This is a genomic window from Caulobacter sp. GW821-FHT10F06, from assembly GCF_058809215.1.
On sequence record NZ_JBXASK010000006.1, the window covers coordinates 1 to 55,479 of the forward strand.

At 68.4% G+C, this 55,479-nt stretch carries 50 protein-coding genes, 1 pseudogene and 1 riboswitch (1 of these 52 only partly in view); of the genes and pseudogenes, 30 read left to right on the plus strand and 21 right to left on the minus strand.

The window, feature by feature from the left end; genetic code table 11:
• Positions 1 to 73: hypothetical protein (locus tag AC1RUS_RS14055; RefSeq protein WP_492914165.1), on the minus strand; the 73-nt coding region annotated here is incomplete at its 3' end.
• A gap of 211 nt (positions 74 to 284) precedes the next feature.
• Here AC1RUS_RS14055 and galE point away from each other — a divergent pair.
• From galE to AC1RUS_RS14070, 3 genes are all read left to right on the plus strand, one after another.
• A complete protein-coding gene (gene galE, locus AC1RUS_RS14060) occupies positions 285 to 1,268 on the plus strand; it encodes a UDP-glucose 4-epimerase GalE (RefSeq protein WP_492917135.1) in 984 nt (327 codons plus the stop codon).
• Positions 1,269 to 1,398: 130 nt separating this feature from the next.
• On the plus strand, positions 1,399 to 3,813 hold the full coding sequence (locus tag AC1RUS_RS14065) for an EAL domain-containing protein (protein WP_492917137.1): 2,415 nt from the start codon (positions 1,399 to 1,401) through the stop codon (positions 3,811 to 3,813).
• 196 nt (positions 3,814 to 4,009) lie between these two features.
• Complete coding sequence (locus AC1RUS_RS14070; RefSeq protein ID WP_492917139.1) at positions 4,010 to 5,938, plus strand: hybrid sensor histidine kinase/response regulator; 1,929 nt, start codon at positions 4,010 to 4,012, stop codon at positions 5,936 to 5,938.
• A gap of 9 nt (positions 5,939 to 5,947) precedes the next feature.
• Here AC1RUS_RS14070 and AC1RUS_RS14075 read toward each other — a convergent pair whose 3' ends face one another.
• Positions 5,948 to 7,483: a helicase HerA-like C-terminal domain-containing protein gene (locus tag AC1RUS_RS14075; protein ID WP_492917141.1), complete on the minus strand. Its 1,536-nt coding sequence runs from the start codon at positions 7,481 to 7,483 to the stop codon at positions 5,948 to 5,950.
• A 97-nt stretch (positions 7,484 to 7,580) separates the two neighbouring features.
• Here AC1RUS_RS14075 and AC1RUS_RS14080 point away from each other — a divergent pair, with 97 nt between their 5' ends.
• From AC1RUS_RS14080 to AC1RUS_RS14095, 4 genes are all read left to right on the plus strand, one after another.
• Entirely contained in the window at positions 7,581 to 8,735 is a 1,155-nt protein-coding gene (locus AC1RUS_RS14080) for an AI-2E family transporter (RefSeq protein WP_492917143.1), read from the plus strand.
• Positions 8,736 to 9,020: 285 nt separating this feature from the next.
• Positions 9,021 to 13,889 (plus strand): NAD-glutamate dehydrogenase, encoded by a 4,869-nt coding sequence (locus AC1RUS_RS14085; protein WP_492917145.1) that lies wholly within the window; start codon positions 9,021 to 9,023, stop codon positions 13,887 to 13,889.
• 41 nt (positions 13,890 to 13,930) lie between these two features.
• A complete protein-coding gene (locus AC1RUS_RS14090) occupies positions 13,931 to 15,280 on the plus strand; it encodes an MFS transporter (RefSeq protein WP_492917147.1) in 1,350 nt (449 codons plus the stop codon).
• Positions 15,281 to 15,340: 60 nt separating this feature from the next.
• Entirely contained in the window at positions 15,341 to 16,534 is a 1,194-nt protein-coding gene (locus tag AC1RUS_RS14095; RefSeq protein WP_492917149.1) for a DUF418 domain-containing protein, read from the plus strand.
• On the opposite strand, the gene AC1RUS_RS14100 is transcribed toward AC1RUS_RS14095, so the two are convergent.
• The 7 genes from AC1RUS_RS14100 to AC1RUS_RS14130 all read right to left on the minus strand — a co-directional run bounded on the left by AC1RUS_RS14100 (position 16,531) and on the right by AC1RUS_RS14130 (position 23,790).
• The gene (locus AC1RUS_RS14100; protein ID WP_492917151.1) at positions 16,531 to 17,289 is read right to left on the minus strand and encodes a dienelactone hydrolase family protein; all 759 of its coding nucleotides are present in this window, start codon (positions 17,287 to 17,289) and stop codon (positions 16,531 to 16,533) included. The two genes, AC1RUS_RS14095 and AC1RUS_RS14100, sit on opposite strands and share 4 nt — an antisense overlap.
• 124 nt (positions 17,290 to 17,413) lie before the next feature.
• A complete protein-coding gene (purH, locus tag AC1RUS_RS14105; protein ID WP_492917153.1) occupies positions 17,414 to 19,003 on the minus strand; it encodes a bifunctional phosphoribosylaminoimidazolecarboxamide formyltransferase/IMP cyclohydrolase in 1,590 nt (529 codons plus the stop codon).
• 29 nt (positions 19,004 to 19,032) lie between these two features.
• Positions 19,033 to 19,113: riboswitch (ZMP/ZTP riboswitch) on the minus strand.
• 85 nt (positions 19,114 to 19,198) lie between these two features.
• The gene (locus AC1RUS_RS14110; protein WP_492917155.1) at positions 19,199 to 19,486 is read right to left on the minus strand and encodes a hypothetical protein; all 288 of its coding nucleotides are present in this window, start codon (positions 19,484 to 19,486) and stop codon (positions 19,199 to 19,201) included.
• Positions 19,487 to 19,488: 2 nt separating this feature from the next.
• Entirely contained in the window at positions 19,489 to 21,210 is a 1,722-nt protein-coding gene (locus tag AC1RUS_RS14115) for a heparinase II/III family protein (RefSeq protein ID WP_492917157.1), read from the minus strand.
• A 14-nt stretch (positions 21,211 to 21,224) separates the two neighbouring features.
• The gene (gene rpe, locus AC1RUS_RS14120; RefSeq protein WP_492917159.1) at positions 21,225 to 21,887 is read right to left on the minus strand and encodes a ribulose-phosphate 3-epimerase; all 663 of its coding nucleotides are present in this window, start codon (positions 21,885 to 21,887) and stop codon (positions 21,225 to 21,227) included.
• A gap of 154 nt (positions 21,888 to 22,041) precedes the next feature.
• Entirely contained in the window at positions 22,042 to 23,322 is a 1,281-nt protein-coding gene (locus AC1RUS_RS14125) for an RsmB/NOP family class I SAM-dependent RNA methyltransferase (protein WP_492917161.1), read from the minus strand.
• Positions 23,323 to 23,385: 63 nt separating this feature from the next.
• The gene (locus AC1RUS_RS14130) at positions 23,386 to 23,790 is read right to left on the minus strand and encodes a hypothetical protein (RefSeq protein WP_492917163.1); all 405 of its coding nucleotides are present in this window, start codon (positions 23,788 to 23,790) and stop codon (positions 23,386 to 23,388) included.
• A gap of 97 nt (positions 23,791 to 23,887) precedes the next feature.
• On the opposite strand from AC1RUS_RS14130, the gene AC1RUS_RS14135 reads away from it, so the two are divergent.
• Positions 23,888 to 24,097 (plus strand): DUF1674 domain-containing protein, encoded by a 210-nt coding sequence (locus AC1RUS_RS14135; protein ID WP_492917165.1) that lies wholly within the window; start codon positions 23,888 to 23,890, stop codon positions 24,095 to 24,097.
• A gap of 275 nt (positions 24,098 to 24,372) precedes the next feature.
• A complete protein-coding gene (ggt, locus tag AC1RUS_RS14140; protein ID WP_492917167.1) occupies positions 24,373 to 26,061 on the plus strand; it encodes a gamma-glutamyltransferase in 1,689 nt (562 codons plus the stop codon).
• A gap of 125 nt (positions 26,062 to 26,186) precedes the next feature.
• Here ggt and pyrF read toward each other — a convergent pair whose 3' ends face one another.
• Positions 26,187 to 26,876: an orotidine-5'-phosphate decarboxylase gene (gene pyrF, locus AC1RUS_RS14145; protein WP_492917169.1), complete on the minus strand. Its 690-nt coding sequence runs from the start codon at positions 26,874 to 26,876 to the stop codon at positions 26,187 to 26,189.
• Between the two features lie 87 nt (positions 26,877 to 26,963).
• Between pyrF and AC1RUS_RS14150 the strand changes: the two genes are divergently transcribed.
• From AC1RUS_RS14150 to AC1RUS_RS14160, 3 genes are read left to right on the plus strand one after another with little or no spacing between them, the layout of a single operon-like run.
• The gene (locus AC1RUS_RS14150) at positions 26,964 to 27,659 is read left to right on the plus strand and encodes a MarC family protein (RefSeq protein ID WP_492917171.1); all 696 of its coding nucleotides are present in this window, start codon (positions 26,964 to 26,966) and stop codon (positions 27,657 to 27,659) included.
• A gap of 58 nt (positions 27,660 to 27,717) precedes the next feature.
• Positions 27,718 to 27,963, plus strand: coding sequence for a hypothetical protein (locus AC1RUS_RS14155; RefSeq protein ID WP_492917173.1), 246 nt, complete (start codon positions 27,718 to 27,720; stop codon positions 27,961 to 27,963).
• Positions 27,964 to 27,974: 11 nt separating this feature from the next.
• Positions 27,975 to 28,652: a phosphatase PAP2 family protein gene (locus tag AC1RUS_RS14160; protein WP_492917175.1), complete on the plus strand. Its 678-nt coding sequence runs from the start codon at positions 27,975 to 27,977 to the stop codon at positions 28,650 to 28,652.
• Between the two features lie 120 nt (positions 28,653 to 28,772).
• Here AC1RUS_RS14160 and AC1RUS_RS14165 read toward each other — a convergent pair whose 3' ends face one another.
• Complete coding sequence (locus tag AC1RUS_RS14165; protein ID WP_492917177.1) at positions 28,773 to 29,573, minus strand: SDR family NAD(P)-dependent oxidoreductase; 801 nt, start codon at positions 29,571 to 29,573, stop codon at positions 28,773 to 28,775.
• 291 nt (positions 29,574 to 29,864) lie between these two features.
• On the minus strand, positions 29,865 to 30,473 hold the full coding sequence (locus AC1RUS_RS14170) for a flavodoxin family protein (protein ID WP_492917179.1): 609 nt from the start codon (positions 30,471 to 30,473) through the stop codon (positions 29,865 to 29,867).
• A 270-nt stretch (positions 30,474 to 30,743) separates the two neighbouring features.
• On the opposite strand from AC1RUS_RS14170, the gene AC1RUS_RS14175 reads away from it, so the two are divergent.
• On the plus strand, positions 30,744 to 31,949 hold the full coding sequence (locus AC1RUS_RS14175; RefSeq protein WP_492917181.1) for an MFS transporter: 1,206 nt from the start codon (positions 30,744 to 30,746) through the stop codon (positions 31,947 to 31,949).
• A gap of 2 nt (positions 31,950 to 31,951) precedes the next feature.
• On the opposite strand, the gene AC1RUS_RS14180 is transcribed toward AC1RUS_RS14175, so the two are convergent.
• Entirely contained in the window at positions 31,952 to 32,386 is a 435-nt protein-coding gene (locus tag AC1RUS_RS14180) for an Rrf2 family transcriptional regulator (RefSeq protein ID WP_492917183.1), read from the minus strand.
• A 184-nt stretch (positions 32,387 to 32,570) separates the two neighbouring features.
• On the opposite strand from AC1RUS_RS14180, the gene AC1RUS_RS14185 reads away from it, so the two are divergent.
• From AC1RUS_RS14185 to AC1RUS_RS14205, 5 genes are all read left to right on the plus strand, one after another.
• Complete coding sequence (locus tag AC1RUS_RS14185) at positions 32,571 to 34,547, plus strand: potassium transporter Kup (protein WP_492917185.1); 1,977 nt, start codon at positions 32,571 to 32,573, stop codon at positions 34,545 to 34,547.
• Positions 34,548 to 34,551: 4 nt separating this feature from the next.
• A complete protein-coding gene (locus tag AC1RUS_RS14190; RefSeq protein WP_492917187.1) occupies positions 34,552 to 34,884 on the plus strand; it encodes a hypothetical protein in 333 nt (110 codons plus the stop codon).
• Positions 34,881 to 35,243 (plus strand): hypothetical protein, encoded by a 363-nt coding sequence (locus AC1RUS_RS14195; RefSeq protein ID WP_492917189.1) that lies wholly within the window; start codon positions 34,881 to 34,883, stop codon positions 35,241 to 35,243. Before AC1RUS_RS14190 ends, AC1RUS_RS14195 begins: the two co-directional genes overlap by 4 nt.
• 89 nt (positions 35,244 to 35,332) lie before the next feature.
• Entirely contained in the window at positions 35,333 to 36,559 is a 1,227-nt protein-coding gene (locus tag AC1RUS_RS14200; protein WP_492917191.1) for an argininosuccinate synthase, read from the plus strand.
• A 114-nt stretch (positions 36,560 to 36,673) separates the two neighbouring features.
• The gene (locus AC1RUS_RS14205; RefSeq protein WP_492917193.1) at positions 36,674 to 37,243 is read left to right on the plus strand and encodes a Panacea domain-containing protein; all 570 of its coding nucleotides are present in this window, start codon (positions 36,674 to 36,676) and stop codon (positions 37,241 to 37,243) included.
• A gap of 312 nt (positions 37,244 to 37,555) precedes the next feature.
• Here the strand turns inward: AC1RUS_RS14205 and AC1RUS_RS14210 are convergent, their stop codons facing one another.
• Positions 37,556 to 37,756, minus strand: a complete 201-nt coding sequence (locus AC1RUS_RS14210; protein ID WP_492917195.1) for a KTSC domain-containing protein — start codon at positions 37,754 to 37,756, stop codon at positions 37,556 to 37,558.
• 158 nt (positions 37,757 to 37,914) lie between these two features.
• Between AC1RUS_RS14210 and AC1RUS_RS14215 the strand changes: the two genes are divergently transcribed.
• From AC1RUS_RS14215 to AC1RUS_RS14225, 3 genes are all read left to right on the plus strand, one after another.
• Positions 37,915 to 38,319: an MAPEG family protein gene (locus tag AC1RUS_RS14215; RefSeq protein WP_492917197.1), complete on the plus strand. Its 405-nt coding sequence runs from the start codon at positions 37,915 to 37,917 to the stop codon at positions 38,317 to 38,319.
• A gap of 45 nt (positions 38,320 to 38,364) precedes the next feature.
• Complete coding sequence (locus AC1RUS_RS14220; protein WP_492917199.1) at positions 38,365 to 38,994, plus strand: LysE family translocator; 630 nt, start codon at positions 38,365 to 38,367, stop codon at positions 38,992 to 38,994.
• A gap of 107 nt (positions 38,995 to 39,101) precedes the next feature.
• Entirely contained in the window at positions 39,102 to 39,695 is a 594-nt protein-coding gene (locus AC1RUS_RS14225; protein WP_492917201.1) for a CC0125/CC1285 family lipoprotein, read from the plus strand.
• Between the two features lie 123 nt (positions 39,696 to 39,818).
• Here AC1RUS_RS14225 and AC1RUS_RS14230 read toward each other — a convergent pair whose 3' ends face one another.
• Complete coding sequence (locus tag AC1RUS_RS14230; protein ID WP_492917203.1) at positions 39,819 to 40,601, minus strand: SDR family NAD(P)-dependent oxidoreductase; 783 nt, start codon at positions 40,599 to 40,601, stop codon at positions 39,819 to 39,821.
• A 54-nt stretch (positions 40,602 to 40,655) separates the two neighbouring features.
• On the opposite strand from AC1RUS_RS14230, the gene AC1RUS_RS14235 reads away from it, so the two are divergent.
• The 3 genes from AC1RUS_RS14235 to AC1RUS_RS14245 are packed head-to-tail and all read left to right on the plus strand — an operon-like array spanning position 40,656 to position 42,272.
• On the plus strand, positions 40,656 to 41,060 hold the full coding sequence (locus AC1RUS_RS14235) for a YkvA family protein (RefSeq protein ID WP_492917205.1): 405 nt from the start codon (positions 40,656 to 40,658) through the stop codon (positions 41,058 to 41,060).
• Positions 41,053 to 41,688: a lysoplasmalogenase gene (locus tag AC1RUS_RS14240; RefSeq protein ID WP_492917207.1), complete on the plus strand. Its 636-nt coding sequence runs from the start codon at positions 41,053 to 41,055 to the stop codon at positions 41,686 to 41,688. Before AC1RUS_RS14235 ends, AC1RUS_RS14240 begins: the two co-directional genes overlap by 8 nt.
• Positions 41,689 to 41,723: 35 nt before the next feature.
• Positions 41,724 to 42,272: a DUF1003 domain-containing protein gene (locus AC1RUS_RS14245; RefSeq protein ID WP_492917209.1), complete on the plus strand. Its 549-nt coding sequence runs from the start codon at positions 41,724 to 41,726 to the stop codon at positions 42,270 to 42,272.
• A 10-nt stretch (positions 42,273 to 42,282) separates the two neighbouring features.
• On the opposite strand, the gene AC1RUS_RS14250 is transcribed toward AC1RUS_RS14245, so the two are convergent.
• On the minus strand, positions 42,283 to 42,744 hold the full coding sequence (locus AC1RUS_RS14250; protein WP_492917211.1) for an SAM-dependent methyltransferase: 462 nt from the start codon (positions 42,742 to 42,744) through the stop codon (positions 42,283 to 42,285).
• Positions 42,745 to 42,793: 49 nt separating this feature from the next.
• On the opposite strand from AC1RUS_RS14250, the gene AC1RUS_RS14255 reads away from it, so the two are divergent.
• Positions 42,794 to 43,981: a class I SAM-dependent methyltransferase gene (locus AC1RUS_RS14255; RefSeq protein ID WP_492917213.1), complete on the plus strand. Its 1,188-nt coding sequence runs from the start codon at positions 42,794 to 42,796 to the stop codon at positions 43,979 to 43,981.
• A 15-nt stretch (positions 43,982 to 43,996) separates the two neighbouring features.
• Here the strand turns inward: AC1RUS_RS14255 and AC1RUS_RS14260 are convergent.
• Positions 43,997 to 44,095 (minus strand): annotated as a pseudogene (locus tag AC1RUS_RS14260) (hypothetical protein); the annotation flags it as partial.
• A gap of 94 nt (positions 44,096 to 44,189) precedes the next feature.
• Here AC1RUS_RS14260 and AC1RUS_RS14265 point away from each other — a divergent pair.
• Complete coding sequence (locus AC1RUS_RS14265) at positions 44,190 to 45,590, plus strand: amino acid permease (protein ID WP_492917215.1); 1,401 nt, start codon at positions 44,190 to 44,192, stop codon at positions 45,588 to 45,590.
• Between the two features lie 126 nt (positions 45,591 to 45,716).
• Here AC1RUS_RS14265 and glmS read toward each other — a convergent pair whose 3' ends face one another.
• On the minus strand, positions 45,717 to 47,537 hold the full coding sequence (glmS, locus tag AC1RUS_RS14270) for a glutamine--fructose-6-phosphate transaminase (isomerizing) (RefSeq protein ID WP_492917217.1): 1,821 nt from the start codon (positions 47,535 to 47,537) through the stop codon (positions 45,717 to 45,719).
• 161 nt (positions 47,538 to 47,698) lie between these two features.
• Here glmS and glmM point away from each other — a divergent pair, with 161 nt between their 5' ends.
• Positions 47,699 to 49,045, plus strand: a complete 1,347-nt coding sequence (gene glmM / locus AC1RUS_RS14275) for a phosphoglucosamine mutase (protein ID WP_492917219.1) — start codon at positions 47,699 to 47,701, stop codon at positions 49,043 to 49,045.
• A gap of 436 nt (positions 49,046 to 49,481) precedes the next feature.
• Here the strand turns inward: glmM and AC1RUS_RS14280 are convergent, their stop codons facing one another.
• Complete coding sequence (locus AC1RUS_RS14280) at positions 49,482 to 50,420, minus strand: alpha/beta hydrolase (RefSeq protein WP_492917221.1); 939 nt, start codon at positions 50,418 to 50,420, stop codon at positions 49,482 to 49,484.
• Positions 50,421 to 50,569: 149 nt separating this feature from the next.
• Between AC1RUS_RS14280 and AC1RUS_RS14285 the strand changes: the two genes are divergently transcribed.
• Together AC1RUS_RS14285 and rhaT are read left to right on the plus strand one after the other, a co-directional pair.
• Positions 50,570 to 51,433 (plus strand): LysR family transcriptional regulator, encoded by an 864-nt coding sequence (locus AC1RUS_RS14285; RefSeq protein ID WP_492917223.1) that lies wholly within the window; start codon positions 50,570 to 50,572, stop codon positions 51,431 to 51,433.
• Between the two features lie 301 nt (positions 51,434 to 51,734).
• On the plus strand, positions 51,735 to 52,805 hold the full coding sequence (rhaT, locus tag AC1RUS_RS14290; protein WP_492917225.1) for an L-rhamnose/proton symporter RhaT: 1,071 nt from the start codon (positions 51,735 to 51,737) through the stop codon (positions 52,803 to 52,805).
• A gap of 46 nt (positions 52,806 to 52,851) precedes the next feature.
• On the opposite strand, the gene AC1RUS_RS14295 is transcribed toward rhaT, so the two are convergent.
• Entirely contained in the window at positions 52,852 to 54,165 is a 1,314-nt protein-coding gene (locus AC1RUS_RS14295; protein WP_492917227.1) for a cation:proton antiporter, read from the minus strand.
• A 131-nt stretch (positions 54,166 to 54,296) separates the two neighbouring features.
• On the minus strand, positions 54,297 to 55,193 hold the full coding sequence (locus AC1RUS_RS14300) for a type II toxin-antitoxin system prevent-host-death family antitoxin (protein WP_492917229.1): 897 nt from the start codon (positions 55,191 to 55,193) through the stop codon (positions 54,297 to 54,299).
• 244 nt (positions 55,194 to 55,437) lie between these two features.
• On the opposite strand from AC1RUS_RS14300, the gene AC1RUS_RS14305 reads away from it, so the two are divergent.
• Positions 55,438 to 55,479, plus strand: the 5' portion of a protein-coding gene (locus AC1RUS_RS14305; RefSeq protein ID WP_492917231.1) for a TadE family protein. It continues 414 nt past the right edge of the window; 42 of the gene's 456 nt are visible here — the first part of the coding sequence; it begins with the start codon at positions 55,438 to 55,440; its stop codon lies beyond the right edge, outside the window.

Below are 55,479 nucleotides of genomic sequence, written 5' to 3' on the forward strand. Positions count from 1 at the left end.
CGTGACCGAAATCGGCGAAGCACGCCCCAGACACCAGGCCCACATAACCCGTGCCAATCATCGCTACGCGCATGGATGCTTCCTGCTCAAACCCGCCGGGACCGCGTCGCGGCGATCCGCCTAATCCAGCAATCAGGGCGCAGAGGCAAGGCTCCTGGCGGACCGCCGCGCGCTATTCCGACGCCTTTTATACGCCGTTTGGACGCCCGGCCATCGCAACGCCTTTCGTGCGGAGGCCAAACCCTATAGCAGCGGTCGTCAGATCCTGTTTTTGGAAGATGTCGATGCGGAACGTCCTGGTGGCCGGAGGCGCTGGCTATGTCGGCTCCCACACCTGCCTGGCGTTGGCGGCCGCAGGGTTTACCCCTGTGGTCCTGGATGATCTGTCCAACGGTCATCGCGAGCATGTCCTGTGGGGACCGCTGGAGATCGGCGACATCCGAGACGCCGCCAGACTCGACGCGGTCTTCGCCGCCCATGCTCCGGTCGCGGTCATACATCTGGCGGCGCGCATCGAGGTCGGGGCCTCGGTCGCCGATCCTGGCGCCTTCTTCGACAACAACGTCTCGGGCAGCATCAGCCTGATCGAGGCCGCACGCCGGGCCGGTGTCGACGCCATGGTGTTTTCCTCGACCTGCGCCACATTCGGCGATCCCGTGCGTCTGCCGATGGACGAAGCTCATCCGCAAAATCCGCTCAATCCCTATGGGCGCACCAAGCTGATGGTCGAGCAGGCCCTAGCCGATTACGATCGCTATGTCGGCTTCCGCAGCATCGTGCTGCGCTATTTCAACGCCGCCGGCGCCGAGCCCGAGGGGCGTATCGGCGAGTGGCACGAGCCCGAGACCCACGCCATTCCGTTGGTCATCCAAGTCGCCCTGGGGCAACGGTCGCACTTCACGATCTTCGGCGATGACTACGACACGCGCGATGGCACGGCGGTGCGGGACTACGTCCATGTGCTGGACCTGGCCGCCGCCCATGTCAGCGCCCTCAACCGCCTGATCGAGGGCGCGCCGAGCGCCAGCTACAATCTCGGCACCGGACGAGGCACAAGCGTCAAGGAACTGATCTCCGGCGTCGAGCGCGCGGTCGGCAAGCCGCTGGCGGTGCAGGTCGCCGCGCGCCGGCCAGGGGACGCGCCGGTCCTGGTCGCCGACAACGCAAAAGCCAAGGCGGAGCTGGGCTGGACGCCGTCCCGCGACCTCGATGCCATCCTGTCCTCGGCCTGGCGCTGGCATCAGGCTCAGGCCGCGGCCGGCCGATAGCCGGCGCGAGGGATGATCCGACCCTCCAGGCGGCTCATCTCAGACCGTTTGTCGCACGACCCTGCGGTGAAACGGTTTATTTGTAACTCCCCAGGTATCGTTTGAGGGTTGTGACGCTGGGGGACCGCGCGTGTTGAAGGTTTTGACCTGTCTGACGACCGAGCATGACTATCGGTTGGTCGGCGTGGCGGCGGTCGTTTGTTTCGCGGCTTGCTTCACGGCGTTCAGGCTTTACTCGCGGATGCGCGGCGCGAAGGGCCTAGTTCGGGCCGCGTGGCTGCTGCTCACCGGCCTGGTCTCGGGCTCGGGCGTCTGGGCCACGCACTTCATCGGCATGGTCGCCTACAATCCCGGTCTGAAGACCGGCTACAGCCCGACCGGCACCCTGCTGTCCCTGATGATCGCCGTGCTGTTCATGGGCACCGGCTTCGTCGTGGCCTCGGCCCAGCGCTCGCGCACCAACGACGTGGCCGGCGGCCTGGTCCTGGGCATGGGCGTCGCGGCAATGCACTACACCGGCATGACCGCGTTCGTGACCCAGGGCGAAGTCGTCTGGGAACACGCGACGGTCGGCGCCTCGGTCCTTTTGGGCGTGGTGGGCTGCACCATCGCCCTGGTCGTCGCGGGCCGCGCCCGCAGCATGTCCAAGCAATTGATCGGCGGCGGCATCCTGACGCTGGCCGTCTGTTCGCTTCATTTCACCGGCATGGGCGCGATCACCATCGTCCCCGACGCTGCGGCCATGGTCCCCGACCAGTTGCTGTCGGGCGGCGTCCTGACCCTGGCGGTCACCTGCATCACCGGCCTGATCATCCTGGGCGGCCTCGGCGCCGTGGCCATCGAATCCCAGACCACCCGCTCGGCCCTCGAGCGCATCCGCCGCCTGGCCAACGCCGCCTATGAAGGCATCGTGGTCGTTCAGGACGGCCGCATCAACGACGCCAACGCCGCCTTCTGCGAACTGGTCGGCGCGCCCCTGGAAGAGCTGCAGGGCCAGCCGCTGTTCGGCGCGATCCTGACCTACAACGGCGCCGAGGCGACGCGCGAAGGCGTGCGCCGCGAGGGCGTGCTGCAGCCGATCGCCGGCGGTCGCGAGATCCCCGTCGAGGTGTTCTCGCGCCTGATGGACGACGGCGCCCGAACCGAGACCTCGGGCCTCACCGTCCTGGCCGTGCGCGACCTGCGCGAGCGCCGCTCGGCCGAGGAGAAGATCCGCTATCTGGCCGAGCACGACGGCCTGACCGGCCTGCCCAATCGCAACTCGCTGCAGGCGCGCCTGAGCGCCGCCATCGACCGCGTCGAGGCCTCCGGCGAGAGCCTGTCGGTGATCTGCATCGACCTGGACCACTTCAAGGAAGCCAACGACCAGCACGGTCACCTGGCGGGGGACTCCCTGCTGGTCGAGACCGCGCGGCGTCTGCAGGACTCCGTCAGCGCGCCGTCCTTCGCCGCGCGTCTGGGCGGCGACGAGTTCATCGTCGTGCAGGTGGCGGGGGGCGACCAGCCCGGCGCCGCCGCAGAACTATCGGGCCGTCTGCTCGAGACGCTGTCCGCGCCGGTGATGTTCGAGGGCCAGGACCTGACCATGGGCGCGAGCCTGGGCGTCAGCCTCTATCCCGACGACGGCCGCACCACCGAGTCCCTGATGGCCAACGCCGACATGGCGCTGTATCGCGCCAAGGAAAGCGGTCGTGGCGTCTATCGCTTCTTCAAGCGCGAGATGGACGAGTCGATCCGCGAGCGCCGGGCCCTGGCCCGCGACCTGAAGCAGGGCATCATCGACGAGGAGCTGATCGTCCACTACCAGCCGCTGGCGCGCGCCGCCGACGGCGAGGTCTGTGGCTTCGAGGCCCTGGTCCGCTGGAAGCACCCGACCCGCGGCATGATCCCGCCGCTCGACTTCATTCCAGTGGCCGAGGAGAACGGCCTGATCGCCCCGCTAGGCGAGTGGGTGCTGCGCCGCGCCTGCGCCGACGCCGCCTCCTGGGACAAGCCGCTGCGCATCGCGGTCAACCTGTCGCCGCTGCAGCTGAACAATCCGGCCCTGCCGACCCTGGTGCACGAGGTGCTGATCCAGACCGGCCTGTCGCCGGCCCGCCTGGAGCTGGAGATCACCGAGAGCGCCCTGTTCAAGGACTATCAGCGCGCGCTGGACAATCTGCGCCGCCTGAAGGCTCTGGGCGTGCGCATCGCCATGGACGACTTTGGCACCGGCTTCTCGTCGCTGTCGACCTTGCAGTCGTTCCCGTTCGACAAGATCAAGATCGACAAGAGCTTCGTGGAGAACATCCACCGCCACGACCGCGCCACCGTCATCGTGCGCGCCGTGCTGGGCCTGGGCCGCAGCCTGGAGATCCCGGTCGTCGCCGAGGGCGTGGAGACCGAGGAGCAGATCGTGTTCCTGCGCGGCGAGGCCTGCGCCGAACTGCAGGGCTATGCGATCGGGCGTCCCGCGCCGGTCGACTCGCTGACGGCCTGGACCATGGCCAGCGCGATCGCGCCGCAACTCACCCCTACCAAGCGCGCCAAGCGTTCTGCGGCCTGACGAAGACTTGCCATCCGGCGCGCGCGAACTGAAATGATCGTCCGTTCGCGCACAGGCGCGCCGGGAACCAGTTCCGGCGTTGGACGTTGCGGGCAAGCCGGTCGCCTGGAAAGCCCAGGGACGGTGGTCTAGGGGGGCGCGCCGAGTGCTGGGGCGGACGGCCATCAGGTTCGTGACGGGGAACGACCGACCCCTTGTGCGATACGCCATCGCCGGGGCGACGGTGCTCGCGGCCTTCCTCGCGCGCATGGTCGCGGCCCTGGCCACCGACACCCCCACCAATTTCCCGACCTTCTATGTCGCCGTCCTGGTGGCCGCCATGTTCGGCGGCGTGGGCGCCGGCCTGGCGACGCTGGCGGCCGGCACGGCGGTCGTCTGGCATCTCTGGCTGGGTCCGGCCGCGGGCGGAGTTCTGCACGCCAAGGAAGCCGTCCAGATCATCATGTTCTGGATCTGCGGCGGCCTGATGGTGCTGTTCATGGAGATCCTCCGCCGGGCCGTGCGGACGGGGCTGGCGGCCGAGGAGCGTTTCCGGGCCGCGCAGGAAGCCTCGCTCGACGCCTTCGTGATCCTGGAGCCGGTGCGCGAGGGCGGCCGGATCGTCGATTTCCGCTGGACCTACGCCAACCCGGCCGCCGAGGCGATGCGGCCCACGGGCGCCTCGACCCTGGTCGGTCGCCGGGTGCGCGAGGCCTTCAACCACCCGACCAACCATGACATGGCCGACCGTTTGAACCGGTTGTTCGAGGACGGCGGTCCTGACGACATCGACGTCCACCGGGTGATCAACGGCAAGGACCGCTGGATTCGCTCGAGCGGCGTCAAGCTGGGTCACGACTTGGCGGTGACGTTTCGCGACGTGACCGAGGCGGTCGAGGCGCGACGCGATCTGGAGACCCGGGTCGCCGAGCGCACGGCGGCCCTCGAAGCCAGCATCGCCGAGACGACCAAGGCCGAGGCGGCCCTCGCCCAGGCTCAGCGCCTGGAGACGGTCGGGCGGCTGACCGGCGGCGTCGCCCACGACTTCAACAACCTGCTGACCGTGATCGTCGGTGGTCTGGACATGATCCTGCGCCAGCCCGGCGACGAGGCGCGGGTGCGCCGCCTGGCCGAGGCCGCGCTATCGGCGGGCCAACGCGGCGAGCGCCTCACGCGCCAGCTGCTGGCCTTCTCGCGCAACCAGGAGCTCAAGCTCGAGGTCGTCGATATCCCGGCCCTGGTCGCCCAGGTCGAGCCGCTGCTGGTCCGCGCCGTCGCCGAGAACACTCGGCTGACCATCCGGTGTGATGCAAACGCCGGCGTCAGCCGGGTGGACGCCGCGCAGTTCGAGGCCGCACTGCTCAATCTGGTGGTCAACGCTGTGGACGCCACGCCCGACGACGGCGAGATCACCGTCGAGGTGACGGCGGTGCGCCTGTCCGACGGCCAGATCGCCGATACGCGCGCCGGCGACTATGTGCGTGTGGCGGTCAGCGACACCGGCACGGGCATGCCGCCGGAAGTCCTGACCCGGGTGTTCGAGCCGTTCTTCACCACCAAGGATGTCGGCAAGGGGACCGGTCTTGGACTGGCCCAGGTCTATGGCTTCCTGCGCCAGAGCGGCGGCGGGGTCAGCATCGACAGCGTCGAGGGGCGCGGCTCGACCGTGGCGCTCTATCTGCCGGCCGCCGTCGGGACAGTGGTCGAGCCCCCCGCCGAACAGGCTGCGCCGGTCGCCGTCCGGGCGGACCTGGCCGGAACGCGGGTGCTGCTGGTCGAGGACGATCCGGCCGTGCGCGCCATCGCCGAGGGGGCCTTGTTGGATTTCGGCTGCGTGGTGGTCACCGCCACCGACGGCGTCCACGGACTGGCGCTGCTCGAGCGCGAGGCGGCGTTCGACCTGCTGATGTCAGACATCATCATGCCCGGCGGGATCAGCGGCGTGGACCTGGCTCACGCCGCCGCGGCGCGCGACCCGGCCATGGCCATCCTGCTGACCACCGGCTATGCGGGCGAGAAGCTGGCCATGGCGCCGGCCGACCTGCCCTGGCCCCTGCTGCGCAAGCCGTTCCGCGTCGAACAACTGGCCGAGGCCCTCGCCGCCTTACTGGAGCGGCGGCCGGTCAAGCTCGATCTCGACGCCTGACCGCGCGTCCTAGCGCATGCTTTTCTTCAAACTGCCCAGCAAGCCGCGCATGATCTCGCGTCCGGCCTGACTGGCCACGGTGCGCAGCAGCGACTTGGCGAAAGTCTCGGCCATGCCCTGGCGGCTGGACGCGGCGCGGGGCCGCGGCGCGGCCCGCGATTCGCGGGCTTCCTCGCGAGCGCGGACCTTCTCCTCGGCCGCCCGTTGCTTCTCGGCCTCGGCGGCGTCCTGGGCGACCTCGGCCTGGTGCTGGGCCTCCTGGGCGCGGCCTTGCAGGATTTCATAGGCCGAGGCCCGGTCCTGGGCGACGTCGTAGAGGCCGGCGACCGGGCTCTTGGCGATCAGGGCGTTGCGCTCTTCCGGCGTCAGCGGGCCCAGGCGCGAGGCGGGCGGACGGATCAGGGTCTTCTGCACGACGTTCGGCGCGCCCTTGGCGTCGAGGGTCGAGACCAGGGCCTCGCCCACGCCCAGGCCTTGGATGGTCTCGGCGGTGTCGAAGTTCGGATTGATCCGGAAGGACTGGGCGGCGGCCTTCAGGCCCTTCTGGTCGGCGGGGGTGTAGGCGCGCAGGGCGTGCTGCACGCGAGCGCCCAGCTGTCCCAGCACCGCGTCGGGAATGTCGGCCGGGTTCTGGGTGACGAAATAGATGCCCACGCCCTTGGAGCGGATCAGGCGCACCACCTGCTCGATCTTTTCCAGCAGCGGCTTGGGCGCGTCGTTGAACAGCAGGTGCGCCTCGTCGAAGAAGAAGACGAGCTTGGGCTTTTCCGGATCGCCCACTTCGGGCAGCTCCTCGAACAGCTCCGACAGCAGCCACAGCAGGAAGGTCGAATAGAGCTTGGGCGACTGGATCAGCTTGTCGGCGGCCAGCAGGTTCACATAGCCGCGCCCGGCGACGTCGGTGCGCATGATGTCGGCCAGCTTCAGCGCCGGCTCGCCGAAGAAGTTGTCGGCGCCTTGCGTCTGCAGGGTCAGCAGCTTGCGCTGGATCGAACCCACCGTGGCCGGCGAGACGTTGCCGTAGAGCGTGCCGATCTCCGAGGCGTGGTCGGCGACATATTTCAGGCAGGCCTGCAGGTCCTTGAGGTCCAGCAGCAACAGGCCGTCCTTGTCGGCGACGTGGAAGACAATCGTCAGCACGCCTTCCTGAACGTCGTTCAGCTCCAGCAGCCGCGACAGCAGCACCGGACCCATCTCCGAGATGGTGGTGCGGATCGGATGACCCTTCTGGCCGAACAGGTCCCAGAACACCGTCGGCGGCGCGGCGGGAGTCAGGGTGAGGTCCATCGAGGCGGCGCGGGCCAGCATCTTCTCGTTGGGCGCGCCCGGCATGGCGATGCCCGAAAGGTCGCCCTTCACGTCGGCGGCAAACACCGGCACCCCGGCGTCGGAGAAGGCCTGGGCGATGACCTGCAGGGTCACGGTCTTGCCCGTCCCCGTGGCGCCGGCGACCACGCCATGGCGATTGGAGCGATCGAGCCGCTGGGTCACCGGACCTTCGCCGAGCCCGACCAGGATCTCGCCTTCACCAATCGACAGAGTCATGCGCAACGTCCCTTGAACTTGAGCGCTGACCCTAACCCCGGCCTTGCTTCGCGCCAATCGCGGCGCTCAAAGTGTTACGTTTCCCCAGGAGAACCGAATGACCATCCCGCCGTCCGCCGCCGCTCGCAACGCCGTGGTGTTCCTGGCGGTGATCGCGGGAGGCGCGACGCTGTACTGGGCGCGCGACATCCTCACGCCGCTGGCCCTGGCGGTGTTCCTGGCGGTGATGATCGACAGCTTCGCCCGCGTGCTGGTGGCCCGCGTCCCGCGCTTTCCCAGGCCCCTGGCCCTGCCGACCGCCATCGTGCTGTCGATCGTGCTGTTTGGCCTGTCGGTGTGGATGGTGGCCAACAACAGCGCCGGCTTCGCGGCCCAGATGAAGGGCTATACGCCGAGGCTGAACGAGCTCATCGCCGATATCGCGGGCCTGGGCGGTCGGGTCGGGCTGAAGGTGGAGCCGACGCTTGACGGCCTGATCAAGCAGCTCAATCTGTCGCGCTATATCGGCACGGTCGCCCAGAGCCTGCAGAGCGTCGGCACCAGCGCGGTGCTGGTGCTGATCTATCTGGGCTTCATCGTCGCCTCGCGCCGGGGGTTCGGTCGCAAGATCGTCGCCATGTTCCCGCAGCATGGCGAGCGCGAGAAGGCGATGGTGCTGTTCCATCGCATCCGCGACGGCGTCGAGCAGTATCTGTGGATCCAGACGGTCACGGGCCTGATGATCGCCGTCGGCGCCTGGGTGGTGATGGCCATCCTGCGGCTCGACAACGCCTTCTTCTGGGCCTTCCTGATCTTCCTGGCCGCCTACATCCCCATCCTGGGCGGCGCGATCGGTTGCTTCCTGCCGCCGCTGTTCGCCCTGGTGCAGTTCCCCGACAGCTTCGCGCCGGCGATCATCCTGTTCGCGGCGCTGCAGGGCATCTTCTTCGTGGTCGGCAACATCATCCTGCCGCGCATGCAGGGCGACAGCCTGAACATGGATCCGACCGTCGTGCTGCTGTCGCTGGCGGTGTGGGGCGCGCTCTGGGGCGTGGCGGGCATGTTCCTGTCCACGCCGCTGACCGTGGCCTGCATGGTGATCCTGGCCCAGTTCGACGGGACGCGCTGGATCGCGATCCTGCTGTCGGAGGACGGCGACCCGCAAGGTCCCGGTGTCGCGCCTGGCGGCCACAAGTCCGCGGCGGAGAAGCCCTCGCAAACCGCAAAGTCGCCTGTTCGACGGAAAGTCGCGAAGGGGGACTTAAAATCCTGAAAGCTGCGCCTATCTCTGTCTTGTCCGGTTCCCCCCAGCCGGACCCCGCGAGACGCGGCCGGCTTTCCTGGCGCGTCGAAAGCGGAAAACGCCCGCCTTCCCCCCGGCGGGTCGGCGCCGCCGGTCTCCCCCCCACCGGCGGCGCTTCCGTTTTCCCGGGCCTGATCGGCCCTGCCGCCGACGGCGCGTTCCAAATCTGCAAGACTTTTTGCGTAATTCGGACGACCTGGTTGAACCCCGGCCCGAAAAGGCTAGGTTGTCGCCAAAAATTCGCGAGGAAATCCCATGGCTGCTGCAAAAAATGACCTCCAAGGTTCGGAGGCCGCTGGCGGCCCGCTCCTGACGGCGTTCGCGCAGGCGCTGGGGAAGTCGGTCAACACCCTGGAGGCCGAGCCTCGGCATTTCGTCGCCCAGGCCCAGGACGACTGGTCGGCCGACGAGCTGCCCGGCTTCGACGCCGGCGACACCGCCTTCGCCCTCGCCGATTTCTGGCGCTTCGGCCTGACCGCCACCGACGTCACCGAGCCCGCCATCCGCCTGCGCCGCGCGCGCAAGCCCGACGGGACCGACCTGCGCGGTGACCTGCTCGAGATCGTCCAGTTGGACCGGCCCTTCCTGGTCGACAGCATCATGGGCGCGGTGGCCGAGGCCGGCTTCCAGGTCCGCGCCATGTTCCACCCCGTGGTCGAGGCGGGCGGCCAGCGTCGCTCGATGATCCAGATCTATCTGGCCCCGGTGGGCGAGGACCGCGAGGCGGCCCTGATCGCCGCCGTGACCGAGGCGCTCTCCGACGTCCGCCTGGCCGTGCAGGACTTCGAGGCCATGCGCGCCCTGATGCGCCGCACGATCGTCGAGCTGCGCGACACCAAGGTTGCCATTCCCGCCGAGGCCCGGGCCGAGGACATGGACTTCCTCGACTGGCTGGCCTCCGACCACTTCGTGTTCCTGGGCGCCCGTGTCTACGAGTATCCCCGCACCGCCGACGGCGGCTACGCGGCCGAGGAGCCGCTCTATCAGCCCGAGGGCAGCCTGGGCGTGCTGCGCGACCAGGCCCGCACCGTGCTGCGCCGGGGCAGTGAGCCGGCGATCCTGTCGCGTCAGGTCCGCAACCACATCGAGGTCGGCGATCCGATCGTGGTGGCCAAGTCGAACCTGCGCTCGCGCGTCCACCGCCGCGGCTACATGGACTATGTCGGCGTCCGCCGTTACGGCGCGGACGGCAAGCCATCGGGCGAGGTCCGCTTCGTGGGCCTGTTCACCGCCGAGGCCTATGAGACCCCGGCCCACGACGTGCCGCTGATCCGTCGCAAGGTGGCCCATGTGCTGGTCAGCGCCGGCAAGGATCCTGACAGCCACAACGGCAAGCGCCTGCGCAACATCCTGGAGACCTGGCCCCGCGACGAGCTGTTCCAGACCGACGAGGACCAGCTGCTGTCGATGGCGCTGGGCGTGCTGCATCTCTACGACCGGCCGCGCGTGAAGCTGTTCACCCGCCGCGATCCGTTCGACCGCTTCATCTCGGCCCTGCTGTTCGTGCCGCGCGAGCGCTATGACTCCGGCGTCCGCGAGCGGGCCGGTAACCTGCTGGCCGAGGCGTTCGGCGGCCGGGTGTCGGCCTATTACCCCAGCTTCTCCGACGCCCCGCTGGCGCGGGTCCACTTCATCCTCGGCGTCACGCCGGGGGATCATCGCGAGCCCGACCTCGTGGCCCTGGAAGCGGCGATCGCCGAGACCGCCCGCACCTGGGACGACCGCTTCGAGGCGGCGATCCGTGACGGCGGTGCGCCCGGAACCGTCGCCCCGACCCTGGCCCGTTACGCCGGCGCCTTCCCGCCCGGCTATCGCGACCAGTACGACGCCGCCGAGGCTCTGGCCGACATCGAGGTCATCGACGCCCTGGGCGCCGACGAGGCCGTGCGCGTGCGCGCCTTCCGCCACGCCGACGACAGCGCGGTGACCTTCCGCTTCAAGCTGTATCGCCCGGGCGCCGCCGCGCCCCTGGCCGACGTGCTGCCGATCCTGGAGCACATGGGCCTGAAGGCCCTGATCGAGGACGGTTTCAAGGTCTCGCCCACCGGCGCCGACGGCGAGCGCGCTCCTGTGTGGGTGCATGAATTCGTACTGCGCGACGAGCAGGGCGAGCACCTGACCTTCGCCGACATCAAGCTGGCCTTCGAGGCCGCCTTCGTCGCCATCTGGACCGGCCGCGCCGAGAGCGACGGCTTCAACCGACTGGTGCTGGAACTCGGCATCGGCTGGCGCGAGGCCGCCCTGATCCGGGCTCTCGCCCGCTATCGCCAGCAGTCGGGCCTGGACCCAAGCCAAGGCGTGCAGGAGCAGGCCCTGGCCGATCACCCCGGCGTCGCCCGCCTGGTGCTGGATCTCTTCCAGACCAAGTTCGACCCGGCGGTGGTCGCCGATCTGGCCAGCCGCAAGGAGCAGGCCAAGGCCGTCGAGGCCAAGATCGCCGAGGCGTTGCAGGCGGTCGAAAGCCTGGACGCCGACCGCGTCCTGCGCCGCATCGCCGCCCTGGTCGGCGCCATCCAGCGGACCAACTTCTATCAGCCGGCCGCCGACGGTCAGCCCAAGCCCTATATCAGCTTCAAGATCGCCTCCCGCGAGCTGGAAGACCTGCCGGCGCCCAAGCCCTATCGCGAGATCTTCATCTCGGCCCCGCACGTCGAGGGCGTCCACCTGCGCTTCGGCCCGGTCGCCCGCGGCGGCCTGCGCTGGTCGGATCGCCGCGACGACTTCCGCACAGAGGTGCTGGGTCTGGTGAAAGCCCAGCAGGTCAAGAACGCCGTCATCGTGCCGGTCGGGTCGAAGGGCGGCTTCTATCCCAAGCAGCTGCCGCGCGGCGGCGATCGCGACGCCATCCAGGCCGAGGCGATCCGCGCCTACAAGACCTTCCTGTCGGGCCTGCTGGACCTGACCGACAATATCGATCCCGACAACAAGGTGGTCCCGCCGCCGTCGGTGCTCGTCCATGACGGCGAGGATCCCTATCTGGTCGTCGCCGCCGACAAGGGCACGGCGACCTTCTCCGACATCGCCAACGGCGTGGCCGAGGACTACGGCTTCTGGCTGGGCGACGCCTTCGCGTCGGGCGGTTCGGTCGGCTACGATCACAAGGTCATGGGCATCACCGCCCGCGGCGCCTGGGAAGCGGTCAAGCGCCACTTCCGCGAGCTGGGCAAGGACATCCAGACCGAACCCTTCACCGTGGTCGGCGTCGGCGACATGAGCGGCGACGTGTTCGGCAACGGCATGCTGCTGTCCAAGCAGACCAAGCTCTTGGCCGCCTTCGATCACCGCCACATCTTCCTGGACCCGGATCCGGACGTCGCCGCCTCCTGGGCCGAGCGCGACCGGATGTTCAAGCTGCCGCGCTCGTCGTGGGACGACTACGACAAGGCCAAGATCTCCAAGGGCGGCGGCGTCTTCGCCCGCAGCCTGAAGACCATCCCGCTGTCTGCCGAGGTTCGGGCCCTGTTCGAGATCAAGGCCGAGTCCGTCTCGCCCGCCGAACTGATGACCGCGATCCTGAAGTCGAAGGCCGAGCTGCTCTATCTCGGCGGCATCGGCACCTATGTGAAGGCCAAGGGCGAGAGCAACGCCGACGCCGGCGACAAGGCCAATGACGCCATCCGCGTCAACGGCTCGGACCTGCGGGTCAAGGTGGTGGGCGAGGGCGCCAATCTTGGCCTGACCCAGGCTGGCCGCGTCGAGTTCGCCCAATCTGGCGCTGGAGGGGCTGGCGGGCACATCAACACCGACGCCATCGACAACTCGGCCGGGGTCGACAGCTCCGACCACGAGGTCAATATCAAGATCCTCACCGGTCTGCTGGAGCGCTCGCAACAGCTGTCGCGCGAAGGCCGAAACACCCTGCTGCCGACCATGACAAACGATGTCGCCAGCCACGTGCTGGCCGACAATTACGACCAGACCCTGGCCCTGACGCTGATGGAAAGCGACGCGGTCTCGGAGGTCGAATCGCACGCCCGCTTCATGGCCGACCTGGAGGGCCGGGGTCGCCTGGACCGCAAGGTCGAGGGCCTGCCCGGCAACACCGTGCTGCTGGAACGCGGCCAGTCCGGCAAGGGCCTGACCCGGCCCGAGCTGGCGGTGCTGCTGGCCTATGGCAAGCTGGATCTGTTCGACGAGATCGTCGCCTCCGACGCGCCGGATGATCCCTGGTTCGAAGCCACCCTGCGCGGCTACTTCCCGCCGGCCATGGATCGCTATGCCGACCAGATGCAGAAGCACCGCCTGAAGCGCGAGATCATCGCCACGGTGGTCGGCAACCAGATGGTCAACATGTGTGGCCCGACCTTTCCGGGACGTCTGAAGGCCGCCGCCGGTTGCGACACCGACGCCCTGGTCACCGGCTTCGCCGCCGCCCGCGAGATCCTCGGCGTCGACGCGCTGTGGGACCAGGTCTCGGCGTTGGACGGCAAGGCCTCGGCCGCTGGCCAGACCGCGCTCTACAAGGCCCTGGCCTACGCCCTGCGCAGCCAGACCTTCTGGCTGGCCCGCCGGGCGTTCCGCGACAAGGCCGCGGTCAAGACCCTGGTCGACAGCTACGGCCCGTCGGTCGCCGAGCTGCGCGCCCTGACGCCGGCCGTCCTGTCGGGCTACGAGCAGAAGGTCGTCGCCAAGCGGGTGAAGGCCTATGTCGCCGACGGCGCGCCGGAAACCCTGGCCCAGGCCGTCGCGGCCTTGCAGCCGCTGACCACGGCGGCCGATCTGGTCGACCTGGCCAACGCCTCCAGCTGGACGGTGAAGAACGTCGCTCGCCTCTATCACCAAGTCGGCGCGGCCTTCGGCTTCGACCGCCTGCGCGGCGCGTCCGGTTCGTTCGTCGGCGGCGACGCCTTCGAGCGTCTAGCGGTGCGGCGCCTGATCGAGGACCTGCTGAGCGAGCAGACCGCGATCACCCAGGCGGTGCTGAAGTTCTCGGCCAGCGCCCAGGCCGGCGAAGACGAGGTCTCGGCCAAGGCGGCGGTCACCTCGTGGGCCGCCCTGCGCATGGACCGGGTCCGCTCGGTCAAGCGCACGGTCGAGGACATCGAGAACGCCGGCGGCGGCTGGACCTTCGCCAAGCTGACCATCGCCAACGCCGCCCTGCGCGAGCTGGCGACGGCGGGATAGGGCTGGCTCCCCGTCTCCCTCTCCCCTAGGAGAGGGAGACAATGGCGGGGAAGCAGATGGACGACGGTGATCGCAAGCGCGTCGCCTGGGCGGCTTACGAGTGGGCCCAGCAGCCCTATTGGGCGCTGATCGCGACCTTCATCTTCACGCCCTATTTCGCGGCCGGCTTCGTCGGCGACGCGGCGCGCGGCCAGAGCCTGCTGGGCTATGCCGGCGCCGTCTCGGGCCTGGCCATCGCGATCTTCAGCCCGCTGGTCGGGGCGGCCGTCGATGCGCGGCGCAATCCGCGCGCCTGGTTGATCGGCCTGGCGGTTCCGTTCGTGATCGCCAGCAGCGCCCTGTGGCTGGCGACACCGGGCGACGCGTCTCGCATCCTGCCGATCCTGGTCTGCCTGGTCGTGGCCGGGGTCACGGCCGAGCTGGGCGGATCGGTGATGAACGCCCTGCTGCCGATCGTCGCCAAGCCGGGTCAGGTCGGGCGGCTGTCGGGCACCGCCTGGGCCCTGGCCTATGTCGGGGCGCTGATCTCGCTGTTCATCGTGCTGCTGGGCTTTTCCCTGCCGGAGACGCCGTTGCTGGGCCTGAGCAAGGCCCTGCATGAGCCCGACCGCATCGTCGGCCCGATGGTCGCCGTGTGGTTCCTGATGTTCAGCTGGCCGCTGATGATCAGCGCGCCCCAGCCGCCGCCGGCCAGCGGGGCCAGGCCGCTCGCCGAGCTGTGGGAGACAATCCGCAGCCTGCCGGCCAAGCCGCACATGTTGAAGTTCCTGGTCGGCCGCATGCTGCTGGGCGACGGCATCTCCAGCTTCATCGCCTTCGGCGGCGTGCTGGCCGCCGGCCTGTTCGGCTGGACGACGACGCAGCTGGGTCTCTACGCCATCGCCCTGTCGGTGATGGCCGGGATCGGCACTTTCATCGGCGGTCGGGTCGACCAGAAGCTGGGCTCCAAGGCCACCGTGCTGATCGCCGTGGCGGTGGTGCTGTTCGGCGCGGCCGGGGTCGGCTGCGTGGGCAAGGACACGCTGTTCTTCGCCATTCCCGTCGCGCCGGCCATGCCGGGTGGGGCGCTGTTCTCCAGCACGCCGGAGCGGATGTTCCTGGCCTTCAGCCTGTTCGTGGGTCTGACCTTCGGACCGGCCCAGGCCAGCTTGCGGGCCTGGATGGCGCAGCTGGCGCCGGCCGGCGAGACCGGGCGGTGGTTCGGGCTCTACGCGCTGTCGGGCAAGGCCACGGCCTTCATGGCCCCGCTGGTGATCGCGGTCGGCACCCGCGCCGTCGGCGACCAGCGCATCGCGGTGGCGGTCTCGGCCCTGTTCATGATCGGCGGCGCCGTGGTGCTGCTGCGGGTGCCGGAACAGGCGCCTGACACCGAAGCGACGCCCGTCGCCTGAGACCGGTTGTGGAAGTCCGGGTGACCGGATTAGGCTGGCGTTGAAACGCCGTGGGGGCCCATGACCAAAGACCGCATCGTCCTGCTCGATTCCCTGCGGGGGCTCGGGGTGCTGGGCATCCTGCTCTGCAACATTCCCGACTTCGCCGTCGCCCCGGGCGTGGCCGAGTCGGTGAAGAACTGGCCGCACGGGACGGGGGCCGACACGGTCTCAGTCTGGGTGATCACCCAATGGCTGTTCCAGCGCAAGTTCGTCACCCTGTTCTCGATGCTGTTCGGGATCTCGATCTTCCTGGTCGGCGGCGAGCGGTCCGAAACCGAGCGCGGCGCGATCCTGCGCAAGCGGCTGATGTGGATGGTGGTGTTTGGCCTGCTGCACGGCTTCGCTCTCTGGTACGGCGACGTGCTGCTGAGTTACGCCTTGGCCGGCTTCGCGGTGATGCTGGCCCGGTCCTGGACGCCCAGGCGGCTGATCCGCACCGGCGCGGGGATCTGGGCGGGCCTGTCGCTAGCCTTCGTGATCGGGCTGGTGATGATGAATTTCGGCCCCCCTGATCCGGCCAAGGAGGCGCTCGAAACCGCCAAGGACGCCGCCGAGAACAGCGCCGCCGCGGCCCAGTACGCCGGGACCTTCGTCCAGTCGCTGGTCCAGAACGCCAAGGACCGGGCGCAATTCCTGATGGGCGAGCCGATCATCTTCGTGATGACCTGCGGCCTGATGATGCTGGGCCTGGGCTGCTTCAAGGCCGGCGTCTTCACCGGCGAGGCCTCCAAGAAGACCTATGCGACCCTCACGGTCATCGGGCTGCTGGCCCTGGCCGTGACCGGCGCGCTGTTCATCACCGCCGCCCTGACGGGCCTGCCCAAGCCGCTGATCCAGGGCGCGGGCTGGTTCCAGATCGCCACCGCGCCGCTGACCACGCTGAGCTATGTCAGCCTGATGGTCTTCGCCTCGCGCTCGACCGGGTTCTGGAAGGCGATCCCGGCCGTCCTGGCCCCGGTCGGCCAGATGGCCTTCACCAACTATCTGAGCCAGTCGCTGATCATGACCACGATCTTCTACGGCGGCCGGGGCCTTGGCCTGCACGGCAAGCTGGATCGTCCGGTCCTGGCCCTGCTGGTCGTCGTGACCTGGATCGTCCAGATCCTGTGGTCGCGCTGGTGGATGGACCGCTTCAGCATGGGTCCGCTGGAGTGGGTGTGGCGCCGGCTCTATCGCGGCCCGACGCCGATCCGACGGACGGCGGCCGCCTAGGTCTTCAGCGCCTCAGTCAGGGCCAGCGTGAAATAGTCCCGTGTCTGGCCGAACAGGTCGGGACGGTATTTGGCGCGCGGGTCGTTGGCCTGGTCGTCGTCGAAGGCGTGGGTGGCGTCGGCGAGGAACACGGTGTCGACGCTGAGCCCGTCGCGGGACAGGCGCTCCAGCGCCTTCTTCGGATGCTTCCAGCCGACCACCTGGTCCTTGCCGCCCAGCACCGACCAGACGCGCGGTCCGTACTGGCCCCAGCCCCGGCTGCTGGTCAGCGAGGGGTAGCTGGCATAGGGATAGACCAGCAGTGCGCCCTTGACCTGGGCCCGCAGCCGCAACGGATCGGCGTCCGGCAGGCCCGTGGCCCGGGCCGCGTTCACGCCGATCGCGTAGCCGTCCATGATCGTCCAGCCGCCATGGCTCCAGCCGGCCAGGAAGACGCGCTCATGGTCGGCCCAGGCCTGCTCCTCGAGCCAGGCCAGCATGGCGAAGACGTCGGCCGAGCGCTTGAGGCCCTGCAAGGTGGTCCCGGTGCAGACGAACAGCTTGCCGTCCAGGGTCGACATGCCGCGCGGCTTCAGCGAGTCGACCACAATGGCCGCGTAGCCGGCCGCCACGGCGGTCTGCGCATAGGTCTCCAGGAACGGCGTCTTGCCGCCGCAGCCATGCAGGATCAGCGCCACCGGGAAGGGGCCGTTACCCGGAGGCTTGAACACCTTCGAGTGCTGGACGACCCTGGCTCCCCAGGCGGCGCTGTGCATGGCCGTTCTACTCCCTGCGTCGTCCTCGTCCTTCGACAGGCTCAGGATGAGGACGATGGCTGTGGCGGCGCATTAGAGACCCTCATCCTGAGCTTGTCGAAGGACGAGGGTCACGCACCAAGACCTAGTGACGGAACACTCGCACGCCGGTGAAGGCCATTGTGAGGCCAAGCTTGTCGGCCGCCTCGATGACCTCCGGATCGCGCATCGAGCCGCCCGGCTGGATGATCGCCGTGGCGCCGGCTTCGGCGGCCTGGATGAGACCGTCGGCGAATGGGAAGAAGGCTTCCGAGGCGCAGGCGCAGCCCTGGAGGTCGAGCCCGAAATCGGCCGCGCGCAGCGCCGCGATGCGGGCGCTGTCCTTGCGGTTCATCTGGCCGGCGCCCACGCCCAGGGTCTGGCCGGCGCGGGCATAGACGATGGCGTTGGACTTGACGTGCTTGCCCACGGTGAAGGCGAACAGCATGTCGCGCACCTCCTCGTCGGTCGGCTGACGCTTCGTGACGATCTTCAGGTCAGAGGCCTTGATCCGCGCGTCGTCGCGCGACTGAACCAGGAAGCCGCCGGCCACGCTCTTGAAGGTGTCGCCGGTCGACAGCGCGTCGGGCAGGCCGCCGGTGACCAGCAGGCGCAGGTTCTTCTTGGCGGCGAAGACCTCGATGGCGTCGTCGTCGGCTTCCGGGGCGATCACCACCTCGGTGAAGATCTCGACCATCTGCAGCGCCGCCTCGCGGGTCAGGCGCGAATTGACGGCGACGATGCCGCCGAAGGCCGAGGTCGGGTCGCAGGCCAGCGCCCGCTCATAGGCCTCGCGCTGGCTGCCGCCCACGGCCACGCCGCAGGGGTTGGCGTGCTTGATGATCGCCACGGCCGGGCCGTCGGCGGGATCGAACTCGGCGATCAGCTCGAAGGCCGCGTCGGTGTCGTTGATGTTGTTGTAGCTCAGTTCCTTGCCCTGCAGCTGGGTCGCCGTGGCGACCCCGACGCGCGGGTTGGGGAAGGCGTAGAAGGCCGCCTTCTGGTGCGGGTTCTCGCCATAACGCATGGTCTGGCGCAGCTCGCCGGCGATGGCCTTGCGAGCCGGGAAGTCCTGGCCCAGGGCCTGGGCGAACCAGGCCGAGATCGCCGCGTCATAGGCCGCCGTGCGGGCATAGGCGCGGGCCGCCAGGGTCTGACGCAGAGCCAGGGTGGTCCCGCCGGCCTTCAGGGCTGCCAGCACTTCGGCCAGATCCGAGGGATCGGTGCAGACAGCGACATAGCCGTGGTTCTTGGCCGCCGAGCGGATCATCGCCGGGCCGCCGATGTCGATGTTCTCGACGCACTCGGCGTAGCTTCCGCCCTTCGCCACCGTGGCCTCGAACGGATAGAGGTTCACGTACAGGATATCGATGCCGCCGATGCCGTGGTCGGCCATGGCCTGAGCGTGCTCGGGGGCGTCGCGCACGCCCAGCAGGCCGCCGTGGACGATGGGGTGCAGGGTCTTGACCCGGCCGTCCATCATCTCAGGGAAACCGGTCAGGTCCGACACGTCCTTGACCGGCAGGCCGGCCGCGGCGATCGCCGCCTTGGTGCCGCCGGTCGAGACCAGCTCGACGCCCGCCTCGTGCAGGACCTTGGCCGCCTCGACCAGGCCGGTCTTGTCGGAGACCGACAGCAGGGCGCGCTTGGGCGAAACGAGATTGGGGGCGGACGGATAGTCGGGGGCGGCGGGCACGGCGGGACTCCGGGTCTGGTGGAAGACGGTAAGGGAGCCCAGGCGCGCGGCTTATGCGTTGCGAGCTCCCCGGTGGTCGCCCACCTTCAACGCCAGTCACTCGAACGGGGCGGAAAATACGGGCGAGGGCCGGGGAGTCAATGCGATGTCGAAGATCCTGCGTCAGAGGGGGAGCCTCTTACGGGCGGGCCCGCCTCAGCCCTTCGCCAACCGCGCCCTCACGGCCTTGAACAGCATGGCCATCTCGATGTGCGTGTAGACGTACTGCCGCTCGAACAGCCAGGTTAGCAGGCGGTCATAGGTGTCGTCATAGTCCGCCAGCGGCACGCTGCCCGGCTGGTCGGCTTCGCGCTGGAGCATGGCCAGCAGCTCCGGGACGTCGGCCGCCAGGGCGGCGCAGACCTCCGCCACCTCGTCGTCCGTGAACTCCGGGACGTGCCGCGAGCGGCCGGGATCCAGCGGCGGTCTGCGCGCGAAGCCCATGCCTAGCCCTCGGCCCGGGTCAGCTTCCAGCGGATCTTGGCGCCGACCTCGGGGCGGACCTGGCTCTTGAGCACGATCTGGCCGGCCTTGCGGGCCTGGCCGTGATCGAAGTGGGCCGAGGCGGCGATCTCGACGTCGACGGCGTCGTTCCTCAGCCACCAGCCGATGTTGGACGGTCCTCGGATCAGCACGCTCTTGCCGTCGCGGGCGATCGAGGCGCGGGCGTCGGGGTGCAGGTGGAAGCGGGCGGCGAAGGGCAGGTAGCGGCGCGGGCCGGCGGCGTCGCCCGGCGTCAGGGGGATCAGGCTGTCCTCGCCGCGCAGCTCGTCGCTGCCCGTGTCGAGGAACAGGCGGCGGGCGTGGTTCAGGCCCAGGCGCCGCCAGCCGTCGTGGACGATGTCGAGCCAGACGCCGTTGTCGCCGTCGTGGCGCTTGACCTGCACGTCGGTCGCGCCGTCGATCAGCCAGGGGCCCAGGGCGTGGGCGCGGAAGCCCGACAAGGGCCGGCCGGCCGAGCCGTCGCCGACCGAGATGGTCGAGGCGGCGTCCGACAGGCGGAAAGCGTTGGCGCCGGTGGCCTCCGGGCTCCAGCCGCAACTGGTGATCAACCGGTCCTTGCCGCAGACGATCTCGACGGCGGCGGGCTGGGCGCAGGCGGCGCGGCTCAAGGGACCGGTGGGCGGCGGACCGGTGTCGGCCATCACCTGGATGCTGGCGCCCTGCATCCGCTGGAAGCCGACATGCGGGGCGCTGTCGGGCGGGCGCGGGCCGGCGTCGTCATGGGCGAGAGCCGCGGCGATGCGGCGGCTGGAGACGGCCTCGCCGCCGTGGAAGGCCGCCAGCTGGCCGTCGGCCAACGTGAAGAACCGCGCGGCCGAAGCCAGGCGGTCGATGGCCCGCGACACCGTCTCGGGCGAAGGGCGGCCGCGCTGGCCCAGGGCGTCGTCGAGGGTCAGCAGGTCGAAGAGCAGCTCCAGTCCGGCCTCGGGCGAGCGGCTGGCGTGGCCGCCGTCGCCCAGCACGATCAGGTCGATCTGGGCCGCGACGATCTTCATCGCCTTGTCGATCAGCTTGTCGCCGGGGCCTTCGGCCAGCACGCAGCCGGCGATGGCGGCGGCTACGGCGCGCTCCAGCAGGCGATCGGGCTGGTCGGAGGCCTTCAGCAGCTGGCGGGCCTGACGGGCCAGATCCATGGAAAGATCGGCGACCTCGGCGTCGGAGCCCTCGGCGGCCAGGGCGCGGGCGGCGCAGGCCAGGTGGAACACCCGTCGCTCCAGGCACTCGCCGCTCCAGGAAAACGCGTTCCAGCGGCCGAACACCCGGCGCCAGTCGTCGATCAGCCGCAGGGCCCGGCGCGCGCCGTCGGGGCCGGCGGCCATCAGGTCGGGCAACCAGTCGAAGCGGTGCAGGTTGATGGCGAAGCGGCGGGTCGGGCTGGGGGTGTCGAACGGATCGCCGGCCTCGCCGATCCTCAAGGCCCCGCCCGACAGGTTCATCACGCCGCCGACGATCTTGCGGCCGTGCTCGGCGTCGACGGGACGGGGATCGTGGGGATGGGCCGCCAGGCCCTTGGGCCGTGGCAGCGAGATCAGCATGCGGTGCGGCGGCGAGCCGAACCACTCGCGCTCGACATGGGCCTGGATGTTGGCGCCGATCGCTCGCGTCAGGATCCCGCCGCGCGGGAGGGCGGGGAGTCTCGGAAGGCCGCGGGCGAAGCGTTCCAACACCATCGCGCCGGTCAGCCGCCCTTGAGCGCGCGGATGTTGGCGGCGTAGGCGTCGGGTCCGCCCTTGAACACCGCCGAGCCGGCGACCAGGGCGGTGGCCCCGGCGGCGACGCATTGCGGGGCGGTGGCCGGGGTGACGCCGCCGTCGACCTCGATGATGATGTCGAGCCCGGCCTTGTCGACCATCCTGCGAAGGGCCTCCACCTTGCGCAGCTGGCCGGGAATGAAGCTCTGGCCGCCGAAGCCCGGATTGACCGACATCACCAGCAGCAGGTCGACGTCTTCCAGAATCCACTCGACGTGGTCGATGCTGGTCGAGGGATTGAACACCACGCCCGCCTTCGCCCCCAGCTCGCGGATGCGCTTGAGCGAGCGATGCAGGTGAGGCCCGGCTTCCGGGTGGATGCTGATCAGGTCGGCCCCGGCGGCGCGGAAGGCCTCCAGATAGGGGTCGGCCGGGCTGATCATCAGGTGGACGTCGAACGGAATCCTGGCGTGCGGCCGGATCGCTTTGACGATGTCGGGACCCAGCGTGATGTTGGGCACGAAGTGGCCGTCCATCACGTCGACATGCACCCAGTCGGCGCCGGCCGCCTCGATGGCGGCGACTTCCTGTCCGAGCTTGGCGAAGTCGGAGGCCAGGATCGACGGGGCGATGAGCGGTGCGGCGGTCATGCCCTTGGCTTAAACGGGGTCGCGGCCTCGGACAAGGCGGGGCTTCAAGAGCTGTCATCCCGGCCAAGTGCGAAGCGCGCCGAGCCGGGACCGCAACAGGCTCAGCGCTTCCGGCGGTCCCGGCTCTGCGCTTCGCTTGGCCGGGATGACAGATTTAAAGGCGAACGAACCGCGCCGCGAAGAAACCGTCCTGGCCGCCTTCGAGGTGATGCGGCAGCAGGCGCAGCGTGCCGCGCTCGGTCAGGCTGGCGGCCGGCGCGCCGGCCTCGCCCGAGGCGATCGGGTCCAGGCGCATGTCGGGGCGACGGGCGAGGAAGGCCTCGACCTGGGCCTCGCCCTCCTCGGGCTCCAGCGAGCAGACGCAATAGACTAGGCGGCCGCCGGGCTTGGTCTTGTCGGCGGCGGCGTCGAGCAGGCGGGACTGGACGCCGGCCAGGCTGGCGACGTCGCCGGGCCGCGCGGCCCACAGCACGTCGGGGTGACGGCGGAAGGTGCCGGTGGCCGAGCAGGGGGCGTCCAGCAGCACGGCGTCGAAGGTCCGCGCGTCGTCCCAGGCCCCGGCGTCGGCGGCCACGACCTCGGCGGTGAGGTTCATGCGCTTGAAGTTGTCGGTCAGGCGCTCCAGCCGGGCGGCCGAGCGGTCGACGGCGGTGACCGTGGCGCCGAAGGCGGCCAGTTGCAGGCTCTTGCCGCCAGGCGCGGCGCACAGGTCGACGGCGGTCTCGCCGGCCTTGATGTTCAGCAGGCGGGCGGGGATGGCGGCGGCGGCGTCCTGCACCCACCAGCCGCCGTCCTCGAAGCCCGGCCAGGCGGCGACGTCGCCCTTGCGGGCCAGGCGCAGGGTGCCGCCGGGCAGCACTTCGCCTTCCAGGCGCTCGGCCCAGGACGCGGCCAGGGCGGGGTCCTTCAGGGAGAGATCGGTGGCCGGCTCCTTGGCGATCTCGCTGGCGACGGCGCGGGCGGTGTCGACGCCCCAGGCGCTGGTCCAGCGCGAGATCAGCCACGGCGGGGCCAGGTGTTCGGGATCGTCGGACGGCGGACCGTCGCGCAGCAGGCCGCGCAGCACGGCGTTGACCAGGCCCTTGAACGGCCGGCTGGCCTTGTTGGCTCCGGCCAGCTCGACGCTGGTGGCGACGGCGGCGAAGGCGGGGACCTCCAGATAGAAGGCCTGCACCGCGCCCAGGCGCAGCAGGTTGCGCACGCGCGGCGGCGGCTCCTTCTGAAGCTTGGCCGACAGGGCGCGGTCGATCGGTCCCAGGCGGCGCAGGGCGGCCATGGCCAGGGCGCGCGCGAAGGCTCGCTCGCGGGGCTCCAGGAACCGGAAACCGTTGGCGGAAGCGGCTTCGTCGATGCCGCCGCGACGCGACAGGGCCGCGTCGATGAGGTTAAGCGCGGCTTCCCGGGCGGGGAGGCCGTCATTGAGTTCTTGAGTCACCGCCTCGCCGTGCCCCGAGGCGACGGCGAGCGCAAGCGATTTGAACGAAAAATCAGGCCGCGCCTAAGCGATCGCGGGCTTGCGGAAGGCGCTGGTGACCACGGTCAGGCCGAACACCAGGAAGCCGCCGACCACCGACAGGCCGCCCACGGCCAGCAGCGGCGCATAGACCGCCTTGGGACCGGCCTGGCCCAGATAGAGGTAGAGGCCGCTGATCATGCAGACCACCCCGACGTTCGACAGGGTGAAGTTGACGATCTTGATCCAGTTGGGAACGGCCTGGCCCAGCAGGGCGTAGAAGGTCCCCATCAGCGCCATGGTGATCCAGCCCAGCAGGTTCAGGTGGGCGTGGGCAGAATAGGTGGCGTGGTTCTCGGTAATGGCCATGGTCAGGCCCCAGCCCAGGCCGATCATCCCGTAGAGGGCGGCGGCGGCGAAGAAGGCGTGAGGCCAACGATTGGTGTTCATGTCGGATTCCCCCGGTATCTGAACGTGGTTATTTGAAGCCGGGGGTTGAACACCGCCAAGCTGGCGCGATCAAGTGCGATGATGTTAAACCTTCGTCATGTCTGATCTTTCCGACCTGCCGCCCGAGCTGGGCGCCGCCCCCGACAAGGAACTGTCCCCCGCCGCCCGCCGCGCGTTGGAGGAAGCCGCCGCCCGCCGCGCCGCCGCCGAAGCGGTGGCCATGGCCGAGGAAAAAGGCGGCCGCGACGGCCCCGAACCGACGCGGTTCGGCGACTGGGAGCGTCGGGGCGTGGCGGTGGATTTCTGAGGGCTAGTCGCGGGACCCCTTGCGACGTTCGGTTCAGCAGCGCCCACTCCGGCACGTCGCCTATCGGCGCCGCGCCACCTCCCCCGTTTTACGGGGCAGGAGAAGAGCAGCATCACCCTCCTGCCCCGTAGCGAAGCGTGCGGGGGAGGTGGCGCGATGCGAATACGCATCGTGACGGAGGGGGCGTCCGGCGCCGGCCGTTAGACGACATTCTCCTCACGTTCCTCATAGGATCGACTAACGTCGCGTCTCCAGATCCGAAGGAGGTCGTCGCCTTGCGCCTGTTCGCCCAGTTCCGAGCGGTCCTCGCCGCCCTTCTCGTCCTCGCCGCCACGCCGGCCCTGGCCAAGCCCGCCCCCACTCTGACCGCCGGCGCTGTCGCCTCGCCCGACCGCTACGGCGCGCTGGCGGCCGAAGAGGTCCTGAAGGCCGGGGGCAACGCGGTCGACGCGGCGGTGGCCACGGCCTTCGCCCTGGCGGTCACCTATCCCGAGGCCGGCAACCTGGGCGGCGGCGGGTTCATGACCCTGGTGATCGACGGCAAGCCCTACTTCCTCGACTACCGCGAGACCGCGCCCGCCGCCGCCAAGGCCGACATGTTCCTGGGGCCGGACGGCGAGCCCGTCGCCGATCTCAGCCAGTACGGCAACCTGGCGGTCGGCACGCCGGGCACGGTGCGCGGCATGGCCATGGCCCACAAGCGGTTCGGCAAGCTGCCCTGGGCCAAGGTGCTGGCGCCGGCTGTCCGCTATGCTCGCGACGGCTTTCTGGTGACGCCGCAGCTGATCGGCATTCTGGACGGCAGCCGGGCGCCCCTGGCCAAGACCAATTTCGAGGCGAATTTCGGCGGGCTGAAGGCCGGCCAGATATTCCGCCAGCCGGCCCTGGCCGACACCCTGGCTCGTATCTCCAAGGATGGTGACAAGGGTTTCTATGAAGGCCGGACCGCCGAGCTGATCGTCGCCCAGATGGATCGCGGCCCGACCAAGGGTCTGATCACCAAGGCCGATCTGGCCGCCTACAAGGCCGTGTGGCGTGAGCCGCTGCGGGCGAGCTGGCGCGGCTATCAGGTGATCACCGCCCCGCCGCCCAGCTCGGGCGGCATCGCGCTGATGCAGCTGTTGCTGATGAAGCAGGACGCGGCCAAGCTGTTCGCGGGCGTGCCGCTCAATAGCCCGCAATATGTCCACCTGGTCTCGGAGATCGAGAAGCGGGTCTTCGCCGACCGGGCCGAATATCTGGGCGATCCGGATTTCGTGAAGGTCCCGGTCTCGAACCTGATCGACCGCGCCTATGTCGCCCGCCGCACGGAGCAGATCGATCCGGCCAAGCCCTCGCCGACGCCGTCGGTGAAGCCGGGCCTGGAGCGGCCGCAGACCACCCACTTCTCGATCGTCGACAAGTGGGGCAACGCCGTCTCCAACACCTATACGATCAACGGCTGGTTCGGGTCGGGCGTGGTGGTCGAGGGCGCAGGCTTCCTGCTCAACAACGAGATGGACGACTTCTCGGCCAAGCCCGGCGCGCCCAACATGTTCGGCGTGGTGGGCGGTTCGGCCAACGCCATCGCGCCGGGCAAGCGGCCGTTGTCGTCGATGACCCCGACCATCCTGACGAAGGACGGCAAGGTCGCCATGGTGATCGGCACGCCGGGCGGCTCGCGGATCTTCACCTCGGTGTTCCAGGTGCTGGCCGACGTCTACGACCACGGCCTGTCGCTGGCGCAGGCCCAGAAGCAGCTGCGCTTCCACCACCAGCTGCTGCCCAAGGACACGATCTTCTTCGAGCCCTATGCGCCGGCCTCGGCCGAGCTGCGCAAGGGCTTGGAGGCGATGGGCTATGTTCTGGAAGACCAGGACTACAACGGGGATATCGAGGCCATCCAGGTGGTCGGCAAGACGCCGGTTCCGGCGGCCGACCCGCGAGCGCGCGGCGTGGCGGTGGTGGTGAAGTCGGGAAAATAGATGCTCCCCCTCCGGGGGAGCTGTCGCGGAGCGACTGAGGGGGTCTTCAACGGCATAGACCGGAGAGGACCCCCTCCGGCCCTCTGGGCCACCTCCCCCAAAGGGGGAGGATCTAAGCGCCCGTCTCAAACCCCCGCCATCTCCGCCACCACCTTCAGCGCCGCCTCGCGCGGGTCGTTGGCCGCCGTGATCGGGCGACCGCAGACCAGGTGGCTGGCGCCGGCGCGGAGGGCGGCTTCGGGCGTGGCGGCGCGGGCCTGGTCGTTCTTGGCCGACCAGAAGGGACGCACGCCCGGCGTCACCACCAGAAAGTCCGGGCCGGCGATCTCGCGGGCCAGGGCCGCTTCATGGGGCGAGGAAACGATGCCGTCGACGCCGCAGTTGATGGCCTGGCGGATGCGCCGCTCGACCAGGTCGCGGGCCCCGAAGGCGTAGCCCATCTCGTTGAGATCGGCGTCGGTCAGGCTGGTCAGCACGGTCACCGCCAGGATCTTCAGGTCCGAGGACCCGCGCGCCAGCACAGCCGAGCGCATCACCTGCGGTTCGGCGTGGACGGTCAGCAGGTCGCAGCCGGCCTGCGCCAGCACCCGGGCCGAGCGCTCCACCGTCGCGCCGATGTCGTGCAGTTTCCAGTCGAGGAAGACTTGCTTACCGTTCTTCTTCAGCTCGCCGGCCAGGCCCATGCCGCCGGTGGCCAGGAGCTCCAGGCCGATCTTGTAGAAGCTGACGCTGTCCCCCAGCCGCTCGACCATGTCGCGGGCTTCATCGACGGTGGGCAGGTCCAGCGGGACGATCAGGCGCGGGTCGGCGGTCATGGCGAAGGGCCCCCAGGGGTTGGCGCGCGCCAGCGTTCACCCTAGGAAGGGCGGGAACGGGCGCTTTGATAAAGGTAAGGACGTCGAATGACCGAGGCCAAACTCGCCGTCAACTTCTTCGTCGCGCTGTTCGCCCTGATCGACCCGATCGGCAACGTGCCGCTGTTCGCCGCCGCCACGCTGGGCGCCGCCGCCGCCGGGCGTCGGATGGTGGCGGTCTATATCGGCCTGTTCGTCGCGGCCTTCCTGATCTTCTTCTATTTCACCGGCGTCAGCCTGCTGGCCTTCTTCGGCATCTCGATGCCGGCCTTCCGCATCGCCGGCGGCATCATCCTGTTCATCCTCGGCCTGGACATGGTGCGCGACGACTTCACCACCATGTTCGCCGACGCGGCCGAGGGCGTCGAGGGCCAGTCAGCGCGGGTCTACGCCAAGCAGCGCTTCGAGCGCCTGATCGTGCCGTTCGCCATGCCGCTGCTGATCGGGCCCGGCGCGATCTCGACCGTGATCATCTACGCCGCCGAGGCCAAGCCGTTCGGCTGGGCGGGCCTGGGCCTGGGCGTGGCGGTGATCTCGGCGGTGTCGGTGGTGCTGGTGGCGGTGTTCTGGGCCTCGCCTTTGATCAGCCGAGTGCTGGGCCGGATCGGCATGAGCATTGTGGTGCGGGTGCTGGGCCTGATCCTCTGCGCCCTGGCGGTGCAGTTCGTGCTGATCGGCGTGGGCGACGCCACGCGCGGTCTGGTGCGCCAGGACGCCAAGGCGCCGTACGCCGAAAGCCGGTAGGGCGGAACGACAAGCTTCGCCTGGCGTTCTGACTTCCCAAAGCGGGTCGGAGGGGCGAATGCCTGTCGTTTATCTTGTCTATCCCAATGCGGGTTCCTGGTGGCTGCGCCTTGAGGAAGAGGCCGCGCCCCTGAACTTCCCGTCCCTGGACCTGGCCGAGCGCCGGGCGCGCTTCCTGGCGATCCGCCAGGACGTGCGCGGCCTGGACACCGAGATCCATGTGCTGGACGCCGGCGGCGATCTGGTCGGCGTCTGGTCGGGCGAGCGCTACACGCCGTTGGCGTCGGCCCGCGTCGCGGCCTGATCCGCAAGGCGATGCCCAAGGCCCGTCACCTGATCAATCCGCGCACCGAGGGCTTCGCCCTGGCCGCTATGCTGGGGCTTGGCCTGGCGCTGGTGGCGTTCCAGGACGTCGCCGACGACCAGAACGAGCCCGACGGCCAGGCCTCCGACTGGAAGATCCTGAAGGCCCTGCGCACGGGCGGCGATCCAAGGCGGCCTCTGGGCCCCGCCTGGGTCAAGGAAAGCCTGACCGAGGCCAGCGCCCTTGGCGGCGTCGCGGTGCTGGCCGGCGCGACGGCGGCGGTGTCGGGCGGACTGCTGATCGCAGGCAAGCGGCGCGAGGCGGCGATCCTGGCCGCCACCTTCGCCGGCGCCCTGGCGCTGAGCGAGGGCCTCAAGAACGTCTTCAAGCGCGGCCGCCCACCGGCCGAATATCGCGCCGCCGAGGCGGTCAATGAAAGCTTTCCCAGCGGCCACGCCCTGTTGTCGGCGGCGACCTTCCTGTCGCTGGGCCTGATCGTCGCCAACGCCGCCAGCGGCACGGCGCTCCGCGCCTACGCCCTGGCCTGCGCGGCGGCGGGCGCGGCCACGGTCGGCTTCAGCCGCGTCTATCTCGGCGTCCACTGGACCAACGACGTGCTGGGCGGCTGGACCGCCGGTTCGGCCTGGGCGGTGTCGTGCTGGTTGGTGGGCAGCAAGCCGCGCGACTGACTATAGGATTGTCATCCCGGGCGGAGCGCAGCGCAGACCCGGGACCGCAACAGGCTCAGCGCTTCCGGCGGTCCCGGATCCGCGCGCTGTGCGCTTGTCCGGGATGACAGATGGGAGGTTCTAGACCTTCCTGAACCGGTTTCCCTGGTTGGCCATCAGCGCCAGGGCCCAGTCGTCGGGCAGCACCTTGGCGATCGCGGCGATGGTCTTGTTGGGCGCGCCGGGGACGCAGACCGGGCGGTTGGCCTCGACGGCCTCGTAGCCGGTGGCGGCCACCTCGTCGGCGCCCATCCACAGCCACTCGGGCAGGGACTGGCTGACCTGGGCGCGGGTGCCGTTGACGTCGTGGAATTCCGAATAGGTGAAGCCCGGGCACAGGGCCGAGACGTGGACGCCGGTCGACAGGTTCTCCAGGTGCAGGCTCTGGGAGAACTTCACCAGGAAGCCCTTGGTGGCCGCATAGAGGGTGTGACCGGCCGCGCCGGGGACCAGGCCCGCCAACGAGGCGACGTTGACGATGCGGCCGAAGCGGCGCTCGACCATGCCCGGCAGCACCTTGTGGGTCAGCTCGCAGACGGCGGTCAGCATCACCTGCAGGAACTTGCCCTGGTCGCTCCAGGCGGTGGTGGCAAAGGTCCCGGGCAGGCCGTAGCCGGCGTTGTTGACCAGGGCGTCGACGACGCGGCCCTGGGCCTCGACCCCGGCCAGCACCGCCTCGACGCCGGCCGGATCGGCCAGGTCGGCGGGGATGACATAGGCCTCGACGCCGTAGCGCAGGCGGATTTCGGCGGCCAGGGCTTCCAGGCGGTCGGCGCGGCGCGCGGTCAGGGCGACGTCATAGCCATGGCTGGCCAGGATGCGGGCGAAGGCGGCCCCGATGCCGGCGGAGGCGCCGGTGACCAGGGCGAGACGGCGGGCCATGCTCAGGAGATCCAGTACGAAGCGAAACTTCGCTGCAGACCAGCACGACGGCCGATTTGGTTCAAGGAACCAGAATGGGGGAAGGGGCGCCGGGGGATCGGCGCCCCTTCGGGTCACGGCGCGAAGCGCTGCGTGACGGCTCGCTCGTCGGGGAGGGAAGGCGACGAGCCAGATTTCGTCAATGCTATCATCCCGGGCGGAGTGCAGCGCAGACCCGGGACCTCGGCAAGCTCACGTGCTTCCGGCGGTCCCGGCTCGGCGCGCTTCGCGCTTGGCCGGGATGACAATGATTTAGGCCGCTTTCTCAAGCACCGCGTCGGCGCCGTTGGCCCAGCGCAGGGCGGCCTTGGCGACGCGTTCGCCCAGCAGGCGGGCGGTCTCGCGGTCGCCTTCCGGCGGGGTGATCTCGGGCGAGGCGTTGTCGCTCTGGGCGGCGACGCCGAGGAAGGAGCCCACGCGGTTGAGGGTGTCGGGACCGCGTTCGGCCGCCGTCACGCTGGGCGGGGCGAGGCCGAGGTTTATCCAGTTCATGCCGTGCTGGGCGGCCAGGATGGTCAGGCTCTCCAGGGCGTGGCCCTTGTCGCCGGCGAAGCTGTGCGAGTTGGTGAAGCCCGCGGCCAGCTTGTCCTTCCAGGCGCCGGTGAAGAAGACGCCGGCGGTGGCGTCGGCGAACACTTTGAACACGCCCGAGACGTCGCCCATGTAGGTGGGCGCGCCGAACACGATGGCGTCGGCCTTGCCGGCTTCCTCGATGATCGGGGCGAAATCCTGCGACGCGCTTTCGATCTTCAGCAGGATCGGGGTCTGGCCGGCGTCCTTGACGCCCTGCGCGACCTTGTCGGCGAGCACGGCGGTGTGGCCGTAGCCCGAGTGGTAGATGATGGCGACCTTGGTGGTCATGACGGTGTCTCTCGATTAGAAACTGAAACGGTAGCGATTACGTAATGGGTCGTTTCGGGTTCGCCAGGGGATCGGCAACAAAGTCTGGTGCAGTTATTCTGGGGCCGGTTTCAGCGCGGCTTTCAGCGAACCGTGAAATATGCGGCGAGCGCTTGTGACAACGTTGTCTGCGTTCTATCTGGAGGGCTCTCGCACCGCAGCATGAACACCGCGCGCCGTCCCCGGATGCGTGCGCCCGGCTCGCGGCGCGCCTGCGTGAAAGGCGGCGACATGACCCAGGACCAGACCTCCAACGCGCCGCATAAGGTTCATGCGCCCGGCCTGGTGCTGGCGGCCCTGGCCCTGGGCGGCTTCGCGATCGGCACCACCGAGTTCGCCTCGATGAGTCTGCTGCCCGACTTCGCCGCCGGCCTGGGCGTCGACGCGCCGACGGCGGGTCATGCGATCAGCGCCTACGCCCTGGGCGTGGTGGTGGGCGCGCCGGTGATCGCGGTGGCCGCCGCGCGCCTGCCGCGAAGGACGATCCTGGTGGCGCTGATGGCCGTCTTCGCCCTGGGCAACCTGCTCAGCGCCCTGGCGCCCAGCTTCGGCTGGATGCTGGCCTTCCGGTTCTTCAGCGGCCTGCCGCACGGGGCCTATTTCGGCGTCGCGGCCCTGGTCGCCGCCAGCGTCTCGCCGCCCGAGAAGCGCGCCCAGTCGGTGGCCATGGTGATGATCGGCCTGACGGTGGCGACCATCGTCGGCGTGCCGCTGGCCAATGCGGTGGGCCAGTGGATCGGCTGGCGCTCGGGCTTCGTGATCGTCGCGGCCCTGGCCGCCCTCACCGCCGTCGGCGTCTGGCTGTTCGCGCCGCGCGATCCGGCCCACGCCGACGCCAGTCCGATGCGCGAGCTGGGCGCCCTGGGTCGCGGCCGCGTCTGGCTGACCCTGGCCATCGGCGCGATCGGCTTTGGCGGCATGTTCTGCGTCTACACCTACCTGGCCTCGGCCATGCGCGAGGTCACCCACGCCTCGCCGGCCATGCTGCCGGTGATGCTGGCGGTGTTCGGCGCGGGCATGACGATCGGGACCCTGGTCTGCGCCTGGGCCGCCGACCGCGCCCAGATCCCGGCCATCGGCGCGGTGCTGTTGTGGAGCGCCGCCGCCCTGGCCCTCTATCCGGTCGCCGTGACCCACCTGTGGAGCCTGTTTCCGGTGATCTTCCTGATCGGCTGCGGCGGCGGACTGGGCGCGGTGCTGCAGACCCGGCTGATGGACGTGGCCGGCGACGCCCAGACCCTGGCGGCGGCCCTGAACCACTCGGCCTTCAACACCGCCAACGCGCTGGGACCCTGGCTCGGCGGCCTGGCCATCGCGGCGGGCTATGGCTGGGCCTCGACGGGCTATGTCGGCGCGGCCCTGGCCCTGGGCGGCTTCGCGATCTGGGTGGTGGCGGCGCTCGACGCCCGGCGCCCCAGCCTGGCTCCGGCGGAGTAGGTCTAGGCGGCCGCCTCGTGCGCGCCGTTCAGCAGGTCGGCGACGGTGATCTGGCCCAGCCGCGCATGGGCCGCGGCGTCGGCGGCGGTGATCGCGGCGCGGACGGCGTCGGGGATTTTCTCGCCGACCGGGCAGCCCTTGACCCCGGGCGGGGCGACGCCGAGGTGAGCGCAGCCGTTCACGGCCCGCAGCACGACATCCAGGGTGATCTCGCGGGCGGGCTTCAGCAGCCAGGCGCCGCCATTGGCTCCCGCGCGCGCGCCGATCAGGCCGGCCTTCCCCAGCATGGCGGTCACCCGCCGCACCACGACCGGATTGGTCGGCACGGAGGCGGCCAGCTCGGCGCTCGCCACGGCGCGGTCGGCGGAAAACGCCTCCTTATGCGCCAGATAGGCGAGGGCGTGGGCCGCCACGGGAAACTTTTGGCTGTCGGACATCTCTTCAGGAACCTAAGGGCGATATGGGCGCGTTCAATCAAAAACTCGTCGTTCACTGAAATGCTTCGTAACGCCGACGTAGCGTGACGATTGAACCCGGACCAGATTGGGTGTATCGCGCCGCGCTTGATCGATATGGGCCCGCCGAGCGCATTTTGCGAGTGGGGACGCCCGGAGACATTGAATGGCTTCCGAAGCCTCAGGCGTGACCACCCCGGATTGCGCCCCCGCCTCTTCCGACATTCCCCAGCAGCATGGTCATGGCCCCAAGGGGCACGGCGTGTTCGCGCTCGCGCTCGGCTCGGTCGGAATCGTGTTCGGCGACATTGGCACCAGCCCTCTCTATGCGTTCAAGGAGGCCCTGGCCGCCGCCTCGCATGACGGGGTCGTGCGTCCCGAAATCTTCGGCGTGGTGTCGCTGGCCCTGTGGGCGCTGATCCTGGTCGTCACGATCAAGTACGTGTTCTTCATCATGCGCGCCGACAACAAGGGCGAAGGCGGCGTGCTGTCGCTGATGGCCCTGGCGCAGCACGCGATGGGCAAGCGGACCATGCTGCTGTTCGCCCTGGGCGTGGCCGGCGCGGCGCTGTTCTACGGCGATGCGGTGATCACCCCGGCGATGTCGGTGCTGTCGGCGGTCGAGGGTCTGCGGACCATTCCCGCCCTGGAGCACGGCGTCACCAACCAGGTGGTGCTGGTCATCGCCACGATCATGCTGCTGGGTCTGTTCTTCATCCAGAGCCGCGGCACGGCCACGGTCGGCAAGCTGTTCGGCCCCGTCTGCGCCCTGTGGTTCGGCGTGATGGCGGCCCTGGGCGCCCTGCACCTGGTCAAGAATCCCGAGATCCTGATGTCGATCAGCCCGCACTATGCGGTGACCTTCCTGATGCATCACGGTTTCACCGGCTTCATCGTGCTGGGCGCGGTGTTCCTGACCGTCACGGGGGCCGAGGCCCTGTCGGCCGACATGGGCCACTTCGGTCGCTGGCCGATCCAGGCGGCCTGGCTGTTCTTCGTGCTGCCCTGCCTGGTCCTGAACTATCTGGGTCAGGGCGCCTTCGCGCTGGCCACCTTCGACGCGGCCGCAAAGGCCGGCGTGCCGTTCCCCGAGCTCAACTGGTTCTTCGAGATGGCCCCCGGCGCCCTGCGTTTGCCGCTGGTGCTGCTGGCGGGCGCGGCCACGGTCATCGCCAGCCAGGCGGTGATCACCGGCGCCTTCTCGCTGACTCAGCAGGCGATCCAGCTGGGCCTGCTGCCCCGCCTGGACATTCGCCGCACGTCCGAGACCCAGTCGGGCCAGATCTTCGTGCCGCAGCTGAACACCATGCTGCTGGTCGGCGTCATGGCGATCATGTTCACCTTCCAGACCTCGTCGGCCCTGGCCCACGCCTACGGCCTGGCGGTGACCGGCACCATGTGCGTGACCACCTGCATGTCGTTCATCGTCATGCGCCGGCTGTGGAACTGGAGTCTGCCGGTGGCCCTGTGCTTCCTGGTGCCGTTCATGACGCTGGACCTGACCTTCCTCAGCGCCAACGCCCTGCGCTTCTTCACCGGCGGCTGGCTGCCCGTGCTGATCGGCGCGGCCCTGTTCCTGATCATGGCCACCTGGGTGCGCGGCTCGCAGATCCTGTCGGCCAAGACCCGTCGCGACAGCGTGCCCCTGGTCGACCTGATGGAGATCCTGCGGGCCCGCGCGCCGCACCGCGCGCCCGGCACGGCGATCTTCCTGACCTCGGACCCGGACATGACGCCCGTGGCCCTGATGCACAACCTCAAGCACAACAAGGTTCTGCACGAGCGCAACGTCATCCTGACCGTGCGCACCGGCGACACGCCGCGCATCAACGACGACGACCGGGTCAAGATCGAGAAGGTCAACGACGACTTCAAGAAGGTGGTCATCACCTACGGCTTCATGGAGAGCCCCAACCTTCCCAAGGCCCTGGCCGTCTGCCGCAAGCAGGGCCTGAAGTTCGACATCATGGCCACCAGCTTCTTCCTGGGCCGCCGCTCGATCATCCCGTCGGCCAACAGCGGCATGCCGCTGTGGCAGGACCGGCTGTACATCTTCCTGATGCGCAACGCCGCCAATCCGACCGACTTCTTCAAGATCCCGCCCGGCCGCGTGGTCGAGCTGGGCGCGCAGGTGACGGTCTAGGGTCATGAAGGCGGTTCTGGTCGTCGCCTGGCTGCTGGCGGTCGGGGCCAGCCTCTGGTTCGCCGGAGCGGCCTGGCGTCACAGCAGACCGTTCGACACCTTCCGAGCGTACAACCCGTTCGGCTCGGACTTCGAGCGGCCGCGCGCCATGGTCTGGGCGCCCGCCGGGCTGCTGGGCTTCCTCGGCGTAGGGATGCTGAGGGGCGTCGTGTTCCATGTCGCCCATCCGCCGCCGGTGTTCGTCGGGTTCGTGATCGTCTGGATGGGCGTGGTCACCTGGATGAGCTGGTCGATCGGACGCAAGCTGCGGCGCTGCCGTAAGGAAAGAACCTCATGAGCACCGCCCTCCGGGTCATCGGCGACGGCCTGTCGATCGCCGCCCTGGCCATCATCGCCTCGACGGCCATGGGCGCGTTCAAGCGCATCCCCAAGGGCGTGACCGTGCCGATGCAGTGGGGCTTCGACGGCAAGGCCACCTGGCGCGCGCCGCGCACCCTGGGCCTGTTGCTGATCCCGGTGGTCTCGATCCTGGTGATCTTCAGCTTCACCCTGTCGGGCGCGACCTTCCGGGTCGAGGGTCTGGAGGCGATGATGGTGCTGTGCGTGCGCGCCACGCTGGCCGCCGTCCTGGCCCTGGCCCAGCTGATGCACCTGCGCTTCGCCATACGGACGTTGCAGGACGAAGGCAGGCTCTAAAGCGTCTGGTCCCATTAAGACTTGACCCGCCGCCCCGGGCGCCGTTGAACGCGCCGACTCTCGTGTTTCTCTACAAGGACCCCCCGCTCATGGCCGACAAGTCCGTGAAGAAGGTCGTTCTCGCCTATTCGGGCGGTCTCGACACCTCGATCATCCTCAAGTGGCTTCAGACCGAGTACGGCGCGGAAGTCATCACCTTCACGGCCGACCTGGGCCAGGGCGAAGAGATCGAGCCGGCCCGCGCCAAGGCCCTGGCGGCCGGCGTGAAGCCCGAGAACATCTTCATCGAGGATGTGCGCGAGGAGTTCGTGCGCGACTATGTCTTCCCGATGTTCCGCGCCAACACGGTCTATGAGGGCCAGTACCTGCTGGGCACCTCGATCGCGCGTCCGCTGATCGCCAAGAAGCAGATCGAGATCGCCCGCAAGATGGGCGCCGACGCCGTCAGCCACGGCGCGACCGGCAAGGGCAACGACCAGGTCCGCTTCGAGCTCGGCTATTACGGCCTCGAGCCCGACATCACCGTGATCGCGCCCTGGCGCGAGTGGGACTTCAAGTCCCGCGAGGCCCTGCTGGACTTCGCCGAGAAGCACCAGATCCAGATCACCAAGGACAAGCGCGGCGAGGCGCCGTTCAGCGTCGACGCCAACCTGCTGCACTCCTCGTCCGAGGGTAAGGTGCTGGAAGACCCGGCGGTCGAGGCCCCCGAGTTCGTGCACATGCGCACTATCGCGCCCGAAGACGCGCCCGATAAGCCGCACGTCTTCACGATCGACTTCGAGAAGGGCGACCCGGTCGCCATCGACGGCGTGGCCCTGTCGCCCGCCGCCCTGCTGACCAAGCTCAACGAGCTGGGCCGCGACAACGGCGTGGGTCGCCTGGACCTGGTCGAGAACCGCTTCGTCGGCATGAAGTCGCGCGGCGTGTACGAGACCCCGGGCGGCACCATCCTGCTGGCCGCCCACCGCGGCATCGAGAGCATCACGCTGGATCGCGGCGCCATGCACCTGAAGGACGAGCTGATGCCGAAGTACGCATCGCTGGTCTACAACGGTTTCTGGTTCTCGCCCGAGCGCGAGATGCTGCAGGCGGCGATCGACTACAGCCAGACCAAGGTGACCGGCCAGGTTCGCGTCAAGCTCTACAAGGGCAATGTCTCGATCATCGGCCGCACCAGCCAATACAGCCTCTACGACCAGGACCTGGTGACGTTCGAGGAAGGCAAGGTCGCCTACGACCACCGCGACGCCGGCGGCTTCATCAAGCTCAACGCCCTGCGCCTGCGCGTCCTGGCCAAGCGCGACAAGCGCGGCTAGGCGGACGAACTGCCGCCCCGGCCTGCCCAGATGGCAAGGTCGGGGCTCACCTATCGGTTGTTGGTGCGTTCTCTGTCCATACGTAGTATAGGTGGGTGATCGGAGCGCTATACCGTGGCACGCGAACTCAGAGAAAAGATTGCACTACCCGGCGGTCAAGATCGCGTTCGGGAAGCCATTCTCTATGTTGCTTGGGAATGCAAAAACGCCACGCGATTTGGTCAGACTAAGCTCCACAAAATTCTGTGGCGAGCTGACTTCCAGGCTTTTGCCGCACGGGGCGTTCCTGTCACCGGGCGAAAATATCAAAGGCTACCTCAAGGCCCTTGTCTCCATGAGATGGTGCCAGTTCAAGCTGATATGATTGCCGCAGGCTTGATCCATCACAGTGTATCTGATTTGGGAAATGGTTTCACTGAAGAGCGGGTCGTTCCTTACTATAAGCCTATTCAGACGCTCTTGTCTGACGCCGACTTGTTTTATCTCGACGCCGCAATATTTCACTACTGGGATAAGACTGCTCGAGAGACTAGCGATGAGTCCCATGGCGTCATCTGGAAAACTCACGGTGATAGGCAGGCGCTGCCTTACGAGCTCGCCTTACTTACAGATCAAGAGCCGGCAGATGAGCAGCTTCGTCGTCTAGAAATCCTCGGGCAGCAGCGGCGCTGGCAAAGCGCTTAATGCGAAATATTATTGAGGAAGACAGTTTCCAAGACGCTGTAGTGCTAGTTGGCGGCGCTCAACTTGTCGACTTGGCGCTAAATTCTATCATCCACGGGCTCATGCGGAACCCGTATGGTTACGCTTTGCACGAGAACCAATTTACGTCCTTTCGGTATGCCATAACGCGTGCAGTTACGTGGGCCGAACCCCACATTCCGCCGCTCATCGTCACCTTCACAATTTCAGAGCTCGGAGACGTGCACCTGCAGCACGTCGAAATCTATGAGCCATGACATCGCGCACGCGATTTTCTAGTGGCGTGTTCGCCTGCTAGATCCGGTTGTACGGATAGCGATCCCGGATCATGCGCTGGAAGAACCGGCCCTTGGAGGCCGAGCGCAGGAAGGCGTTGCTGAGCCGCTCGGGCACGCCGACATAGACGTATTCGTCGCCGTCGTTGAACGTGACGAAAAGCTTGCCGTGTTCGGGATTGTAGTCGATCTCGGCGATCGCCGTTGAGTTCACTCGCATGGGCCTGGGCTCCGCGGGGATGAGGATCGTTACCGGAACTAGCGTCCACGGACGATGTCGGTTCCAGAACGATGTTCGGCGGTGGGATGCGAATCCCCTGAACCCGTCTAAGCTCGGCCGCTTCAAGACCCGCGGAACGGGTCGAAGGGGAGACACACATGCATCCGCATTCCTGGGTCGCGATCGTCACGCTGGTCGCCTTGCTGGTCTATATCTGGATGATGTTCCGGGTCGGCGCCGCGCGGGGCAAGAGCGGCATCGCCGCTCCGGCCATGACCGGCGATCCGGAGCTGGAGCGCCATATCCGCGTCCACGCCAACACGCTGGAAAGCCTGCCGATCTTCCTGCCGTCGCTATGGCTGTTCGCGATCTACTGGAATGACATGGTCGCCGCCATCCTGGGCGCGGTCTGGATCGTCGGGCGGATCATCTACGCCCTGGGCTACGCCGCCGCCGCCAACAAGCGCTCGATCGGCTTCATGATCCAGTTCGTGGCGACCGTGATCCTGCTGCTGGGCGCCCTGGGACGGGTCATCTGGATGCTGGTGGTCGTCGGGGCCTGATCCGGCGCTTTTCGACGGGCGGGACGTGACCTAAACAGCTTGGCTATGATCCTGCCCGTCGATCCCGCCCGCTACGGCGCCTTCTTGGTCGCCATGTTCGTGATGGCCATCACCCCGGGGCCCGCCAACCTGTTCGCCATCGCCACCGGCATGGAGAAGGGCAAGGGCGCGGCCCTGCTCGGCGTGCTCGGCATGAACAGCGGCACCTTGCTGTGGTTCGGCGCGTCGGCCCTGGGGCTGGGCGCGCTGATCCTGGCCTTCCCGGCCGCCTTTCACCTGCTGGCCCTGGCGGGGGCGGCCTATCTGGTCTGGCTGGGCGGCAAGTCGATCTGGGCCGGAATCAAGAACGCCGAGAGCCACGCGACGGCCACCGTGCGCGGCGGCCGTTCGGCCTTCGTCGACGGCTTCATGGTGCAGATCGCCAATCCCAAGATCCTGCTGTTCTTCGGCGCGGTGCTGCCGCCGTTCATCGACGTCCAGCGGCCCCTGGTCCCGCAGCTGATCATGTTCGCCTGCGCCACCATCGGCATGGACCTGATCAGCATGAGCGCCTACGGCCTGGGCGGGGCGGCCCTGTCGACGCGGATGAACGAACCGGCGTTTCGGCGCGGCTTCGCCTTCCTCGTCGGAATCCTTCTCATCTCCGCGGCGATCCTGATCGTATCTAGGGGGTGACGGCGGCGTTGATTTCAGCGCCGCAATCGAACGAGCCTTGGCGAAACCACAAACCCTCGCCAGAGTTAGATCCTAAAGACCACGACTCCGCGCCGAGGAGCGCCATGATGTCCCTTAAAAAGCTTGCCCTCGTCGGGGCCCTGGCCCTGACCGCCGGCCTTTCGGCCTGCGCCACCCCCACGCCCTATCAGCCCAAGGCCGTGTCCGGCTCGACCACCGGCGGCTTCTCCGAACAGCGCCTGGAAGCCGACCGCTATCGGGTCGCCTTCAACGGCAACAGCCTGACCTCGCGCGAGACCGTCGAGCGCTATCTGCTGTACCGGGCCGCCGAGCTGACCACCCAGCAGGGTTACGACTGGTTCGAGACCGCCGACCGCCGCACCGACCGCACGGCCCGCACCGTGGTCGACGCCGATCCGTTCGCGCGTCCGGGCTTCGGCTACGGCTATCCCTATGGCTACTGGCGTCCGTCCTGGCGCTATGCCGGCCCGGGCTATGGCTGGCGCAGCTGGGACCCCTTCTGGGGTGACCCCTTCTTCACCGACCGCGCCCAGGTGCGGACCATCGAGCGCTTCGAGGCCGGCGCCGAGATCGTCCTGCACAAGGGCAAGAAGCCCGAAGGCGACCCCCGCGCCTACGACGCCCGCGAGATCATGGCCAACCTGGCCTCCAGCATCGTTCTGCCGGCGCCGAAGAAGTAGAAATATCGCCCTTCCCCCTTGATGAGGGAAGGGTCGGGGATGGGGGTGATGCGGCGGTTCAGCTGCACGGCCGAGGTCACCCCACCCAACCCTCCCCCATCGAGGGGGAGGGCTTTTTTATGCCTAGCGCGGCGCCATGCGGATGCCGCCGTCGAGGCGCACATCCTCGCCGTTGAAATAGTCGTTGGTGATCATCGTCAGGGCCAGGTGCGCGTATTCTTCCGGGTTGCCCAGGCGCTTGGGGAACGGCACGGACGCGGCCAGGCCGGCTTTCACCGCCTCGGGCGCGCCGTTCATCAGCGGGGTGTTGAAGATGCCCGGCAGGATGCAGTTGACGCGGATGCCTTCGCTCATCAGGTCGCGGGCGATCGGCAGAGTCATGCCCACGACGCCGCCCTTGGACGCCGAATAGGCCGCCTGGCCCATCTGGCCGTCTTCCGCCGCCACCGAGGCGGTGTTGACGATCGCGCCGCGCAGGCCGTCTTCCAGCGGCTCCAGGTCCAGCATGCCCTTGGCCGACTTGGCGATGCAGCGGAACGTGCCGACCAGGTTGATCTGGATGATGCGGTCGAAGGCGTCGAGCGGGAAGTGCTTGGTCTCGCCGGTGGCCTTGTCGCGGCCGGCGGTCTTGGCCGCGTTGCCGGTGCCGGCGCAGTTGACCAGGATGCGCTCCTGGCCGTGGGCGGCGCGGGCCTTCTCGAAGCCGGCGTCGACATCGGCGTCGGACGTCACGTTGACCTTGCAGAACACGCCGCCAATCTCCTTGGCGACCTCTTCGCCGCGCGCCTCGTTCATGTCGAACAGGGCGACCTTGACGCCTTGCGCCGCCAGGGCGCGGGCGGTGGCCTCGCCGAGGCCCGAAGCGCCCCCGGTGACGACGGCGGCGACTGAGTTGTCGAGTTTCATGGACGTTCCCTCACGGTATGCGTTTAAGTTCGCTGTTGAACAGGGTGTAAACCGATGAGCGCCGACGCCAAACCGTCCCCCGACGTCAACCAGATCCTGGATCCGTCCAAGGCCCTGGTTCCGGCGACGGTCAAGTTGAACGAGGAGCGGGTGGCGCGGGGGTTCCTGCCCAAGATCCGCAAGGTCGCCGCCAAGATCCCGTTCGCCGACGACGTCCTGTCGGTGTGGTGGTGCGCGAGAGACCCCACCACGCCGCCCGCCGCCAAGGGCATGATGATGGCGGCCCTGGCCTATTTCGTCCTGCCTACGGACGTCATTCCCGACATCCTGCCGGCCCTGGGCCTGACCGACGACGCCGCGGTGATCGCCGCCGTCATCGCCATCGTCGGCCGCAGCCTCAAGCCGCGCCACAAGGAAGCGGCCCAGGCGTTCCTGGCCAAGCTCTCCGCCGATGACTGAACCCTGGCTGTGGGGCCTGTCGGGCGCCACGGCCCTGGCCTATGGCCTGGTGTTCAGCGCCCGGCCGCCCTCGGCCCTGCGGACCCTGATCAAGTGCTGCGCCGTCGGAGCCCTGGCGGTCATCGCCTATCTGGACGGCGGCAGCGTGCTGCTGGCCATCGCTCTCGCCCTATGCACGGTCGGCGACGCCTTCCTGGCCGGCGATCCTAAGCGCTGGCTGCCGCTGGGCCTGGCGGCCTTTCTGGCGGGCCATGTCGTCTATGTCCCGCTGATGGGCCAGCACGGTGCCTCGCCCGACACCCGCTTCTGGATCTGCCTGCTGGCGGTGCTGGTCGCGGCGGGCTGGATGCTGCGCCAGCTGTGGTCGTCGCTGGGGGCGCTGCGCCTGCCGGTGATCGCCTATGTGGTCGCCATCGTCTGCATGGTCACCAGCGGCCTGTTGCTGCCGCCGCGCTTCTGGCCGGCGACGACGGGGGCCGTGGCGTTCATGGCGTCCGACGCCATCCTGTCGTTCGATCTCTTCAAGCAGGTCAAGCTGGCGGGCTCGCCGCGCCTGACCGCCTGGGCGGTGTGGTTTCTCTATTGGGGCGGCCAGGTCGGCATCTGCTGGGGCATGCTGGGGGCCTAGCGGATCGTCGCCGCGGGACCGGCGTTGTCTGACTCATGAACCAGGCCAGCCCCGATCACCCCGACAGCACCAACGACGAGGCGCTGGACGGCCATGTCGCGGACTCCGTGGAGTCGCTGGCCGAGCTGCACCGCGAACATCATGCCGGATCGTCCGGCCTGCAGAACGCCATCGACGGGGTCACCGACCTGCTGGGCCGGCCGGCTTCCGCCCTGGCCCTGGCGGTCGCAGCGGCGCTGTGGATCGTCCTGGCCATTCGATCGGGCGGCGGCGTCGAGGGCCCCGCCTTCTTCTGGCTGGAGCTGGGCGCCACCCTGGCGGCCCTGTTCATCGCGGTGCTGATCCTGGTCACCCAGCGGCGGGAGAACCAGCTGTCGGACCGGCGCGCGCAACTGACCCTGGAAATGGCCATCCTGGCTGACAAGAAGACCGCCAAGGTCATCGAGCTGCTGGAGGACCTGCGCCGCGACGCACCGTCGATCCGCGACCGGGTCGACAGCGAGACCGACGCCATGCGCAAGCCCGCCGACCCTCGCGAGGTGCTCGACGCCATCAAGGCCAAGGACCCCAAGTCCGACGACTAGGGGCGGCCCGCTACCAGTACTTCTCCATGATCTCCCGCGCCCAGTCGGGCTCGCGGTGGTCGCCGCGCGGGGCGAAGCCGCTCATCACCGGCTTGATGTCCAGCACCGGCGTGCCGTTGATGGCGTCCAGGCCTTGGACCTCCAGGGACAGGCCATCGACCGCCACGATGGAGCAGACCGTCACCCCGATGCGGTTGGGCCGGTTCTTGCCGCGCTGGGCGAAGATGCCGACCTTGGGCCAGTCCTTGTTGCCGCGCGGATGGCGGGCGCCGGTGACGATCTGCTCGGGCGTGACCTTGTCGAAGACATAGACCACCTCGGCGTGACTGAAGGCCTCCAGGCCCGCCAGCGCTTCGGCGTCGAACTGCTCTGGGTCCAGAACGATCCGCGCCCGGGTGCCGCCCCAGTCGTCGTCCTCGGGGACGTCGCGGCCGCCCTGCACCCGGCCAATCGGCGTCATCGTGATGGTCATGGCTTCCTCCCGCCTTTTCTTGGCGCGGAAGATACCCATACTCTCGGTCATGCTTGAAGCTTTGCTGCGTAAGATGATCAAGACCGGCGACCTCACCGCGCATCTGCCCGGTGGTCGCGTTCTGAAGGCGGGGGATGGCACGGGGCCGCCCGTGGTGATGCGGCTCAACGCCAAGGGCCTGCGCAAGCTGGTGTCCAATCCCGGCCTGGGTCTCGGCGAAGGCTATATGGACGGCGACATCGTGCTGGAGCAGGGCACGATGTGGGACCTCCTGGAGATCGTCGGCAAGGGCGGCTCGCGCGGCCTGAAGGGACGGGGCTCGTGGACCAGCCGGGTGCGCAAGGCGATCAAGCGCCGCGTCCAGCAGATGAACGATCGCGTCGCCTCGCGCCGCAACGTCGCCCATCACTACGACGTCTCCAACGCCCTCTATAAGCGCTTCCTCGACATGGACATGCAGTACAGCTGCGCCTATTTCGAGCGGCCGGACATGACGCTGGAAGAGGCCCAGGTCGCCAAGAAGGCCCATATCGGCAAGAAGCTGCTGATCCAGCCGGGTATGAAGACCCTGGACATCGGTTCGGGCTGGGGCGGTCTGTCGATGACCCTGGCCAAGGACTTCGGAGCCAAGATGACGGGTGTGACCCTGTCGACCGAGCAGCTGTCCCTGGCCCGAGAGCGCGTCGCCGAGGCGGGGCTGCAGGATCAGGTCGAGTTCCGCCTCACCGACTATCGCGACCTTGATGAGACCTTCGACCGCATCGTCTCGGTGGGCATGCTCGAGCACGTCGGCGCGCCGCAGTTCGCCACCTATTTCCAGACGATCAAGCGGCTGCTGAACGACGACGGCGTGGCGATGATCCACTCGATCGGCCGGGCGTCCGGCCCGGGCGCGACCAACGCCTTCACCAACAAGTACATCTTCCCGGGCGGCTACATCCCGGGCCTGTCGGAGATCGTCAAGGCGATCGAGGACGCGGGACTGTGGATCACCGACATCGAGATCCTGCGCCTGCACTACGCCGAGACGCTGAAGCACTGGCGGCTGCGGTTCATGGCCGATCCGGAGATCCCGGCCATGTTCGACGCCCGCTTCCGGCGACTGTGGGAGTTCTACCTGGCCGGCGCCGAGATGGGCTTCCGCCACGGCGGGCACATGGTCTTCCAGATCCAGCTGGCCAAGAAGCGCGATGGCGCGCCGCTGACGCGGGACTACATGGCGGCTCCGGCAAACTGAAGCGCTCCCCGCCTCGTCATCCCGGAAGCCGCGTAGAGGCTGTCCGGGACCCAGGGGCCGATGCGGTGCGGTTGCCCCTGGGTCCCGGCTCTCCGCTTCGCTGCGGCCGGGATGACGAGGTGGGTTTCCTTGAGCGCCCAGGGCTGGATTGATCGAAGGCCGTCGATGGGGCTATAGCGCCGCCTAATCTCACGCACCAAGGATGCCCATGGGCCAGTTCCGCGCGGCCGACCTCTTTCGTCGCAAGCCCGTCGCCCAGGTCGAGGGCGAGCATCCGCCCGAAAGTCTTCCCCGCTCGATCGGCCTCTTCCAGCTGACCATGCTGGGTGTCGGCGCCACCATCGGCACCGGCATCTTCGTGGCCCTGACCACCGCCGTGCCGGCCGCCGGCCCGGCAGTGATCGTCTCGTTCGTGCTGGCCGGGATCACGGCCGCCCTGACGGCCCTGTGCTATGCGGAGCTGGCCTCGACCATCCCGGTGTCGGGCTCGTCGTACTCATACGCCTACGCCACGCTCGGCGAGTTCGTCGCCTTCATCGTCGGGGCATGCCTGCTGCTGGAATACGCCGTCTCGGCCTCGGCCATCGCGGTCGGCTGGGGCCAGTACCTGAACGAAATGCTGGTCGACCTCGTCGGCTGGAAGATGCCCGACGTCATCGCCAAGGCCCCCGGCGCGGGCGGGGTGTTCAACCTGCCGGCCGTCGTGCTGGTCGGCGCCTGCATGGTGCTGCTGCTGCGCGGGGCGAAGGAGTCGACCACGGTCAACGCCGTGCTGGTGGTGCTGAAGCTGCTGGTGCTGCTGTTCTTCGTGGTCATCGCCTTCAGCGGCTTCCGCGCCGAGAACCTCACGCCGTTCGCGCCGATGGGCGTGGCCGGGATCGGGGCGGCGGCCTCGTCGATCTTCTTCTCCTATATCGGCATCGACGCGGTCTCGACGGCCGGCGAGGAGGTCAAGGACCCGCGCCGCACCCTGCCGCTGGGCATCGTGCTCAGCCTGCTGATCGTCACGGCGATCTACATCCTGGTGGCCTTGGCCGCCGTCGGCGCCCAGCCCTGGACGGCCTTCGCGGGCCAGGAAGCCGGCCTGGCGGTGATCCTGCGTAACCTGACGGGCGCCAGCTGGACCTCGCTGATCCTGTGCGTCGGGGCGATCGTCTCGATCTTCTCGATCACGCTCGTCGTCATGTACGGCCAGACGCGGATCCTCTACGCCATGAGCCGCGACGGCCTGCTGCCGAAGGTCTTCCAGCGCCTGCACCCCAAGACCCGTAGCCCCGACCTCAACACCTATATCGTCGCGGCCTTCATCGCCGTGCTGGCCGCCTTCGTGCCGCTGGACGTGCTGGTGAACCTGACCAGCATGGGCACGCTGATCGCCTTCGCCATCGTCTCGCTGGGGGTGATCATCCTGCGCCGCACCCAGCCTGATCTGCCGCGCGGCTACCGCGTGCCGCTGTATCCGGTTGTGCCGGTGCTCAGCGTGGCGTTCTGCGGCTACCTAATCGTGGGGCTGCCGCTGGATACGTGGGTGCTGTTCGGGGTCTGGGTGGCGGCGGCCAGCGCGGTGTACTTCGGGTATTCGCGGCGGCATTCGCGGCTGAACGCGTAAGATCCTCCCCCTTTGGGGAGGTGGCCCAGAGGGCCGGAGGGGGTCCTCTCCGGCCTACTCAGTTGAGGACCCCCTCAGTCGCTCCGCGACAGCTCCCCCGAAGGGGGAGCATCTACCTATCTCAGCCTATTCCACCGTCACCGACTTGGCCAAGTTCCGCGGCTGGTCCACGTCCGCCCCCTTCACCACGGCCACGTGGTAGGCCAGCAGCTGGATGGGGGCCGACATCACCAGGGCCGAGACCAGCGGGTCGCTGGCGGGGGCCGTGACCACCACCCGCGCGCCGGCCGGGGCGTGCTTGGCGCCTTCGGGGTCGGTGATGAACACCACCTGGCCGCCGCGCGCCATGACCTCGCTCATGTTCGAGGCCGACTTCTCGAACCAGCTGTCGAAGGGAGCCAGGATGATGATCGGGGTCTGGTCGTCGACCAGGGCGATCGGGCCGTGCTTCAGCTCGCCGGCGGCGTAGCCCTCGGCGTGGATGTAGCTGATCTCCTTGAGCTTCAGCGCGCCTTCCAGGGCCAGGGCCGACATCGGGCCGCGACCCAGGAACAGCACGTCGCGCGCCTTGGCGATCTCGGCGGCGATGTCCTTGATGGCGCTTTCCAGGCCGATGGCCTCGGCGATCAGGCGCGGCGCCTCCAGCATCACCTTGACCAGGCGTTGCTCCTCGGCGTCGTCGATATGGCCGCGCGCCTTGGCGGCGGCGACCGCCAGGGCGATCATCACGCTGACCTGGGCGGTGAAGGCCTTGGTCGAGGCCACGCCGATCTCGGGACCGCAGTGGATCGGCAGGACGACGTCGACCTCGCGGGCCATGGTCGATTCCGTGGCGTTGACCACCACGGCGCTGCGCATGCCCTTGGCCTGGCAGTAGCGCAGGGCGGCCAGGGTGTCGGCGGTCTCGCCCGACTGCGACATGGCGATGACCAGCGAGCCCGGGCGCAGGGCCGGCTGGCGATAGCGGAACTCCGAGGCGATCTCGACGTCCACCGGCAGGTCTGCCAGCTGCTCGATCAGGTACTTGCCGATGACGCCGGCGATATAGGAGGTGCCGCAGGCGACGATCTGGATGCGCTCCAGCTCGGCCAGGCCCAGGCCCTCTGGCAGGGCGGTGCGGTTGCCGATGGTGTCCACATAGGCGGCGATGGTGCGCTGGCAGCCCTCCGGCTGGTCATGGATCTCCTTCTCCATGAAGTGCCGGTAGTTGCCCTTCTCCATCAGCACGGCCGAGGCGGGCACCACCTTGATCGGACGGTCGGCGGGGGCGCCGGTCTGGTCGAAGATCCGCGCGCCGGCGTGGTCGACGATCGCGTGGTCGCCGTCGTGCAGATAGGCGATGCGGTTGGTGAACGGACCCAGGGCCAGGCCGTCGGAGCCGACGAACATCTCGCCGTCGCCGAAGCCCACGGCCAGGGGCGGGCCGTTGCGGGCCGCCAGAATCGTCTCGGCCTCGCCGCCGACCAGGATGCACAGGGCGAACGCCCCGCGCAGGCGCTTCAGCGTGGCCTGGAAGGCTTCCAGCGGCGCCAGGCCCGTGGCCAGCTCGGCGTCCAGCAGGTGGGCGACGACCTCGGTGTCGGTGTCGCTCTGGAACTCGCGGCCGGCGGCGATCAGCTCGGCCTTCAGTTCGGCGAAGTTCTCGATGATGCCGTTGTGGACCACAGCCACGCGGCCGACGATATGCGGGTGGGCGTTGCGCAGGGTCGGGGCGCCGTGGGTGGCCCAGCGGGTGTGGCCGATGCCGGTGGTGGCGACCAGCGGCTCGTGGGCTAGCACGCTCTCCAGCTCGCGCAGCTTGCCCGGCGCGCGACGGCGCTGCAGCACGCCGTCCACCTGGGCGGCGATGCCGGCCGAATCGTAGCCGCGGTATTCAAGCCGCTTGAGGCTCTCGACCAGGCGCTCCGCGACGGGCTTTGTTCCGACGATGCCGATGATGCCGCACATGGGCCATGATCCTTTGTAGAACGCGCCGACGGGACTATTGCTACCGACGCGGGATATTTCGAGGTCGGCCTTTAGCATTCGCTAGAGCCGCCCTCTCATAAATCTGCATTTCGGATCGTTTCGCGGTTCGAGTACGGCCTAAACGAGACCAGAAGACGACCATGAGCAAGCGCGCCTATTTCGGCACCGACGGCATCCGCGGCCAGGCCAACAAGCATCCGATGACCGCCGAGGTCGCCCTGCGCGTCGGCCTGGCGGCCGGCAAGCTGTTCCGCTCGCAGGACGACCGCCGCCACCTGGTGGTGATCGGCAAGGACACCCGCCTGTCGGGCTACATGATTGAGCCGGCCCTGGTCGCCGGCTTCGCCTCCGTCGGCATGGACGTGCGGCTGTTCGGCCCGCTGCCGACCCCGGCCGTGGCGATGATGACCCGCTCGATGCGCGCCGACCTGGGTGTGATGATCAGCGCCAGCCACAACGATTTCGCCGACAACGGCATCAAGCTGTTCGGCCCCGACGGCTACAAGTTGTCGGACGAGCAGGAGCTGAAGATCGAGGCCCTGATGGACGAGGGCCTGCAGGAGGGCCTTGCGCCGCCGCGCGGTCTCGGACGCGTCAAGCGCATCGACGACGCCCAGGCCCGCTATGTCGAGATCGTCAAGGCCACCTTCCCGCGCCAGATGAGCCTGGCAGGCCTGCGCATCGTCATCGATTGCGCCAATGGCGCGGCCTACAAGGTGGCCCCTACCGCCCTCTACGAGCTGGGCGCCGAGGTTATCGAGATCGGGGTCACGCCGGACGGGACCAATATCAACGCCGACTGCGGCTCGACCCATCCCGAGGCCATGGCCAAGCTGGTGCGCGAGTACCGCGCCGACATCGGCATCGCGCTGGACGGCGACGCCGACCGCCTGGTGATCTGCGACGAGAAGGGCGTGGTTGTCGACGGCGACCAGATCATGGCCATCGTCGCCATCGCCTTCGCCAAGGCCGGCAAGCTGAACGCCGGCGGCGTGGTGGCCACGGTGATGTCCAATCTCGGCCTCGAGCGGGCGCTGAAGGCGGAGGGCCTGACCCTGGAGCGCACCGGCGTGGGCGACCGCTACGTGATGGCCCGCATGCGCGAGGGCGGCTTCAATGTGGGCGGCGAGCAGTCGGGCCACGTAATCCTGTCGGATTTCTCGACCACGGGCGATGGTCTGATCGCCGCCCTGCAGGTGCTGGCGGTGATGATCCAGACCGGCAAGCCGATGAGCGCCCTGGGCCGCCAGTTCGAGCCGGTGCCGCAGCTGCTGGAAAACGTCCGCTTCGCCGGCGGCAAGCCGCTGGAGGCCAAGACCGTCAAGGAAGCCATTGCCGACGGCGAGGCCCAGCTGAACGGCTCGGGCCGCATCGTCGTGCGCCCTTCGGGCACCGAACCCCTGATCCGCATCATGGCCGAGGGCGACGATCCGGCCCTGGTCAAGAAGGTCGTCAAGTCGATCGTCTCGGCCGTGAAGGCGGTCTAGGGGCTATCCCCTTAAGGGCGGCCTCTTTTCACCGCGTTCTCGCCCTTGTGGCGGAGCCGCCCAAGGCCGCCATTCCTGGCATTGGCAATCTGACTGTCCGGATGCCGCGTCCAGGCTGATGTCTGCTGACGACCCTGAGCGGACGTTTGGCGTTTGAGCCTTCGCTAAAAACACACGTCATCCCGGGCCTTGTGCCCGGGACCCCTCTGTCCACCGTAGGTGCGGGAGGGGCGGCGTGCTCAGCACGCCGCTGGCGCTTCACGTGCAAGCTGAACTAGGGGTTCCGGGCACAAGGCCCGGAATGACGGAGGTTTATTTGAAGTGCGGAGAACCTCCCAAACCGACCCATAGGAGTCATTCGAAGTGTCGGTGCTGGTGGGGTCCGCCCATTTAAAAACCTCGTCCCACACGGCGCGATCCGCAATGTCCGCGCCGCTCACTCCGAAAGCATCCCGATCGTCCGCAGCCATGTCTCCACCAGCCTGGGCCACCCGGACACCGGAAGCTTCTTCTCCCGCAGACCGAAGGCATGGCCGCCCTGGGCGTATGAGTGCAGTTCCACGGCGACGCCCGCCTTCTTCAGGCCCATGTAGTAGCTCAGCGCGTCCTCGACCCTGTCCACAGAGTCGTCCTCGTTCTGCAATAGAAAGGTCGGCGGCGTGCGGCGCGTGATGGCCTTCTCGATATTAGGATTGAGCGCGATGCTGTTGTTGGCCATAGCCAGGTGCCCTGGATAGACGGCGATGGCGAAGTCCGGGCGAGCGCTTTGCCGGTCGGCCGTGTCCACAGGCGCATAGAGGCGATCGTCGAAGTGGGTGCTGGCCTCGGCGACCAGATACCCGCCGGCGGAAAAGCCGATCACCCCAATCTTGCGCGGATCGATCCGCCATTCGGCGGCCCGAGCCCGCGTCAGCCGCACGGTCCGCAGCGCGTCCTGCAGGGACGGTGTCGAAATCTCCTTATTCTGCGGGCGGCAATCGCATTGCCAGCGGTAGGGGATGCTCGGCACGCGGTATTTCAGCAGCACGCAGGTGACGCCCCTGGAGGTCAGCCAGTCGCAGATCTCGACGCCTTCGAGATCCATGGCCAGAATCTGAAAGCCGCCTCCCGGGATGACGATGACCGCGACGCCGCTGTTCCTCCCCTTGGGCGAATAGACCGTCATCGTCGGCCGGGTGACGTTGGTCACGTTCCCACCCTTCGCGGTCTCCGGCCCAGGGACGGGCGGCGTATCTGGGGCCACTCCCGGCCAGATCGGCATCTGGCTGTGACCGGGAGACGGCTGCCAACCGGCCGGCGCGGCGCCCGGCGTCGCCGCCTGCGACGCCGGGGCGAGGAGCAGTGCGGCCCATGCCACGATGCAAACAAGCTTCATGATGTTCGACCCTCCCCAAGGCGTGACCCATGTGCGCTACACATCGTTTTCTCTCATGTCACAGCGACAATTTGGAGGTTCGCCGCGCCTCGCCTACGTCACAAACGATCAAAATTGGCGAGAGTCATAAAATGAATTAATGCCTTCTCATGGAAAGATCGCGACTGCCCCTCAATGCCCTGCGCGCCTTCGAAGCGGCCGCGCGGCACCTCAATGTCACGCGCGCCGCGCTCGAGCTGCGCGTCACCCAGGCCGCCGTCAGCCACCATATCAAGCTGCTGGAAGATCAGCTCGGCGCGCTCCTGTTCCGCCGGCTGCCTAGGGGCCTTGCCCTGACCGACGAAGGCGCCGCCCTCGCGCCAATCGTCAGCGACACCCTCGATCGCTTGGCCGCCACCCTCGACCGGTTCGCTGGCGGACGCTTTCAGGAGATCGTCAGCATCGGCGTCGTCGCAACCTTCGCCACTGGATGGTTGCTTCCGCGCCTGCCCGACTTCACTGCGCTCCACCCCGGCGTCGACCTTCGGATCACAACCAACAACAATCGGGTGGACCTCGCGGGCGAAGGGCTGGACCTGGCGATCCGCTACGGCGACGGGGCCTGGCACGGAACCGACGCCGTCCCGATCCTGGAAGCGCCGCTGACCCCGCTTTGCTCACCGAGTCTTGCGCGGCGGTTGCAAACGCCGGCCGACCTGCAAAGAGAGATCTTGCTGCGGTCCTACCGTCGCGACGAATGGAAAGTCTGGTTCGGCGCCGCCGGCCTGACCATGCCGGCGATCTGCGGCCCGGTATTCGACGCCTCGTCCAGCCTGGCGGCAGCGGCGGCAAGCGGCCTGGGCGTCGCCCTGCTGCCCGCCCGATTGTTTGAGCAGGACCTTGCGAGCGGCCGACTGGCTCAGCCCTTCAGTCTTTGCGTCGACGCCGGCCGCTATTGGCTCACGCGGCTGAAATCACGCCCCGAAACGCCGGCGATGACGGCGGTGAAGGAATGGCTTCAGAGCGGCGACTGACGCGATGATGAGGTTGTCTCGTTTCGAAGGACCCAGCCAACGATCGCTTCCCGCCCTTCCAGACGATCAACATGTCCGCTTCCTATGGGGGAATAGGGCGTTGCCGTGCCGGTCCGTCCCCGCCATCAGGGCGGGACTGACGGGAGCTGATGGGTGGGTGTTTGAACACGCGGCACAGGGCCCGCGATAAGCTCTAGCCTTCTCTCCAAAAGCCTCCATTATATAGATAATCGTCTCATATTGCGAGACTATAAGCCGGGAGAGAAGCCATGGGCCAGAACTTGAAAACGGGGGCGGCCTCGTGATCGGCAACCCCTTGCTCGGCGTCCTCTTCCACTGGCTGGGCGGTCTCGCCTCGGCCAGCTTCTACGTGCCCTATCGCGTCGTGAAGCGGTGGTCGTGGGAGATCTACTGGCTGACCGGCGGCCTGTTCTCGTGGCTGATCGCGCCGTGGCTGTTCGCTTCGATCCGCACCAACGACCTGATGGGCGTCATGGCCCAGGTCCCGCACAACGTGGTGGGGCTGTGCGTGCTGTTCGGCGTGCTGTGGGGCTTCGGCGGCCTGACCTACGGCCTGACCATGCGGTATCTGGGCTTGTCGCTGGGCATGGCGGTGGTGCTGGGTCTGTGCACGGTGTTCGGCACCCTGATCCCGCCGCTGGTGCGCGGCACCTTCGCCCATGACCTGCTGAGCACGACCTCGGGCCGGATCATCCTGCTGGGCCTGCTGCTGACCCTGGCCGGCATCGTCGTGGTGGCCCTGGCCGGGGCCAGGAAGGACGAGGACCTGTCGGACGAGCAGAAGCTGGAAGCCGTCGCCGAGTTCGACTTCAAGAAGGGCGTCGCCGTGGCGATCTTCTCGGGGATCATGTCGGCCTGCTTCGCCTTCGGCCTGGCGGCGGGCGAGCCGATCAAGGCCCTGTCGGCGGCGGCCGGCACCGGCCCGCTGTGGACCGGCCTTCCGGCCCTTTGCCTGGTGATGTTCGGCGGTCTGATCACCAACGGCGTCTGGTGCGCCTGGCTGATCATCAAGAACCGCAGCGGCGGCGAGTGGCTGGGGAAGGTCAAGGCCGAGGCGGGCGCGCCGAAGGCGCCGCTGCTGGCCAACTACCTGCTGTGCGCCCTGGCCGGCACCGCCTGGTACTTCCAGTTCTTCTTCTACACGATGGGCGAGAGCCAGATGGGCAAGTTCGGCTTCTCCAGCTGGACCCTGCACATGGCCAGCATCATCATCTTCGGCACCCTGTGGGGCTTCGCCTTCAAGGAGTGGAAGGACGCTCGTCCGGCCGTGCGCAACATGGTCTGGGCCGGCGTCGCCCTGCTGGTCGGCGCCACCGTGGTGATCGGCTACGGCAACATGCTGGGCCGATAGGGCAGGAGGGCGGCCGGCGCGGGACACCCGCCGGCCGCCCGTCTCGTCAGGGTCGGGCCGACGCGCCGGCGGCGACCGGGTGGTCGTCGTCTTCCTCGATCTCGCTGAGCGCGCCCAGCTCGCCGCGCGCCCGGGCGGCCTTGCCATAAACGAACTCGAATCTGGGCGAGGCCATCAGGGTGGTGACGATGGCCATCAGCACCATGATCGAGAACAGGGCCGGGCCGATGATCCCGCGCTGCAGGCCGATGTTGAGGATGATCAGCTCCATCAGGCCGCGAGCGTTCATCAGCGAGGCGATGCCCAGGGCGGTCGGGTTGTCCTGGCCGGTCATGCGGGCGGCGGCCCAGCAGGCCCCGCCCTTGGCCAGGATCGAGGCCGCCAGGATCACCACGGCCACGCCGATCAGGGCGACGCTGTTGACCATGCCCAGCTGGGTGTTCAGGCCCGAGAAGGTGAAGAACATCGGCACCAGCACGATGATCGCGAAGGGCTGAAGCTGGCGCTTCAACTCGCGGGTCAGCACGCCGCGCGGCAGCACCGTGCCGAAGATGAAGCCGCCGAACACCGCGTGTAGGCCGGCCGCGTCCATGGCCCAGGCGCTGAGCATGAACAGCATGATGATCACGCCCAGCAGGCCCGGAGTGACCTTGCCCTCGCGCTCGGCGATGCGGGCCAGCGGGGCCAGCAGCCTGGGGCCGGCCAGCAGCATGAACAGCACGAAGGCCCCGCCGCCGGCGATGGCCTTGACCGCCACGATCGGGCCGTCGCCGAAGCTGGCCAGCACGATGGCCAGCACGCTCCAGGCGGCGGCGTCGTCGATGGCGCCGGCCGCCAGGGTCATGGTCCCCAGCTGGGTCTTGGCCAGGCCGCGTTCCTGGATGATGCGGGCCAGCACCGGGAAGGCGGTGATCGAGATCGCCGCGCCCATGAACAGGGTCGACTGCAACAGGGTCACGCCCTTGCCGAACAGGTTCAGGCCCAGCAGCCACGGGGTCAGGGCCACAGCGGCCATGAACGGCACGATCATGCCCGACACAGACACGGCCACCGCGCTCTTGGCGTTGGTCTTGAAATGCTCGCCACTGAAGCCCAGCCCGACCAGGAACATGTAGAGGCCGATGCCCAGCTGGGCGCCGACATAGAGGATGGTCTTGGACTCCTTGGGGAACAGCAGGTGCTGCAGGTCGGGGGCCAGCAGGCCCAGCAGCGACGGGCCCAGGATCACGCCGGCGATCATCTCGCCCACCACCTGGGGCTGGCCCATATAGCGCTTCACCAGCCAGCCCGCCGCGCGGCACGCGGCGATGATGACGAACATCTGCAGGAAAAAGGTCACGCTGAGCTGCGCGGGCGTCATGGTCGTCCCCCTAAGATCGCCGCCGCGTTGTCGCGGTCGTCGTTACTGGCGCGCAGAAAACCCTGATAGCGTTGTCATGTCGAGAGGGGCGCGGGACGAAATACGCCGGCTTCAGCCGATAGCGAGCGCCTTCAGGCGGCGCGAGGCTGCACGGCCGCCACCAGGCCTTCGGGCACGCCGTCGCGGATGATCGCCGCCACGCCCAGCTCGATGGACCTTTCATGGCCGTTCTTGACCAGCAGGGTGGCCGGCAGGACCCGGGGCGGGGCGCCCTGCAGCACCTGCTCAATGGCGTCGCCCAGGGCGCGGCGCTCGCTGGGGCGGGCCACGTCGGTCAGCCGCACGTCGAGCAGTTCGTTGCTCTTGAAGCCGGTGAGGGCCGCGAAGTGGCTGTCGACCTCGACGATCACGCCGCGCACGTTGAGCCGCGCCGTGGCCACGTCGTGCAGGCTGGTCAGCGCCTTCTGGAAGGCCAGGGTCTCGTCCAGCCGGCGCTTGAGGTCGCGTTCCTCGGTGCGGTTGACGATGATCACGGCCAGGCCGCCGGGATAGGGAAAGGCTCGCATCGTGCAGCGGCGCGCGCCGTTGGGCGTGGCGCTGGCCTCGAACTCGACCATGTCGCCGGCCCGCAGCACGCGCTTGAACTGCTCGCCGATGATCGACTGGGCCGCGCCCGGGAACACCTGATCCCAGTACTGCCCCTTCAGGCGTTCGGCGTTAAGGCCCAGCAGGGCCTCGAAGGCGCCATTGACCTCGACGACGCGCAGGTCGTTGTCCAGGGCCAAGAAGCCTTCGGTGGAGTTGAACAGGATCGCCGAACGGCCGATGTCGCAGCTGGGATCGATGTCGCGGTCGCCCTCGCCGGCGCTGAGCGACGCGTAGAGCTCGGCCGAGATCACCACCACGCGCGGGCGGCCGTGATTGGTCACGATCACCGGCGCGTGCAGGGCGCGGTCCTGCCATTGGCCGAAGTTGCGGCTGATCTCGCCGGCGGTCACCGAAATCGGGTCGTTCAGGGCCGTGGTCATCAAGTGGCTCGGATATTCTGTAGATTACGAAGAATGATCCACACTTGGTAAATGCGCGCTATCGGTGCGCGGATCAGATATTTTCACGCTAACGTTGCTGAGCCCGCGCAACAACGGGCCTTCTCGTCGCACCGGGTGCGACACTCGGACGCAACCAGTCCGTAATTTTCAAGATTCCGGTCGATACGAACCAAAAGGCGTCCTCGCGCCATCCTGATCTCCAAGGTTGTTCAGGAGGAGCGTCATGAGCCTTTCCGCACTGACCGGAGGCAGAGCCGGACGCGGA

What these genes read in the sequence shown, in the direction of transcription:
- AC1RUS_RS14185 (WP_492917185.1), top strand. Translation starts at nt 32,571, where the DNA reads ATGGCTTCCGAAGCCTCAGGCGTGACCACCCCGGATTGCGCCCCCGCC.
- AC1RUS_RS14095 (WP_492917149.1), top strand. Translation starts at nt 15,341, where the DNA reads ATGACCAAAGACCGCATCGTCCTGCTCGATTCCCTGCGGGGGCTCGGG.
- AC1RUS_RS14100 (WP_492917151.1), bottom strand. Translation starts at nt 17,289, where the DNA reads ATGCACAGCGCCGCCTGGGGAGCCAGGGTCGTCCAGCACTCGAAGGTG.
- AC1RUS_RS14225 (WP_492917201.1), top strand. Translation starts at nt 39,102, where the DNA reads ATGTCCCTTAAAAAGCTTGCCCTCGTCGGGGCCCTGGCCCTGACCGCC.
- AC1RUS_RS14250 (WP_492917211.1), bottom strand. Translation starts at nt 42,744, where the DNA reads ATGACCATCACGATGACGCCGATTGGCCGGGTGCAGGGCGGCCGCGAC.
- AC1RUS_RS14280 (WP_492917221.1), bottom strand. Translation starts at nt 50,420, where the DNA reads ATGAAGCTTGTTTGCATCGTGGCATGGGCCGCACTGCTCCTCGCCCCG.
- AC1RUS_RS14135 (WP_492917165.1), top strand. Translation starts at nt 23,888, where the DNA reads ATGTCTGATCTTTCCGACCTGCCGCCCGAGCTGGGCGCCGCCCCCGAC.
- AC1RUS_RS14110 (WP_492917155.1), bottom strand. Translation starts at nt 19,486, where the DNA reads ATGGGCTTCGCGCGCAGACCGCCGCTGGATCCCGGCCGCTCGCGGCAC.
- AC1RUS_RS14230 (WP_492917203.1), bottom strand. Translation starts at nt 40,601, where the DNA reads ATGAAACTCGACAACTCAGTCGCCGCCGTCGTCACCGGGGGCGCTTCG.
- AC1RUS_RS14245 (WP_492917209.1), top strand. Translation starts at nt 41,724, where the DNA reads ATGAACCAGGCCAGCCCCGATCACCCCGACAGCACCAACGACGAGGCG.
- galE (WP_492917135.1), top strand. Translation starts at nt 285, where the DNA reads ATGCGGAACGTCCTGGTGGCCGGAGGCGCTGGCTATGTCGGCTCCCAC.
- AC1RUS_RS14295 (WP_492917227.1), bottom strand. Translation starts at nt 54,165, where the DNA reads ATGACGCCCGCGCAGCTCAGCGTGACCTTTTTCCTGCAGATGTTCGTC.
- AC1RUS_RS14085 (WP_492917145.1), top strand. Translation starts at nt 9,021, where the DNA reads ATGGCTGCTGCAAAAAATGACCTCCAAGGTTCGGAGGCCGCTGGCGGC.
- AC1RUS_RS14200 (WP_492917191.1), top strand. Translation starts at nt 35,333, where the DNA reads ATGGCCGACAAGTCCGTGAAGAAGGTCGTTCTCGCCTATTCGGGCGGT.
- AC1RUS_RS14155 (WP_492917173.1), top strand. Translation starts at nt 27,718, where the DNA reads ATGCCTGTCGTTTATCTTGTCTATCCCAATGCGGGTTCCTGGTGGCTG.
- AC1RUS_RS14285 (WP_492917223.1), top strand. Translation starts at nt 50,570, where the DNA reads ATGGAAAGATCGCGACTGCCCCTCAATGCCCTGCGCGCCTTCGAAGCG.
- AC1RUS_RS14175 (WP_492917181.1), top strand. Translation starts at nt 30,744, where the DNA reads ATGACCCAGGACCAGACCTCCAACGCGCCGCATAAGGTTCATGCGCCC.
- AC1RUS_RS14165 (WP_492917177.1), bottom strand. Translation starts at nt 29,573, where the DNA reads ATGGCCCGCCGTCTCGCCCTGGTCACCGGCGCCTCCGCCGGCATCGGG.
- AC1RUS_RS14195 (WP_492917189.1), top strand. Translation starts at nt 34,881, where the DNA reads ATGAGCACCGCCCTCCGGGTCATCGGCGACGGCCTGTCGATCGCCGCC.
- AC1RUS_RS14090 (WP_492917147.1), top strand. Translation starts at nt 13,931, where the DNA reads ATGGCGGGGAAGCAGATGGACGACGGTGATCGCAAGCGCGTCGCCTGG.
- AC1RUS_RS14240 (WP_492917207.1), top strand. Translation starts at nt 41,053, where the DNA reads ATGACTGAACCCTGGCTGTGGGGCCTGTCGGGCGCCACGGCCCTGGCC.
- AC1RUS_RS14080 (WP_492917143.1), top strand. Translation starts at nt 7,581, where the DNA reads ATGACCATCCCGCCGTCCGCCGCCGCTCGCAACGCCGTGGTGTTCCTG.
- AC1RUS_RS14210 (WP_492917195.1), bottom strand. Translation starts at nt 37,756, where the DNA reads ATGCGAGTGAACTCAACGGCGATCGCCGAGATCGACTACAATCCCGAA.
- AC1RUS_RS14300 (WP_492917229.1), bottom strand. Translation starts at nt 55,193, where the DNA reads ATGACCACGGCCCTGAACGACCCGATTTCGGTGACCGCCGGCGAGATC.
- pyrF (WP_492917169.1), bottom strand. Translation starts at nt 26,876, where the DNA reads ATGACCGCCGACCCGCGCCTGATCGTCCCGCTGGACCTGCCCACCGTC.
- AC1RUS_RS14255 (WP_492917213.1), top strand. Translation starts at nt 42,794, where the DNA reads ATGCTTGAAGCTTTGCTGCGTAAGATGATCAAGACCGGCGACCTCACC.
- AC1RUS_RS14170 (WP_492917179.1), bottom strand. Translation starts at nt 30,473, where the DNA reads ATGACCACCAAGGTCGCCATCATCTACCACTCGGGCTACGGCCACACC.
- AC1RUS_RS14180 (WP_492917183.1), bottom strand. Translation starts at nt 32,386, where the DNA reads ATGTCCGACAGCCAAAAGTTTCCCGTGGCGGCCCACGCCCTCGCCTAT.
- AC1RUS_RS14220 (WP_492917199.1), top strand. Translation starts at nt 38,365, where the DNA reads ATGATCCTGCCCGTCGATCCCGCCCGCTACGGCGCCTTCTTGGTCGCC.
- AC1RUS_RS14075 (WP_492917141.1), bottom strand. Translation starts at nt 7,483, where the DNA reads ATGACTCTGTCGATTGGTGAAGGCGAGATCCTGGTCGGGCTCGGCGAA.
- AC1RUS_RS14265 (WP_492917215.1), top strand. Translation starts at nt 44,190, where the DNA reads ATGGGCCAGTTCCGCGCGGCCGACCTCTTTCGTCGCAAGCCCGTCGCC.
- AC1RUS_RS14160 (WP_492917175.1), top strand. Translation starts at nt 27,975, where the DNA reads ATGCCCAAGGCCCGTCACCTGATCAATCCGCGCACCGAGGGCTTCGCC.
- AC1RUS_RS14130 (WP_492917163.1), bottom strand. Translation starts at nt 23,790, where the DNA reads ATGAACACCAATCGTTGGCCTCACGCCTTCTTCGCCGCCGCCGCCCTC.
- AC1RUS_RS14150 (WP_492917171.1), top strand. Translation starts at nt 26,964, where the DNA reads ATGACCGAGGCCAAACTCGCCGTCAACTTCTTCGTCGCGCTGTTCGCC.
- AC1RUS_RS14235 (WP_492917205.1), top strand. Translation starts at nt 40,656, where the DNA reads ATGAGCGCCGACGCCAAACCGTCCCCCGACGTCAACCAGATCCTGGAT.
- glmS (WP_492917217.1), bottom strand. Translation starts at nt 47,537, where the DNA reads ATGTGCGGCATCATCGGCATCGTCGGAACAAAGCCCGTCGCGGAGCGC.
- AC1RUS_RS14215 (WP_492917197.1), top strand. Translation starts at nt 37,915, where the DNA reads ATGCATCCGCATTCCTGGGTCGCGATCGTCACGCTGGTCGCCTTGCTG.
- rpe (WP_492917159.1), bottom strand. Translation starts at nt 21,887, where the DNA reads ATGACCGCCGCACCGCTCATCGCCCCGTCGATCCTGGCCTCCGACTTC.
- AC1RUS_RS14190 (WP_492917187.1), top strand. Translation starts at nt 34,552, where the DNA reads ATGAAGGCGGTTCTGGTCGTCGCCTGGCTGCTGGCGGTCGGGGCCAGC.
- glmM (WP_492917219.1), top strand. Translation starts at nt 47,699, where the DNA reads ATGAGCAAGCGCGCCTATTTCGGCACCGACGGCATCCGCGGCCAGGCC.